We start from the raw sequence: 57,017 nt of genomic DNA, 5'->3' as shown, positions 1-57,017 counted from the left end.
GACGGCGGCGCCGGTGCGCAGGGCCGTCACCGTGCCGGCGTCGGCGACGAGGCTGTCGGCGCGGCCGGTCTCGGTCCAGACGACGGTGCCGGCGATGGCGGGGACGCGGCCGAAGTCGAGGCTCAGCGTCTTGATCATGGCGGAGGCGCTGGCGCGGTGGTGGGCGGACATCACCAGGAACTGCCCGTCGCGCAGGACGGTGCGGGTGGGCATCTCGAACCCGCCGGCGGCCAGGTCGACGAATCCGCCGCGTACGGCGTCGATGGCGGCGCGCATGGTGACGGCCTCGCGGATCTCGCGGGGGTCGACGGTGACGGTCTGCATGGGGACTCCGCATCCATGGGGTGAAAGCCTGTGGGGAGTAAGGTATTACGCCTTACTTCGCGCGGCCCGGACCGAGGGTCCGCGGCACCGTGTTATGCATGAGGTGTGACTGTCTCGGACTCCTCGCCAGCGAGCACGCCCACCACCCGCCTGCGGCCCGTCAGCCTGCGCGAACAGGCCCGCGAGGCGCTGCGTGCCCGGATCGTGCTCGGGCAGATCGAGCCCGGCGAGGTGTGCAGCGTGATCAGCCTCGCCGAGGAGCTGGGGGTCTCCGTCACGCCGGTGCGCGAGGCGGTGATGGACCTGGCCAATCGCGGGATGGTCGAGGTCATCCGCAACCGCGGGTTCCGGGTGCCGCAGCTCGGCGAGCACGACCTCGACGAGATCTTCCACCTCCGTACGCTGCTGGAGGCGCCGGCGATGGCGGACGTCGTACGGGTGCTGGACGGTGCGCCGGTGCCGCGGTTCCGGCGGCTCGCCGAGGAGATCACGGCCGCGGCCCGGGAGGGGGATCTGCCCGTGTTCCTGGACAAGGACCGGCAGTTCCACCTCGGCCTGCTGGAGCTGCTCGGCAACGGGCGGCTGGTCGTGATGGTCGCGCAACTGCGCGACCAGGCCCGTATGCAGGGGCTGCGGAAGCTGGCCGAGCGGGGCGAGTTGACGCAGTCGGGCGAGGAGCACATCGCCCTGGTCGACGCGATCGAGGCCGGCGACGGGGAGCGCGCCGTCGAGCTGATGCGCGGCCACCTCGCCCACAGCCGCGGCATCTGGGCAGGCCGCGCGGAACCCGGTTCCTGAGACCGGCCGGTCACCGCTCCGTGCTCGCACCGTATCGACGGCGAGTGGGGCGTAATATATTACACCTCACTCCCATCTCAGCCGCGCAAGGAGACGACCATGGGCGGGCAGCGCCTCCGGACGGTCAGCACCGTCGACTACCACACGGGCGGCGAGCCGTTCCGCATCGTCGCCGAGCCGCCCGTCGCCATCGAGGGCGCCACCGTCGCCGAACGCCGCACCTTCGCCCTCGCCGACCCCGGCGTGGACGACCTGCGCCGGCTCCTCGGCTCCGAGCCGCGCGGGCACGCCGACATGTACGGCGGCTTCCTCACCCCGCCCGACGACGACGGCGCCCACTTCGGCGTGCTGTTCTGGCACAAGGACGGCTTCTCCACCGCCTGCGGCCACGGCTCCATCGCGCTGGCCGTCTGGGCGGTGGAGACCGGCCGCGTCCCGCGCGACCCCTCGGGCAGCACCGCGGTCGTCATCGACGTCCCCTCCGGCAGGGTCACCCTGCGCGTGCACACCGACGGCGACGGCGTCACCGGCGTCGACTTCGTCAACGTCCCCAGCTACCGCCTCGCCGGACAGGTGCCCCTGGCGACGTCCCGGGGCGACGTCGTCGTCGACGTCGCCTACGGCGGCGCCATCTACGCCCACCTCGACGCCGCCACCGCCGGACTGGCCGTCACCCCCGAGCACTACACGGCGCTCATCGCGATCGGCCGCGAGATCAAGTGGGCCCTCAACGACACCGCGTACGCCCGCCACCCCGCCGACGACCGCCTCAGCGGCATCTACGGCACCATCCTCTACGACGACCTGGGCCCGGACCCGGACGGCAACCTGCACCAGCGCAACGTGGCCGTCTTCGCCGACGGCCAGGTCGACCGCTCCCCGTGCGGCTCCGGCACCTCCTCGCGCGTCGCCGTGCTCGCGGCGACCGGCGCCCTGAAGCCGGGCGGGACCCTCGTCCACGAGTCGATCGTCGGCAGCCGCTTCACGGCCCGCATCGCGGAAGCCGTGACCGCCGACGGCCACCCCGCGGTCGTCCCCGAAGTCACCGGAACGGCGTACCGGACGGGCCGGCACCACTTCGAACTCGACCCCGCGGACGAATTCGGCACCGGCTTCGTCCTGCGCTGACCCGCGGCCCGCGGCCCGCGGCCCGCGCCGTCAGCGCGGCGGCGGTATCTGCGCGGCCCCGAACAGGCGCTTGGCCATGCCGAGGCGCTCATAGGCGGCGACGGCCGGTGCGTTGCCGGTGAGCACCATGAGCGCGGCGCGCCCGTGGCGCGCGACGAGGTCGTCCAGGACGAAGCCGGAGACGGCCCGCGCGAGACCGCGCCCGCGTGCGGCGGGGTGGGTGAGGACGCCGCCCATGAACCCGCACCCGGCCGCGGACCACGCGTCCGCCGCCACCGCCAGCGGCTCCGCCCCGGCACCGCCGGGCACCTCGCCGACGACGCCGGCCCAGCGGCGTACGCCCGCGTGCCCCGGCTGCGCGTAGGAGTCGGGGAAGAAGCGGTCGAACAGCGTGGCCGTCTCCTTCTCCTCCCGGGTGTCCAGCCACCGCACCCCCGCGGTGGCCGCTCCGGCTCCGGAGAGGGAGGTGGTCTCCATCCAGAAGAAGTCGTGGACCGGCACCAGCCCGGGCAGCCGCCCCACCAGCGCCTCGATCAGGGATGCCTCGCCGAGGAGCCGGTAGGACGGGCCGACCTCGTCCAGGACCCGCCGCACCAGCACGGCCGCGTCGGTGCCGCCGCCGCGGACCGCGAGCCGGTCCTGCTGCGCACTCGGGCCGGCCACCGCCAGCGCCGCGCCGTGCCGCCACGCCCGTACCCCCGGCCCCAGCCGGTCGCCGCCCTGCCCCTGCGCGGCCCACACCGGCTGCCCGTCACCGGCCGCGGCCTGCTCGACATCGCTGAGTCGTCCGAGTTCCTCCACGCGCCGTGCCTACCAGATGCCACCGGGACGCGCTGTGACGCAGCACTCGCGCCACTGGGGATCCCGGTCCGCCCGGTGCGGCGCCGTCACCTCTTCGGCGCGGCGGGACCGGAGTGCTGCGCCGTTCCGGCGGGCGCCGGGAGGCCGAGTGCCTCGCGTTCGCGGCGCACGTCCGCGACGAACTCCGCCACCTGCCGGTCGACCTCGTGACCGGGGAGGGAGAGCTCGGCCGCCAGCAGTTCCCCGACCCGGTCCGCGACGGAGGCGGCCGCCCGGGAGTCGAGGATCCGTGCCGGGACGCGGCGCGTCAGTACGTCGCCCACGGTCCGGGCCATCTCGTGGCGGATCGCGTAGACCGCTTCCGCCCACAGGTACGGGAGGCCCGGCGCCATCGGCTCGGCGAGAGCGGGAGCCGCCGCGATCAGGTCCTCGACGAACCGGGCCTCCGTGCCGTACCGGCCGCTCAGACGGCCGAACCGGCCGCCGGTCGCCTCGACCGCCTCGGCATCGAAGTCCGCGCCGCCGACCAGGGGCAGGTCGGCGGTGCGGCAGGTGCGGCGGGTGCCGAGCAGCCCGCAGACCTTGTCGGTCGCGATCTGCGCCATGGTGCGCGCCACCGTCAGCTTGCCGCCCGCGACGGTGACCACGCCGTCCTGCACGGTGACTTCGTGTTCGCGGCTGAGTTCGGAGGTGTCGCCGCCGCCGGTGTCGATGAGCGGGCGCAGGCCGGCCCACGTGCTGGTGACGTCCTCGACCGTGATCTCCGTGCTCAGCGCGGCGCTCAGGGATTCCAGCAGGGTCCGGGCCTCGGCCCGGGTGCAGCGCGGGTCGTCGAGGTCGCCGGTGTACGCCGTGTCGGTCGTCCCGACGTAGCAGTGGTCTCCCCAGCGCACCACGAAGCCCTTGCCGCCCTTGCCGCGTGCTCCCCCGAGCATCGGGAAGGTGAGCGTGGACTGGCTGCGCACCTTCTCCCAGGGGACGACCACGTGTACGCCCTTGGCGGGGCGGATCTGGTGGCGGTGGTCCGCGTCGGCCAGGGTGCTGACGGCGTCGCTCCACACGCCTGCGGCGTTGACGACGACCTTCGCCCGCACCCGGAGGTCCTCGCTCGTCCCGTCGGCGCCCGTCGCGCGGACGGTGGCGACGTGCCCGCCCCGGGACGACTCGAGGGCGACGACTTCGGCCCGGTTCGCGACATGGGCACCGAGCATTGCGGCGGTGCGCGCGACGGCGAGGGTCAGCCGGGCGTCGTCGGTCCGGCAGTCGAAGTACAGCAGGCCGCCCAGCAGGCCTTCCGGCCGGAGAGTGGGGCACTGGGTGAGCACCTGCTCGCGGGAGATGCGCCGGTGCCGCCGGCCGATCCGCCAGCCGCCCAGCGCGTCGTAGGCGACGAGGCCCGCCCGGAGGGTGCGGGCGACGCCGGGGCTGAAGACGCCCTTGTCGCGGTAGATCGGGAAGAGGAACGGGAGCCTGCTGACCAGGTGCGGAGCGCGCTCGTACATGCGCTGGCGTTCGAGCAGCGAGTGGTAGACGAGGCGGACCTCCTTCTGCTCGATGTAGCGCAGCCCGCCGTGGATCATCTTGGAGGAGGCCGACGACGTCCCCGCGGCGAAGTCCGCTCGCTCGACGAGCCCGACGGTCAGACCGCGGGTGACGGCGTCGAGCGCGACGCTCACCCCGGTGATGCCCCCGCCGACGACGAGTACGTCCAGCGCCGTTCCACGCAAGGAAGCGAGCGCTGTTTCACGGTCGAAGGCGACGGGGGCGGTTTGGTTCGCGACGGCACTGCGCAGAGCACGGGACATCGTGGCGGCCACCTCATGTGGTACATCTGCCGAGCGGAGCGTGATCGGCAGGATTTTTTCGGATCTACTGGAAATCCTGCGGTGCGGGCTCCGGGAGGTCCAATTCATTGACGCCGCGTGTCAACGAATGCCGTGCCTCTTTGCGGATGCCGACTTTCCGTGGATCACATGGATCATGGACCACGTGGATCAGGGAGCGATCGTGGCAGACGAGACGAAGGTCCCCGCGGTCCTGCAGGGTGCCTTCTTCGTTCTGCAGGCCGTGGGTGAGGCGGGGCCGGCCGGCGCGAACGTCGCCGAGGTGCAGGTGCGCACCGGGCTGGGCCAGCGCACCACGTACCGGCACCTGGCCTCGCTGAAGGCTCTGGGAATGGTGACCGAGGCGAGCGAGCGCAGCCGGTACCGGCTGGGGCCGGTGATCGCCGGACTGGCCCAGAACACCTCCGACCAACTGGAGTTCCTGCGTCGGGCGCGGATGTTCTGCGAGGAACTCGCGGAGCGGTCCGGTGAGCCGGTCCACGTGACGGTGTGCGACCAGGGCACCGCGGTGACGGTCGCGACGGCGAGCCGGAGCTCCCCGGTCTCGGAGAAGTCGCCGCCGATCGTGCCGGGCTCCCGGCGCCCGCTGCACGCGAGCGCGAGCGGCAAGGTGTTCATCGCGTACAACCGGTCCGCGCTCGAGGCGTACAGCGTGCGACCGCTGCAGCGGTTCACGCAGTACACGATCACGGACGTGCGTGAGCTGGAGCGCGAGTGCCTGCAGGTACGGCAGCAGGGCTTCGCGCAGGACCGCCAGGAGTACTCCCTCGGGATCACGTGCGTCGCGGTGCCCGTCGTGGGCGTCGGCGGTCGCGCGGTCGGGGCGCTGACCGTCTCGACGAAACGCCCCGTGATGAGCGAGGCCCGGCGGGCCGAACTGCTGCGCGCGCTCAGGCCTGCCGCGAAGGAGTTCTCCGCGGCGATCGGCGGCGAGGGCGGGGCCTGAGCGCGCGGCGGCGTGCGGTCCGCGTCAGTCCTGCCGGTCCTGGGCGGACGACGCGGGCAGGTGGGCACGCCGCCACCCGAGGTTGCGTGAGACCGCGTCCTGCCACGCCTGCCGGCGGACGTTCCGCTCCTCCGGGCTCATACGCGGCGTGAACTGCTGTCCTTCGGCCATCGTGGCGCTCACCGCCTCCTCGCCGGCCCATACGCCGTGTGCGATGCCCGCGCACCAGGCGGCGCCCCGCGCGGTGACGTACTCGGCCTGTGCGGCCCGGACCACGGGGATCTGGAGCAGGTCGGCCTGCGACTGGAGCAGCGCGTCCGAGCGGCTGAGGCCGCCGTCCGCCATCACCACCTTCGGGCTGGTCGTGGCGTTGCGCGCCATCGTCTCGATGATGTCGACGACGGTGTGGGCGGTGCCGTCGACGGTCGCACGCACCACGTCCGCCGCGGTCGTGCCCCGGTTGAAGCCGATCATCATTCCGCGTGCCGTGGCGTCCCAGTGGGGAGCGGCGAAGCCCGCGAGTGCCGGGATGCTGATGAGGCCGGAGTCCGCATCGCCCTCGGCGTAGACGGAGTCGATCCGGTCGGCCGCGGGCAGCACCCCCAGTTGGTTCACCATCCAGTCGACGGCGCTGCCGGTGACGAACGACCCTCCTTCGAGCATGTGGGCACGGGACTCCGCGGTGGTCCACGCGACGCGGCAGTCGAGGCCCTCCCCGGCGTCGATGGGGTCGGATCCGACGTGGAAGTTGATGAAGCTGCCGGTGCCGTGGGTGCATTTCACCGTGCCGGCCCGGAACGCGCCGTGGCCGTACAGCGCCGCCTGCTGGTCGCCCAGGACCCCGGTGATCGGGATCCGCGCCCCGACGAGCCCGGGGCGTGTCGCGCCGTAGTCGGCGTCCTCGGGCAGCACCTGCGGGAGGGCCGCGGCGGGGATGCCGAGCTCGTCGAGGAGCGCCGTCCACCAGCGGCCCGTACCGAGGTCGAGGAGTCCCGTCGAGCCCGCGCAGGAGGTGGAGGTCGCGAAGACGCCGCCGTCGGTGCCGCCGGTCAGGTTCCAGATGATCCAGCTCTCCGGCGTCCCGGCGCGCAGCCGGCCCTGCTCGGCGAGGTCGCGCAGGCCCGGGTCCCGGGAGAGCAGCGCGTCGAGGTGGAGGCCGACGTGCGCGGGTCCGAGGACCAGGCCCGTGGCGGCCTTGGCGCGGCCTGCCCACTCGGCGGAGAGCTCGGCCGCGCGGGCGGCCGCACGGGTGTCCTGCCAGTTGACGACCGGGGCGACGGGCTCCCCGGTCTCCGCGTCCCAGAGCACGGTGGTGGTGCGCTGGACCGCGATGGCCAGCGCGGCGATGTCGAGCCCGCCGTCCGCGGCGGTGGCGACCACCTCGCTGATCACGGACCGGGAGGCCGACCAGAGCTCCGCCGCGTCCTGCTCGACGCGCCCGTCGGCGTGCGTCGTGATCGCAAGGGGGAGCGCGCTGCTCGCGACGACCTCGGACCGGTCGTCGAACAGTACGGCCCTGGTGCTCGTGGTGCCCTCGTCGAGCACGAGGACGTGGCGTGTGCTCATGTTCTCCTCCACCGCGTCGTGGTCCGGCCGGCATGCTGCGCCGCCGGTTTCCCGCCATGATCGGAGAGTGGCGCCGGGATGCAAGGACATTGCCACGCCGTGACAACGAGGCCTTTTCCGCGGGGGCCGGATTGACGCCGGGTGTCAACGCCTTTGACGACCGGCACCGGCGGTCGGCGAAGGTGGCGAAACGGCCGGCGCCCCAGTCGCCGCCCTGAGCGATCGACGACGTACGTAGGGAGCAGCAATGACCACCGGTGCCATCGCCACGGTTCCGCAGGAGGCGCTGGACGAACTGCGCGCCACCGTCGACGGGGCCATCCTCGTCTCGGCCCCCGCGGAGCTACGCGCCATGTCCGCGGACGCATCGGTCCGCAGCAAGAAGGCCGAGGCGAACGACACCCCGCTGGCGACCGCCGCCCTGGTCGTCCGTCCGACCACCACCGATCAGGTGTCCCGGGTGATGCGCTGGGCGACCTCGCACGGCATTCCCGTGACGCCTCGCGGCCTGGGGTCGGGGACCGTCGGTGCGGGCATCCCGGTGCGCGGGGGCGTCGTACTCGACATGGCCCGCTTCGACAGCGTCGGCGAGGTCGACGTGACCAACCGGACGGTCACCGTCGGTGCCGGTGTCCGGCTGTCGGAGCTCGACGAGGCGATCAAGGATTCGGGCCTGACCATCGGCCACTACCCCCAGTCGTACTACCTCGCCTCCGTGGGCGGGTGCATCACGATGCGGGGATCGGGCACCTTCTCGTCGCTGTACGGGAACATCGAGGACCGCACCGGGGACCTCGAGGTCGTGCTTCCCGGCGGCGAGGTCGTACAGACCCGTTCGCTGCCGCGCGCCTCGCTCGGGCCCGACCTCAAACAGCTGTTCATCGGCTCCGAGGGCATGTTCGGCGTGATCACACACGTCACCCTCAAGCTGGTCCCCCGGCCCGAGGCGCGCCTGTTCAACTCGGCCCGCTTCGGCACCTTCGAGCAGGCCCTGGAGGCCGTGCGCCGTTCCCTGGTCGACGGCGTCCGCCCCGCGGTCGTACGTATCTACGATCCCGTCGAGGCATCCGCCAAGCACACCAAGTTCGCGGGCACCCCCGGCTGGCTGCTGATCCTCGCGTTCGACGGTGCCCCCGACCTCGTCGCGGCCCAGGAGAAGATCACCCTCGGGCACGTGGGGGAGCAGGGCGGCGACGTCCTTGGTCCCGAGCCCGGTGTGAACTGGGAGCAGCGCCGCTTCGACTACTCCTGGTCGACCGACGCCGTCGGCAGGACCGGCGGTGTCGCCGAGGCGATCGAGGTCACCGCGACGTGGTCGGAACTGCCGGCCCTCTACGAGCGCCTCAAGGAGGCCGCGGCGCCGCACATGAGCGAGTTCATGGCGCACGTCAGCCACGTCTACGACCAGGGCGCCGCGCTGTACGCCATCGTCCGCGGCGAGTTCGGCTCGGACGAGGAGGCCCTGACCGCGTACGACGCCGTGTGGAAGTCCGTGATCGAGGAGAGCCTGCGCTCCGGTGCGATCATCGGCCACCACCACGGGGTGGGCCTGGAACGCGCACCGTGGATGCCGGAGGCGCTGGGATCCGGTCTCGACCTCATGCGCACCCTTCAGAAGTCCCTCGACCCGGCCGGCATCATGAACCCGGGCAAAGCCGGACTCTGACGGGGTCCCGGGTCCCGGGTCCCGGCTGCACGGCGGAGGCGGAGAGCGCCGGTGGGAACACCGGCGCTCTCCGGTGTCTCAGTACGGCCCGTAGACGTTGTCGATCGACCCGTACCGGTCGGCGGCGTAGTTGCACGCGGCGGTGATGTTGGCCACCGGGTCGAAGCTGTCGGTCGAGGTACCCGGCACGTGGTAGGCCTCGAAGGTGGGAGCGATCACCTGGAGCAGGCCCTTGGAAGGGGTGCCCGCGGCGGCATTGGAGTCCCAGTTGTTGATGGCCTGCGGGTCGCCCGCGGACTCACGCATGATGTTGCGGTAAATGCCGTCGTAAGTCCCTGGGATGCCCTGCTCGGCCATGATGTCCAGCGACTCCCTGATCCACCCGTCGAGGTTGTCCGGGTAGCTCGTGACGGACGCGGTGGAAGCCTTGTTGCCCGAGTCGGATTCCTTCGGGTCGCTCGTCTCGGCCTTTGCGCCGAGCGCGAGTTCAAGGCCCGGGAGGATGAAGTGCGGGTTGCCGCCGACGGCCTCGCGGTTGTCCTCGTACAACTTCTCCCAGCCGCCGGACACGGCGTGCTGTTCGGCGATCTTCGCGAGGGAATCTCCGGCGACCACGGCATACGTGGTCGCTTCGGCCTTGGCGGTCCCCGCGGCGGCGACCTCGGCGCGTACGCCGGTCTGGTGGGCGGTCTGGGGAGCGGATCCGGCCGCGGAGGCCGCGGATGCGCCGATCAGCGGGACGGCGATCGCGACGCCGCTGACTCCGGCGAAAGCGGCGCCACGGCTGATCAGTCGCAGCTTGGGACGGCGGTGCTTACCTTTTGCAGGCATGGGTGTTTCTCCTCCTGCGCCTGCGAGGTGAGCTGTCGGGTTCGGGCAGGAGATGCCCGGCCGCACCACGGTGCGACTTCACCCCAAGCCGTTCCGGAAACCGGACCGGCGCCTTACCTATGGGTCCCCCGCTCCTGCCGTGAGTGGTTAGGGAACGGTTCCGGGTGGCGGCAGGATTCGGCGTCCATCCGGCTGGCGGAGACTTAAGCATGTCTTTCCGGTCCGGACAAGTCGCGGAACTCGCCCGGTCAATACGGGACCGGCTCCGAGACCGGTTGAGTGCCGCTGCCGAAAGCGAAGGGGGGTGCAACTCGTGTGCGGAATAAGGAAACTGTGAATTCCACCGCCGGTGCGCGGCGGCCGAACGTGATTCGCATCACCGGATGCGGAGGCCCGAGCGGCCGAAAGTGCATGATGGGTTGATCGGGGGCGAATCGATCAAATGGTGCGTAGTGGCGCCAGAGGGGTGTCCGATAAGTGGCTTCCGTCGAGAGTGCGGATGCACGGCTGCGGCACCGCCGGACCGGATGGAGGCCGAGCCGTCGGTCTCAGCGGTTGAGCAGGGATTCGGCGACCGCGACGGAGGACGACGCGAGCGCGGTCCGGCCGTCGGCGATGTCCCACAGCGAGTTCTGCAGCAGTCGTCCGAGGGTCCAGCCGGTCGCGCGTGCGCGGTCCAGGCCGAGGGCTTCGGTGAGCACATCGAAGCGGCGCCGCACCACGCGCACTGCATCGCCCTTCGCGACGACGTCGTCCCACCTGCTGTCCAGGGCGGGCCAGAGGTCGAAGCCGGGGTCGCCGGCGAGCGGCTCGGGGTCGATGGCGAGCCACGGCTCGCGCTGGGCGGCGAGGACGTTGTCGTAGTGCAGATCCCAGTGCAGGATGCGGTCGCCGGGCTCGCCGACCAGCTCGTCCACCGCCGAGCCCCAGCCGCGCAGGCGCTGCCGGTCCGCCGGGTGGGCCAGAGCCGTGACCGCCTGGGGAACCTGCGCCAGCATCTCCGTGGCGATGTCGCCGAGGCTGCGCAGTCCCGGTGGTGCGGGGACACGGACCAGGCGGGCCTGGAGTTCGGCGAGGATGCCCACCGCCACATCGTCGTCTTCGATCGAGGCCAGCGTGCGGTCGCCGTCCAGCCGCTCCAGGAGCATGGTGCTGCTGTCGGGATCGTGGTCGAGCAACTGCACCACTCCCTCGCCGTTCCAGGTGCGCAGGCCGATGAGTGCGGCAGTGGTCTCCTCGCGGGGCATCTGCAGTTTGAGGACCGCGCGCGTGCCGTGCTTCCGCAGCACCGGCAGCACCAGCGAGGCTTCCCCCGAACGGACCGCGCCGTCCCGTTGCAGCTCCCAGCGCTCCAGGAGTTCCGCAACGAGAGCCGGCAGTCCGGCGATCCAGTCCCGCCCTTCCTCGCCGAAGCCTCCGGCGTAGGACAGCGCCAAGGACTGAGGGATCTCGACCGCTTCTGACGTGCCCAAATCACATACCTCCGGATCGACGGCCTTGGGCAATCCCATCACCCCGGAGATCATTCCGTGAGGAGTTCCAGGACCCCCTCCCCGCCCGCCTCCCCGCGTCCCGGGTGTGGTCGCGCGGGGGCCGGGAGCAGCCCGCTGTGCAGATAGGCCAGCACGGCCAGCACCCGCCGGTGGTCGGCGAGATCGGGCTTCAGCTTCAGCTTGGCGAAGATGTTCCGCACATGCGTCTCCACCGTCTTGTCGGAGACGCCCAGGCGCTGAGTGATCGCCTCGTTGGAGCGCCCCTCGGCCATCAACGCCAGCACCTGCTGCTCCCGCCGCGTCAACTGGCGTACCACCCCGGCCGGGCCCCGCCGCGCCGGCGTCGCGTCGTGGAGGCCGTCGTCCCGGCCCGCCATGGCGTTCTCTGCGGGGCCCAGCCGGCTCAGCGCGGGGGCGATGGGATAGACCAGCACCGGGGGCAGGCCGGGGTCCCGCAGGCAGACGGGGCGCCCCCGGCAGAACATCGACGGCACGACCAGCAGGCCGCGCCCGTCCAGATACACATCCCGGTCGTACCCGCCGTACGGCACCGTGAGCGTCCGTCCCTGCCACCGCATGGCCGGAAGCAGGGTGCCCAGCAGCCGGCCCAGGCCGTACTCGACCAGCATGTGCGCCCGAGCGGCCCGGTCGAAGGCGGCCTGGTGGCACAGCTCCCGCCAGAACGGCGCGATGGCACAGGAGTGATAGTCCCGTAACGCGTGCCCGAGCCGCTCGATTGACGTACTGCGGCCTTCCGCCAGGGAACGCAACCAGGGGGTGGGGCGCCGCTCGGCCATCAGCACCGCGATATCCCCGCGGAGCCGGTGCCGCGGGGTGGACAGTACGGCCTCCAACCCCGCCTCGAACCCCTCGTCACCCACACCGGCGGGAGTGAGGAAGTCCGCGGAATACCCTCTGTACGGCGCCAGTTCGTGCAGCAGTGCCGTGCTGGGAGGCACCTGCGCGCGCACCGTGTTCCGCCACTGCCGAAGGGGCCCCACGTCCTCCGGCTGCTGAAGGACATGCAGACTCAGCAGCGTCTCCCACATCGGGTCCGGCCCACCGGCCAGCCGTGTCCTGGCCAGGTCATCGCCGGAGAAGTGAATACGCAGCATTTGAACCCCCGTAGTACTACGTCCACATGTGAACCGTTACGCGCATCAGGTCGCCATCGGCTGACATGCTGGCGTCGGTCGTACGTGGACGGAAGGTGATTCCGCCAGGCCCGAAAGTCCGGTGGCGGCCACCGTCGGGGTCTCCGCCGCACGTCATCCGTCCCGGCCGGTTTCACCGGTGGCTTCGGTGGTCCGCTCATGCCTTCGTTCGGGTGAGGCGCAGGGGCATCCGCATGCCCCGCCCGACGTGCCATTCGACCGTGGCGGGCGGGGCGAGGCCGGCCGGCTGCTCGGCCAGGGCGGTGAGCACGGCCCGCATGAGGTGTCGGGTGAGGCCGGCGCCCAGGCACGCGTACCGTCCGCGGGCGAAGGAGACGTGCGGGGGCGTGCCGCGGTCCATGCGGAACCGCAGCGGGTCGGGGAACCGGCGCGGGTCGCGGTTCGCCGCGACCAGCAGCAGCACGACGCGCTGGCCGGCCGGGATGAGCCGGCCCGCGAACTGCATGTCGCGCAGTGTGCGGCGAGGGGCGAAGTGGAACGGCGACGCCAGCCGGATCGACTCGCTGATGAAGGTGTCGGGGGCGTCCTCGAACGCGGCCTTCATGGCCCCGTCGTCGGCCAGCGTCTCGATCGCCATGGCGAGTGCGCTGATGGTCGGCTGCAGGAAGCCGGTGACCAACTGCCCGTAGACGGCCACCACCTCGGAGCGGTCGAGTACGCCCTCCCGCAGCGAGCGCCGCATCGAGGAGCTGAGCACGCTGTTCCCGGCCGCGCAGGTGCGCATCACGAAGTCGCCGAACTCGCGGAGCGCGACCGACGCCCGGGTCACCACCTCGTGGTCGTACGCGGTCTGCCCGGCGAAGGTGATCAGGCGCGCCGACCATTCCGTCACCCGCGTCACGTCGGCCGGGCTGATGCCGAGGAAGGCGGCGAGAGCGGCCACGCAGGCCGGCTGGATCACCGCCTCGACGACGTCGTCGCTGCTCCAGTCGGCCGGTTCTGCGCTCTTGAGACAGGACCGCGCCACGCCGGTGACCCGCTCGGTCTCCGCGGGGGCGAAGCACGGCAGGATGAGGCGGTGCAGCGTGGTGTGCCGGGGCGCGTCGGTGAACACCGGCCACTTCGAGACGGAGTCCAGGGCGGGTGCGCACAACTCCCGCTGGGCCGGTGTCATCCGCTCGATGTGGGCCTTGGCGGACCTGGCGCCGAGCCGGTCGTCGACCAGGAGCTCCCACACGTCGTCGAACCGGGTGACGTACCACGACCGGGTTTCCTCGTCCCAGTGCACCCGTCCCGCCTCCCGGATCTCGTCGTACCAGCTCAGATGGTCAGTCATGGGAGATCCCTCCGCGTTGGATCGGTGCCGCCCCGGGCACGCGCGTTGATGGTGAAGTCTCAGTAGAACCGGCCCTCATCGCTGACGAACACCACGTCCCCCATGGCCGGGCAGGTCGCGCAGGGGGCCCGCCGAGCGGGGACCACCGTCCCGAACACGGCGAGGCTCTCGGCGCACGCGGGGCAGGCGGCGCGCACGTTGCCACCCGCGTCAAGGCTGCTGCGGAGCGTGGCGCGGCCGGCGCGCAGCAGCCGGCCGTCGTGCCGCGCCAGGTCGCCGCACACGTCATCCGGGCCCGGCAGCTCCGCCAGCGGGGTGCGGGTCAGCGGACGCCGCACGGCCCGGATCACCTCGCCGGTACGGTGCCGGTCCAGCCCGACGACCAGGGGCACCCCCAGCGCGTGCCAGCCGCGTTCGGTCCGGTCCCGCCTGGAGCGGGTCGGCGCGACCGGACCGGTGCGGACGCGGATGCCCCGCTCGCCGAGCGCGTCGAGCCAGCGCGCCGCCGGCGCCGGCTCGGTCCGCGGACCGCGGATCACCGAGAGCTGGACCGGCGCCAACGCGGCGGGCAGCACCAGGCCGCGGCTGTCGCGGTGCAGCATCGCGACGGTCGCCAGCACCTTGCCGGTGAGACCGACGTCGACGATGTCCAGTTCCTCGCCGAGCGCGTGGCGCAGGCCGTCGGCCAGGAGGTAGAGCGTGGCGAGCACGGTGGGCCTGCCGTTCGGCAGCGCGCTGATGACGAGGTAGGTCACCCGTCCGTAGTCGGCGAGGGCCGGGGTCCGCACGGTGAGCGCCGGGAGGCCGGCGAGAGCGAGCAGCCGTTCCACCACCACCCGGTAGAAGTCCAGGGTCTCGACGGCACGGTCGGGCCGGACGCGCTGGGTGAGCTGGACGGCCGGCCAGATGAACCGGTCCCGGAACAGCGGCGGCGTCCGCCCGTCGAACCGGCGCAGCAACCCGCCCACCGCGATGTACGGCACGTCCGTGCCGGCCGTCCGCATCCGCTGCAGCGTGGTCACCAGGTTGTCCGGCCGCAGCAGCGACTCGTGGTGGATCCCGAGGTCGGCGGCGACCTCGTAGACGTTGGCGTAGCCGCCGAAGACCTCCCGGTACGCGGGTCCGTCGGCAAGGAAGCCGTGCTCCAGCACGGTGGCCTGATGCCGTTCACCGACCAGCGAGACGAACGCGTCGACCAGCAGCCGTACCGACTGCAGCCCGGCGTCGGACCAGACGACCATTCCCTTGATCCGCGGCGGCCCCATGATGAACCGGGCCCGCTCCAGCGCCCGCACGTAGCCCTGGTCAGTCATCGGCGGCCCCGTCGGCGCTGTCGAGCACCGCGGCCACGCGGACGCAGCCGTCCGCCCCGGTGTCGCTGAGCCAGCGGTGGGCGAGCGGGCGCACGCCGGCCACCTGGTCCGGCAGGTGCCCGGACGCGCGGGGCCATGCCTGCACGAGCAGCAACTCCGCCACCTCCGCCCGGCCCGCCAGCCCCCAGCCGAGCGAGTACCACAGCCGGCCCTGCCGCAGCCACCGCTTGCTGACCAGGTCGAACTGCACGCCGAAGGAGCGCAGGTACCAGTCCGCCGGCCCGGGGTGCACCGGCACGGTCACGTCGTAGCGCAGGCCGCAGGCGTTGTTCACGGGCACTGCCGGCAGGTCGAGGAGGCGGCGGTAACCGGCGGCGTCCAGTGCCGCCGCCACCCGCCCGGCCCGGCCGCTACCGAACAGCACGGTCCGTCACCTCGAAGGCCGAGCTGCCGGAGTCGAGCCGGGCCCGGACCCCGATCGGCAGCGTGAGCATCGGATCGGTGTGGCCGATGTCGACTCCGGCGAGGACCGGGAACCCGCGGCCCGCGTACCGCTCGGCGACCAGCGCCCGGAGGTCGCGCTCGAACTCCTCGCCCTTCCGGAAGGACCGCCCGACCACCATCCCGGCCAGCCCGGCGGTCCCGCCGGCGGCGTCGAGCTGGCACAGCCCCCGGTCGATCACGGCGATGGACTCGGCGCAGCTCTCCCAGAACAGCACCGCGCCGCGCAGGCAGGGGGCGTAGGGCGTACCGAGCAATGCGCACAGGGTGTCGAGGTTGCCGCCGACGAGGCGGCCGGTGCCCGTTCCGCCGCTGAGCCACCGCCAGCCGGGGTGCTCCCGCATCCGGCGGGGCCGCACGTCCTCGGAGTCCCAGCGCAGCAACTCCTCCGTCCAGTCCGGTGGCGCGGTCAGCCCGCCGGGCGGATCCGGCCGGCACAGGGTGCCGAGCAGCGACGCCTCGGTGTAGGGCAGCGGCGCCGGGTACTCGGCGAGTTCGGGCATGAGCGTCGGCCCGTGGAAGGTGACCACGTTGCTGCACGCGTACGCCGCCAGCAGCAGCGCCGTCACGTCGCTGTACCCCAGCAGGACGCGCGGCCGGTCGGCCAGCGCCGCGAAATCCAGGTACGGCAGCACGCCGTTGGCGTTGTATCCGCCGATGGCGGTGACGATCCCGCGCACCTCCGGGTCGCGCAGCGCCGTGTTCAGCTCCTCGGCCCGTTCCCGGGCGGAGCCCGCGGCGTACCCCGTGGCATGCGCCTGCCCGCCGACGCGGACGTCGAAGCCCGCCCGCTCCAGCCACCGCACTCCGCGGGCGAAGCGCTCGGCGGCGATCGGCGCGCCGGGGCCCGAGGGCGTGCACACCACGAGGGTGTCGCCCGGGGCGAGCCGCGGCGGCAGCGCGGGCACGCCCGCGCAGCCGGCGCACCGGTGGTTGTCACTGGTCACCCGGCTGCTCATGACCTGCGCAGCACCCAGGTCTCCCGCATGCTGCCCGCCCCCGGCTCGCCGTCGCCGTAGTCGTCGCGTACGTCGTCCACCCGCAACCCCGCCGCCGCGGCCGCCGCCTCGATCTCCGCGTGGGTGAACCAGCGCTGCACATGCCGCTCGTCCTGGCGGGTGAAGGCACCGTCCTCGCGCCGCCGGAACAGCGTGATCCTGAAGGTCGTCCGACGCGTGGCGCGGTCGTGGCTGTTCCGCCAGACGTACGCGAAGTCCCCGAGGTCGTCGCCGTAGTGGCTGTCGCCGAACACGTTCTCCAGCTTGTGCCGGGTGTTGACGTCGAAGACGAGCACTCCGCCGGGGCGGAGCGCACGCGCGGTGCCCGTCAGGGCGGACTCCAGATCACCGTCGTCCACCAGGTAGTTGAGGCTGTCGAAGGTGCAGACGGCGGCGTCGTAGCTGCGGGGCAGCGACATCTGCCGCAGATCGGCCCGGAGCAGCGGGGTGTCCGGGCCCAGGCGCCGGGCCGCCTGCGCCAGCATGGCGGGGGACCGGTCCACGCCGGTCACCAGGCAGCCCCGCTCCCGCAGCAGCAGCGAGAGCCTGCCGGTGCCGCAGCACAGGTCCAGCACCTGCGCGGGTGCGTCGAGAGCGGGCAACCGGGCGGCGATGAACTCCGCCCAGCGCTCGTAGTGGTCGCCCGCGGTCCAGCGGTCGTAGACGGGGGCGAACATGTCGTACGGGACCGCTGCGGTCTGCTGTCCCATCAGCTCTCCAGGCGCTCGGCGTAGAGCATGAGGTTGGTGCCGCGCTCGGCCCATTCCGGTTGCTCCGACGCGGCGAGTTCGAGGCGGAGGGCCGTGTCGAAGTACTCCGGGTCCTCCAGCCGGCGCGAGATGTCGCTGATCTCGGTGTACGGGTAACCGAAGTCCTCCGGACCGGGCTGCACCACCGCCGTCACCCCGAAGACGCCGCGGACGGCGAATCCGGCGTCGGCGGCCAGCTCCCTCAGGTCCTGGGCCGAGAAGACGCGGAGCCGGGGCACGTGGTCGGACCACTTGACGGTGCGGGTGTCGAGGAGTTCGGCCAGCTCCCGCGCCGGGGCCCCGTCCCGGTTCGCCTTCGACGCCAGGGCGTTGGACAGCGAGTGGCTCATCAGCAGAGCGCGCCCGCCCGGCCTCAGTACCCGGTGCAGGGTGCGGAACACCGCGGCCGGGTCCTCCAGGAAACTCAGCACCCCGTACGTGCTGACGATGCCGTCGAACGCCTCGTCCGCCAGCTCCGGGGCGTCGTGCAGGTCGCACTGCACGAGGCGGGGTTCGCGGCGCGGCGCCGCGGCCCTGACGAGCTGCTCCGCCGTGGCGAGCATGTGCGACGACTTGTCGGCGACGGTCACGTCCACGTCGAGGGCCTGGGAGTACCACAGCCCCCACCGCCCGGTGCCGCCGCCGGCGTCGAGCAGCCGTGCCCCGGGCGTCAGGCCCAGGTGGCGCCGTACCAGCTCCTTGATCAGCTCGTCCGAGAGCCGCCAGTACGCGGCCTCGTAGAACCCCTCCACGTTGCGGGCATAGGGCTGGAAGAAGGTCTCGAACTCGGAATTCGACATCAGCGGCATGGCAACCTCGTTCGCTGTGGTCCGGTGGGCTGTGGTCGGTTCGGTACTCGCGGCGCGGCGCGGCAGCGGCGCTAGGGGACGATGTTGCGGCCGTTCTCGCGCGGGAAGACCTGGAAGTCGCGGATGTCGTCGGCACGGAGCAGCCACATGAAGTAGCGCTCGACGCCCATCCCGAACCCGGCTGTCCGCAGGGGCGCCGAGTCCTTCATCGTGACGTACCACTCGTAGCTGTCCACCGGCACGTCGTGCGTCTTCAGCGCCCGGCGCACCTCGTCCCCGGTGACATGCCGCTCCCCGGCGCCCACCACCTCACCCGGGCCGAACAGCAGGTCCCCACTGAGCGCGCGGCGACCGCTGTCGTCGACGGCCTGGTAGAACGGCACCGCGAGGTGGTCCCAGTGGGTCACCCAGACGAAGGGCCCGACCCGGTCGAGCAGGCGCCGCTCTCCGGCCCGGGTCAGCGACCGCCACCGGCCCATGTCGTCGGCATGGACGCCGTCGGGCTCCGGCACCACCGACACCGCTTCGTCGAACGTGAGACGGGCGAAGGCGGACGACCGGCCGACCAGGTCCTCGATGTGCGACACGTCCCCGGCCATGCGCGCCAGCAGGCCGGCGTGGTGGGTGTGCAGCCATCCGGTGAGGTACCGGACGTACTCCTCCACGACCGCGATGACGTCGTCGAGCCGGCCCGGTATCTCCGCCTCGCTGTGCTGGAACTGGCACAGGTGCGTGGCGTCGGCCGCCTCGCCGCGGAACGAGGGCATCAGGTAGTACGCTCCCGGCTCGCTGAGCCGGCACAGGTACTCCAGCGCGAACTGCATGGAGTCGGCGAGAAAGGTCGGCACCCCGTGCAGGTCCACCTCGACGGGTGAGGAGTCGCTGCCCAGGCCCATGGGCGAGGAGATGGACCCCGTGGTGACCGGGGCGTGCGCCCACTTCGCCCCGCGCTCCTGCCAGAAATGGAGCGTGGCGACGGTGAACGAATGCTGCAGCTCGACCAGGCCGCGATACCACTCGCTGGTCATCGCGGCGATGAAATGGGAATCCGGCTGCCGCCAGGATCGAGTAGGAACAATGCGCCCAGCAGCCATAGACACTTCCCCATCTGGATCAGACGCACGAACATCCTTGACCGGCAGGCCGGGACAACCCCTTCCGGGTGCCTCCGGCTCGTGCGCCGGTGAGCAATTCGGGCAGGACATTAGCCATGGTCCCGGCGCTCTGACTACAGCAGGACCTGCGATTTCAGGGTCAGCCCGTAACCGTTGCCCCCGCGGCGGGAGTCACGTCAGGGGTGCCCCCGAGGCCGCCGCGAATTCACGCTCTGCCCCAAGGGGAGCGGTGGTACGTTTCCCCGACCCGTCCGGAGCGGTGACCCGCTCACGATGACGGGGCGGGCATGACCACGGGGCCAACGCCCGTGTTCCGAACGCCCTCCGAACCGCCTTGCGGTCCGTCCCCACCCGCTGCGGGGTCCGTCGGCGCCGTCGGCCCGTGCCGTCCCGCCGCGCGGCGCCGGCGCATGCGCAAGGACATACGGAAAGGATCGGTAATCAGCGCGATGGGTGTGCTTCTGGTAAATCCGCCCTCCCTGTCGGGACTGGAAGGCCGGGGACTCGGCGGGAAGATGTCGTACTTCGAATACGAGCTGAGCTTCACCGACGAGCACTGGTACAAGTCCTATCCGGGGGAGCATCTCGGCCTCATGGCATTGGTCGCCGTGCTGCGCGGTGCCGGTATCCCGGTGCGCAGTGTGAACGGCCAGACCGAATGCCACCGCTTCGTCGACCAGACCTGGGAGGCGATGCTGGCCGCGGGCCGGGAGATCGATGTCGACCTGATCGGGTTCTCCGGCCCCTGCCAGGTCTTCGAGGAGAACGCCGACCTCGCCCGGAGGGCCCGGCGGCGGTGGCCGCACGCCAAGATCGTCCTCGGCCACCAGTTCGCCACCCTCAACTACCACCGCATCCTCTCCGACTATCCGGAGTTCGACATCATCGCGATCGGCGAGGGCGAGGCGACGATCGTGCCCGTCGCCGCGGCGACGGGAGCGGAATCGCTCGCTGCCATCCCGGGCATCGCCTGGCGGGACGACGGTGGGAAGGTGCGGATGCAGCCCCCGCCCGTCGAACCGCTGGACCTGGACACCCTGCCCCCGATCGCGCGTGACGAGTTGCCCGACGTGATGCGCATCGGTGTCAGCCCCACCGTCTACACCACCCGCGGCTGCCCGTACCGGTGCTCCTACTGCACGACCGGGCAGACCGCCGGGCTGCTGCACAAGAAACTGGGCTACCGGGAACGCTCGGTCGACCTGGTGGTCGACGAGATCGAGCAGCTCATCGCCGACTACCGGATACCCCACCTGACCATCGTGGACGATCTGTTCGTGGCGAAGACGCCCGAGTCCTACGAGCGGGCCGTCCGGTTCGCACGGACGCTGCGGGAGCGGAAGGTGAACATCCCGTTCATGCTGGACTGCCGGCTCGACTCGGCGGACGCGGACGTGTTCCGGGAGCTGGCCGAGGCGGGGTTGTACCGGGTGTTCATCGGTATCGAGACCGGCAGCGGCGAGCAACTCACCTTCTACAACAAGCGCTACGGGGAGCGCTATGACGTGGAGTACGTGCGGCGCCGGGTCGGCGGGCTGCAGGAGCTGGGCATCGAGGTCATCCCCGGGATCCTGACCTACCACCCGGCGACCACCGCGGAGGAGCTGCGGGAGACGCTGAACGTGATCGACGCGTGCGGGTACGAAAGCTCCTGGCAGTTCCTGTGCGAGGTCTTCGCGCACCCGGGGACCACGCTGTGGAAGCAGTACCAGCGGGCCGGGTGGCTGGCCGAGGAGTGGCCGGTGCCCGCCTGGGAGCTGCGGGACCCCCGCGCGCGGCAGGTCCGCGACGCCGTACTCGAGGCACTCGACGCGGGCGGCGGCCACGTCGAGGCCCGGGCGGCCTTCGCCGCCGCGCTGGCCGCCCACGACTGAAGGGGCACGCTGTGCCGGAATCGTCAGGAGGTAACGCGGTGGACCTGGTGGAAGCGGAGGAGACGGGGGGAACAGCGGGTCCGGTGGACGCGGGACCTTCCCGGATCGTCGTGGTGCTGGACTTCGACGGCGTCCTGCACTCCTACACCTCGGGCTGGACCGGACCCGAACCGTGTGATGCGCCCGAGCCGGGCGCCCGGCAGTTCGTCGAATGGCTGCTGGGGCAGGGAGTGGAGGCGGTGGTCGTCTCCGCGCGGGCCGGAACCGAGGCCGGCGCCGCGGCCATCCGCGGCTGGCTGGCCGAGCACGGATTTCCCCCGCTGCGCGTGACCAGCCGCAAGGTGCCTGCCGCGGCCTACGTCGACGACCGGGCCGTGCCGTACGGCGACGGCCGGTGGGACGCGTGCCGAGCCGGGGTGGCCCGGCTCGTGGCGCGGCCGTGACCGCCGGATCGGAGCGTGTGACGACGATGGACGCCATGGTCAGGTCAGGGCTGTCGGACCCCCTCCAGGAGCGGCTGCGCCGCGACGGCTACCTCTACCTCCCCGGGCTCCTGGATCCGGCCGAGGTCCGGTCGGTCGACGCGGACATCCGGCGGGCGCTGCACGCGCTCGGCTGGCTCGCCGAGCCGACGGGGCACACGGTCGCCGGGCCCGTACCGTCCGACCGCTCCCGGCCGGCCTTCCGCGAGGCGTACGACTCCCTGCAGGGAATCGAGGGCCTGCACCGCCTCGCCCATGCGCCGGCCGTCCACGAGGTGGTCGAAGGGCTGCTGGAGGAGGAGGTGTTCTGCCACCCGGCCAAGATCGCCCGTGTCGCGCTGCCCACCGGCCCCGACGAGGGCTACAGCACCGGGGCGCACCAGGACTTCGTCAAGCTCCACGTGGCCTCGGACGTGCTGACCGTGTGGATCCCCCTGACCCCGTGCACGCCGCGGCGCCAAGGGCTGCGCGTCCTCACCGGCTCCCACCGCGGCGGCTTCCTGCCCGTCGAACCCGCGCTCGCCCGCTCGCTGCCGGTCTACCTGCCGGTCGATCCGGCGGATCCGCGGTGGCGGACCTCCGACTACGCGCTCGGTGACGCGGTGATCTTCCACAGCCTCACGGTGCACGGCGGGGGACCGAACACCACCGACCGGGTCCGGCTCTCCATCGACGTGCGGTACCAGCGCCGCACCGACCCGATGCGCAGCGAGTACGCCCATCCGCACGGCCGGCCCCGGGTGCCGGACTGGCCCGAGCTGTGCCGCGACTGGTCCACCGACGCCTGGGTCCGGATGCCCGCGGACGTACCGACCGTGCCGATGCCGGCGGATGTCTCCTACGCGGACTATCTGAGCACCCTCGTCGCCCCGCCGTCACGGCTGCTCGGATACTGACCGGCTGTCGGCGCAACGCCGTGAACGCCACCGCACTGGTCGTCGGGGGGAACCGCGGCATCGGCCGCGAGGTGTCGCTGCTGCTGGCCCGGGCCGGGTGGGACGTGTCCGCGGCCAGCGCGACCGGCGCCCGGGAGGTCGCCGACGCCGCCCGGGCGGCGGGCCTGCGCGTCACCCCGGCGGCGGCCGATGTCCGCGACGACCGGTCCGTCCAGCGGCTCCGGGGGTGGTGGGACACCCGGTGCACCGGGCTGGACGCGCTCGTGGTGACGGCGGGCACCGCGATCACCGGGCCGATGGACGCCATCCGCCCCGCGGACATCATGGCCATGATGGACGAGCACGTCGCCGGGGCCTACCGGACGGTGCGCGCCTTCCGGGAGCCCCTGGCCCGGCGTCGCGGGCACGTCGTGTTCGTACTGTCCCGGATGGGACGGCGCCCCGGCCGGTACGGCCTGGCCTACGGCACCGCCAAGGCCGCACTCGCCCATCTGGCCGGGTGCCTCGCCGAGGAACTCGCCGACGCGGCGATCCGGGTCAACTGCGTCTGCCCGGGGTCGGTCGACACCGACATGCTCCGGGCCGCACTTCCCGAGCGGGCGGCGTCGGCGATGCCGCCGGACGCCGTGGCCGACGTCATCGCCGAGCTGCTCGGGCCGCGGTTCCGCCACGTGAACGCCGCCGTCATCGACATACCGGGCCGGTGAGGCGCACCGGATGCCCGCCACCGGTGCAGGTTCGCGCCCTCAGGTCCAGCCGGTACGGTGCCGCAGCCAGGAACGCGCGGCGCGCGCCTGGGCGTCCTGGAACGTACGCGGGTTGCGCAGCCCGGCCGGCGCCGGACGTGACGCCTGTTCGGTGAAGTAGCCGGCGACCGCGGCCGCGACCGCGGTGACGGCCTCGGGGGCGGCGGCGCGGGCCTGCGGCGTACGCGCGAGCAGCCAGTCGGGGTCCGGGCCGCCCTGCGCGGCGACGCTGGGGGCGAACGCCACCACGTCGAACCAGGCGGCGCCGACGCAGGCCCACGGCCAGTCGAGGAACACCACCCGGTCGGCGGTGAACAGGAGGTTGTCCGCCCGCAGATCGCCATGGAGCAGGGTGCCGCCGGCCGCCGCCCCGGCCCAGCCGGCTTCCACCTCGGCCAGCCGGTCGAGGTGACGGCGGGACCAGGCGTCGAGACCGGGCGGCGGCTGGGCGGCCAGCCGCCGCCACCCGGTCAGTACGTCGCCGTAGGCCGCGCCGACGCCGGGCAGCCCGGCCTCCGGAGCCGGGGTGTGCCGGTCGTGCAGAGCGGCCAGCGCCGCCAGGACGCGCTCCAGGTCGACGGGCTGCCACGGCTGCGGCGGCAGCCGGCCGTCCACCTCGGTCAGCAGCAGGCCCGCCCAGTCGCCGGCGTCGTACACGCCGAGCACCGCGGGCACGGCCGGATCGTGCTCCAGCAGGCGGGTGACGTGCGCTTCCCGCCGTTGCAGGTCGGTCGAGCGCGGGTTCATCCCGGTGGACACCGCCTTGAGGAAGGCGCGCCGCCCACGGCGGGTGCGCAGCCGGCACGCCGCCCCGACGGAGAAACCACCCGGGGCGGTCACCGCGGACACGACGGGGCCGCCCAGCCGCTGCTCGGCCCAGCTCCGCAGGGCCGGCGGCAGCTCCTCCCAGCGGGCCCGCGCGCTCTCCGGTGCCGTGGCCGAACCGCTGCCGGCCGATGCGTCGGCGGTCATCAGGCCGGCTGCCAGGCTCCGGAGGCGAGCCCCAGGTCGTGAAAGCCGCCCTCCCCGGTGACGCGTCCCTCGGTCAGGATGACGATCTTGTCGGCCGACTCCAGAACCGCCAGCCGGTGTGCGACCACGATCAACGTCATGTCGCGGCGGAGGAGTTCCCCGAAGATCTCCGCCTCGGTGGGGGCGTCCAGCGCGCTCGTCGCCTCGTCCAGGATGAGCAGGTCCGGCTCGCGCAGCAGCGCCCGCGCCAGGGCTATGCGCTGGCGCTGGCCTCCCGAGACTCCCAGGCCGCCGGGGCCGAGCAGCGTCGAGTAGCCGACGGGCATGGCCCTGATCTCCTCGTCGATCCGCGCCAGCCGGGCTGCTTGCACGACACGCTCGTGCGGGGCGTCCGGCATGCCGTAGGCGATGTTGTCCCAGATCGAACCGGCGAAGACGCGGGACTCCTGGTCCACGTACGAGAGCCTGCGGCGCATGCCCACCCGGTCCGCTTCCGCCAGGGACACACCGCCGTAGCTGACGGACCCCGCGGCGGGTGTCTGGAGGCCGGCGATCAGGGAGGCGAGAGTGGACTTCCCCGATCCCGACCGGCCCAGGATCGCGACGAACGAGCCCGGCTCGACGCACATGCTCACGGAATCCACCGCCGGGACCGCACTGCCCGGATGGGAGAAGGTCACCCCGGACAACTCGACCCTGCCGCGCAGATCCACCGCGGCTCCGCGCCCCGCCTGTTCCGGGGAGTGCTCGACGATGTCGGTGAGCCGTGCGAGCGTGGCGGCGAGCCCCGACACCTGCAGGGCGTTCTGGACCAGATTCGCCAGCGGCGCGAACAGGCCCACCGAGAGGGACGCGTAGCCGACGGCCACGCCCAGGGAGATGTCTCCCCGGGAAACCCTCAGGTAGCCGTAGACGAGGATCGCCAGGGGCGCGACGAACTGGACGGTGACGCCGAGCGCGAGAGCCACGGCCTGACTGCGCCGGCTCCGGCTCCGCGCGTTGATCTCGTCGATGAGCGAGTGGCTCCAGCGTTCGCCGGCGGCCGACTCCAGACCGGATGCCTTCAGCGTCTGCATTCCGTCCAGGATCTCCATGAGGTCGCCCTCGGCGGTGGCCTGCCGCTCCAGGGCCTCCGCCGCCAGGTAGCGCTGGTTGTTCCAGAACACGAGGAGGACGAGAACCTGGGCCGCGGCCAACACCAGCGTGACCAGCGCGAATCCGGTGTCGCCCACCAGCATCAAGCACAGGTAGACCAGCACCATCAGACCGTCGACCAACGCCGACAGGGCCGAAGTCGTCAGCACCTGCCGTACGGCCGTGCTCGTCCGCACCCGCATGGCGAGGTCACCCGGGTTGCGCCGGGTGAAGTAGTCGTAGGGCAGGCCGAGCAGGTGTTCCAGTATGCCGAGGGTCACCTGCCTGTCCGCGATGGCCTGGAGCGACACCAGGTTCAGCCCGCGCAGGATCTGGAGCAGCGCGTACGCGCCGGCGGCCCCCAGGACACCGAGCGCAAGCGTCAGCGTCTGGGCACCCTGACCACGGGATGCCGAGGGCGCGTTCGCCACCACGTAGGCGGTCATCAGGGGTGTGCACAGGCTGAACAGCATGAGCAGGACGGAGAAGCCGGTGAGCCGTTTCCAGGGCTGTTCCCGGCTGAGGAAGTAGCCCAGATAGCGCCAGGGGCTGCGGCCGGCCGCGGGGTGCCGCCGGAACCGGCCGCGCGGCTGCTCCGCCTGGACGCCGCCGAGTGGTGGCCCGAACTCCAGGGCGACTCCGGTGAACGCGTCGGACACGGCGTCCGCCGTCATGCGCCGGCGCCCGAACGCGGGGTCCACGATGTAGACGTGCCGCCCGGTCGCCCGCTCGAAGACGACGAAATGGTCGAAGTTCCAGAACAGGATGCTCCCGGGACGCAGGTTGCGAAGGCCCGGCACACCGACGCGGACCCCGCGGGCCGACAGGCCGTGGCTGCGCGCCACATCGAGGAGGGTGCGGGCCGAGACGCCGTTCCTGGAGATCGCCATCTGCTCGCGCAACTCGGCGAGGTTCACGGGGACGCGGTGGTAGTTCAGCACCATGGCCAGACTGGCGGGACCGCAGTCACTGGCCTCCGTCTGATAGACGACCGGAACCGGGCGCCGCTGCCCGCCCCCGCCGTTGCGGGCCCTCGCCTTGAGTCTCAGCCAGCCGCCCGAGAGATCGGGGACGGCCTCCCGGCGGCCGATGACCGTCGTCAGCGGGTCACCGAACTGCCTTCGCGACAACCGGCGCTCCATCGCCTGACGACGGAACCGGCGACGACCGCCGGCAGGGGCGGCCCCCGCCGCCTTGTCACCTGCTGCGCCCGGTGGTTCCTCAGGCACGTTGCCGGCCTGCCTCTCGTCCGCGTCCGTACTCATCGGCAGCCCTCCGCGTGGCGGCGCATCAGCCTCTCCAGGGAACCGGCGAGAGCTTCTCCCGCCTCGTCCGACCCTCCGCGCGCAGCACACGACAGCGTGAAGTCGAGTCGATCCGCCGAACTGCCCACCCGGAGATGCACGGCTGCCGACTCCCGCAGAACCCGCGGGGAGTAACGGCCGTAGACGACGCGCAGGGCGCCGTCCCCGCGTGTCCCGGCAGGCGTCACGGGCGTGTGCGGCAGGTAGTTCAGACGGAGGTTGTTGCCCTCGTCGGCGCCCAGCCACCCCGTGCTCGACGGCGCGAGACGCCGCACCGTGCGCGAGGTGACGTGCCGGTTCCTGAGGACCTGGAGCCACTCGTGGCGCACCTGGGCGATCATCTCCGCGCCGCCGGCCGGGCGGCTCAGCACGAGGGGGAGGTTCACGCCGAACTGGCCGAGCACGCCGCGTTCGTACGACCGCCGCGTATCCACGGGGAGGGTGATGGCCAGCGTGTCGTCCGGCACCCGCTCGAAGACCGCCTCGGCCAGGGCGGCCTGGACCACCTGCAACTCGCTGCACCGCGCCCGGCGTACCGCACCGCGCAGGTCCTGCGCCTCCTCGCCCACCAGGCTGAACCTGTACGTGCGTGGCCCCGGTTCCCCGTCGGCGTCGGCGTCGGCGTCGGCCGGGGCCGCCGGTACCGGAAGCCGGCACGGCCGCGCGCGGGCCAGCCGGGACCGCCAGAACTCCGTCGGATCGGGGGAGCTCCCGGATTCCCGGCGCCGCAGGGCTTCGGCGAACCCGTTTCCGGGCTCGCCGGGGGTGGTTCCGCCGGCCAGCAGCGCCTGGTAGGCCGACCACAGGTCCTCGGGGAGCAGCAGGTACAGGGCCCCGTCCACGGCCTGCTTCGCGAAGGTGAGCAGCAGGACGTGGTCCTCCTCCGAGCGCCGGATCAGCCGGAACCGGAAGGGGTACTCCTCTTCGAGGCGCCAGGGTGTCGCGGCGTCGCGGGTCGCCAGTTTCACGACGTACCGGGAGAACTTGTCATCCGAGGGCGCGTGCACCGCCTGGCATGTCGTGACCTCGGAGAGCGGAGGCGCTTCCCGGAACCACTGACCCCAACCCCCCGTCGACGTACGTCGCATGGCGACGCGCAGCGCGTCGTGCCTCAGCACCAGGTGGTGAAGGCCGGTCAGCAGGGCCGCCACATCGAGCGGGCCGGTGAGGGAAATCGACATGGAGAAGGACGCCCGCAGCTTCGGTCGCGATTCGAGAGCATCGACGAACCGCTGCTGGGACAGGGTGAGCGGGATCAGCTCATGGGTGATCACGACGATTCCTCCTCTGGCCCGGTCCGTTCGGCCGGTCGCGGTCGGTCAACCGAGCAACCCACGGCGCTGAGCCTCGGCGCCCGCCTGAAAGCGGCTGCCGGTTCCCAGGGACGCCATGAGGCTCGCGATGTGCCGCCGGCAACTGCGCACGGACATGCCGAGCCGCTGCGCGATGACCTCGTCTTTCACTCCTGTGGCCAGCAGCAGCAGGATGGAGGCCTTCGTTCGGTCGGATACTTCCGGTTCCTGTACGCGGTCGGGGTCGAAGCGGACGCCGCGATCCCACGCGGACTGGAAGAGGGAGGCGAAGTAGTCCACCACGGCGCGATGGTGAAAGACCACCGCCGTTCCGCGCGCAGCACCCCCGTCGATACCGTTTCCTTCCGCCTCGGGAACCTGCGGCCCGATACGCACCAGGCACAGCCGCCTGTCGATCACCCAGGACGGCTGCACCACTTCGCCGATCGTCCGGAACTCCCCGCCCGCGCGGGTCAGCGTCTCCATCAGCCCGATACTGGGAAGGTGGAAACGGGTGGAGTGCCGGAGCAGAGAACGCACACGCACCCCCCGTTCCAGAGCCCGGAGCTGGGTTTCCCGGTCCGCCTCGGCATCTCCGGGACATGTCCCCTCCACGGCCGGCTTTCCGGCGAACGCCAGGACCTCGTCGGACGCCTTGTCGACCTCGGCCCGTACACGTGCCCCGACCTCCCGGTCCGAGGCGATGATCTCCATCGGCCGGGCCTCGGCGGGGAGCCCGGACGCCGGTTCACCCCCGTGCGGCATCGACGAACGCCGCGAGGCGACGAACCGTCAGGCCGTCGTTGTGGTGGAGGAGGTCCGGGTCGACGCGGAATCGCTCCTGCAGTGCTTCCGCCAGTTCGACCAGGTCCAGCGAATTGCCGCCGAGGTCCCAGAAGTCGTCGAGGGCACCGATGTGCCGTACGTCGAGAATCGCCGACCACAGTGATCCGATCTCCGCTTCCAGCCCTCTGCTCAGGGGCTCGTGCCGATAGCGGGTGCGACGGGGATCGGGCACGGCGTCCCCCGGCGCGGCGCACCAGCCGTGCGCGGGCCACCGCAGGCCCCGGACGAATTCGACACGGTCGACGTCGACTCCGTAGCAGCGCAGGAAACTCCGACGCAGCGTCAGGCCCGACGGCGCCTCGTTCCCGGAAACCAGCAGGGTCACCTTCTCGCCCTGCGCGACGCACGCTCCCAGGACCGAAGGGTTCTCGACGCGGAACAGAGTGGCGTCGTGCTTCTCGGCGATCTCTTCGCTCACCATCTCCTCCTTCCGGACCACGGCGCAGACACTCCGGTGGCGATCTTTCGGAGGGACCAGACCACCACCGGAGTGCCGGAAGAGCTACGTCAGCAGTGGTCGGCCAGGCCGCCGCCGCCGACAACGTCGTCGAGAGCCTCGTCCGACAGACCCTCCACGTCGACGATTTCGGTGTCGAAGAAATCCATGATTCACCCTTTCCTGTCGATTGGTGCTTTGTTGAGAAACCCATCTGAGCTGTCGCAGATGGGGGCCCGTGATGCGGCCAGTCGGGCGATGGCCGCCCGATCGGCCTTGCCCAGCGCCGAGCGCGGGATCGCCGGGACGCGCACGTACCCGCTCGGGCGCTCCGGGGGAGTGAGCCGTGCCGCGCAGAATTCGGTGAGCCGCCGGTGCAGTCGCCCGTCGTCGTCCTCGCCGCGGCTGACGACCAGGGCCAGCAGCCTGCGCCCGGATCCGTCGTCCACACACTCGGCGTCGGAGAGGTCCGGATGCTCCCGCAGCACGGCGGCGGTGAGTCCCAGCCAGGCCGGGCCTTCGCCGGTGTCGATCCGGTGGGCGAGCCGGTCGTGCAGATAGAGGTAGCCGTCTTCGTCGACGAACCCCACGTCGCCCAGGCTGGCGAACCCGTCCGCGGTCCGGTCCAGCCAGGGGCGTCCGGCGGTGGTGCCGGAACCGGCACCCAGCCGGCGCATGTACACCGTCCCCATGTCGCCGGCGACGCGTTCCGTGCCGTCCTCCCCGACAATGCGTATCCGGGTGAGGAGGCCCCGTCCGATCGATCCCGGATGCTCGATCCATTCCCGCCCCCGCAGGAAGGTCATTCCCACACCCTCGGTGCCGCCGTAGGTTTCGTATACGCGGTCGGGGCCGAGCAGATCGATCCACGCACGCTTGAGTCCGGGGGGACATGGCAGCGCCGTGTGTAAGAGTGTGCGCACGCCGCGCAGCGATTCCCGGTGCTTTTCCGCCGCGGGCAGGAGCTCGCCCATGTCATGAGGGGTCAGTAGCAGCCAGTCGGCCCCGTACTCCTCGATCACCTCGACGGTCCCGGCGGGGTCGAGATTCTCTCCGAGGAGAAGGGTGTGGCCGTCCAGTACGGATTGGACGAGCACTCCGAAGGGTGCGATGTGGTACAGGGGCAGGGTGAGCAGATGCGTTGTCGCCCCCGACCACCCCGTGGCTCGGAAAAGGACATCGGGGATGCCCCGCGGGTCGTAGTCGGCGTAGTTCCAGAAAGGCGTCAGCTTCGGCGCCCCGGTCGTCCCGCTGGTGAGGAGAAAGTACGTCGGCCGGCGCTCGTACGGTTGGTCGCGCCATGGCGCGAGGGAACCCGGACCGTTCTCGGCGGCAGGCCCGATGCCTCCCTGCGCCAGTGCACCGTCAAGGACGTCTGCCGGTAGTCCCGGCGGGTGCAGCACGAGCGTCACCTCGGCGCAGAGCGCCGCGAGTACCAGGGTCGCGGTCTGCCGGTCGACGCCGGCCGGATGGCACAGCACGAACGACTCATTTCCGTCGGACGCGGTCTGGCCGAGCCTTTCCGCCATGTCGAGGATGTCGTCGACGAGTTGTGCCGTGGAAACGGTTTCGGTACCCGCTCGGCCACCGGTACAGATCAGACTCAGGTGGTCCGGAGAAGTCTCCGCGAGCTCCCGGAGACGGGCAACCAGAGAACGCGGCCTTTTGGTGGCTGCCATGCTCTGCCTCCTGTCCCCGGGCGCGTTTCCGTCGTCGCGGAGAAGCTATAGAGGCACGGTCCCGAGGGTCAATGGCGGCTCATGGCTAGCACTGATACCGGCAACAAGTGGACAGGGGGACGCAGCGGTGATTAATGCCATCGGCGGAGAAAAAGCACCCCGGCGCGTTCGCGGCGACGGTGCAGGCGACGGCACCCGGCGAGCCGGCCCATCGACGAAGCTGTCGGCCGTCGAGCAGATGTGCGCCGCTCAGGGAGGGTCGTTCTCTCGGAGAGTCCTCGACACGGCCGAGTGGGCAGCGAAGCTGATCCTTCGCGCGGGGCCGAGCCCGATCCGCATGAGTGGGGGATGAAAAACTGTGTCCAGGGGGGGACTTGAACCCCCACGCCCTAATACGGGCACTAGCACCTCAAGCTAGCGCGTCTGCCATTCCGCCACCTGGACCGGTGGAAGCCGCGCGGGCGTGGCCCGCCGCGACGCGGTACACCCTAGCAAACCCGCGGGCCCCCGCGATCACCCCGAGGGTTGGGTCGCGGGGACCGGCGGGGCAGGATGGGACGTGGACCCCGAACGTGCCAGGGAGGCATCGTGAGCCAGCCGGAGAACGCCCGTGGCGGCACCGTCGAGCGCGCGGAGAGCGAGGTCGTCGACCTCTGCCGCGAGCTGATCCGGATCGACACCAGCAACTACGGCGACCACTCCGGGCCGGGGGAGCGGGCGGCCGCGGAGTACGTGGCGGAGAAGCTGGCCGAGGTGGGGCTCGAACCGGAGATCTTCGAGTCGCACCCCGGGCGGGCGTCGACCGTGGCGCGGATCGAGGGCGAGGACTCCTCGCGGCCCGCGCTGCTCATCCACGGGCACCTCGACGTCGTGCCCGCCAACGCCGCCGACTGGACCCACGACCCCTTCTCCGGCGAGGTCGCCGACGGCTGCGTCTGGGGGCGGGGGGCGGTCGACATGAAGGACATGGACGCCATGACCCTCGCCGTCGTACGCGAGCGGCTGCGCTCCGGGCGCAAGCCGCCGCGCGACGTCGTGCTGGCCTTCCTCGCCGACGAGGAGGCCGGCGGGCTCTACGGGGCCCGGCACCTGGTGGACACGAAACCGGAGCTGTTCGAGGGCGTGACCGAGGCCATCGGCGAGGTCGGCGGCTTCTCGTTCACCGTGAACGAGGACGTGCGGCTGTATCTGATCGAGACCGCGCAGAAGGGCATGCACTGGATGCGCCTGACGGTCGACGGGACCGCCGGGCACGGCTCCATGACCAACCGGGACAACGCCATCACCGAGCTGTCCGAGGCGGTGGCCCGGCTCGGGCGGCACGAGTTCCCGGTGCGGCTGACCAAGTCCGTACGCGGCTTCCTCGACGAGCTGGGCGACGCCCTCGGCGTCGAGCTGGACCCCGAGGACATGGACGCCACCCTCGCGCGGCTCGGCGGCATCGCGAAGATCATCGGCGCCACCCTGCGCAACACCGCCAACCCCACCATGCTCGGCTCCGGCTACAAGGTGAACGTGATCCCCGGGCAGGCCACGGCGCACGTCGACGGCCGCTTCCTGCCGGGGCACGAGGAGGAGTTCCTCGCCGACCTCGACCGCATCCTCGGCCCGCGCGTCAAGCGCGAGGACGTGCACGCGGACAAGGCGCTGGAGACCACCTTCGACGGGGCGCTGGTCGACGCCATGGCGACCGCGCTCAAGGCGGAGGACCCGATCGCCCGCGCCGTGCCGTACTGCCTCTCCGGCGGCACCGACGCCAAGTCCTTCGACGACCTCGGCATCCGCTGCTTCGGCTTCGCGCCGCTGCAGCTGCCGCCGGAGCTGGACTTCGCCGGGATGTTCCACGGCGTCGACGAGCGGGTACCGGTCGCGGGGCTGCAGTTCGGCGTCCGGGTGCTCGACCGGTTCCTCGATGCCTGCTGAGCTGGGGTTTCTCCCTGACGGAGGCGCGTTCGCGGCCGGGCGGCGGGCGCCGTCGAATCGGCTGCTTGTGCCAATCGGACTGAATCGGGTGAATGGCACGATAAGCGCGTAGCTCGATACCTACCTCGTCGTTGCATTGGGTGCGGTCCGCTGCTGGGGCCGCACCGTCAATGAGGAGGAAGAATGATCAAGAAGGTTGTCGCCGCGGCGGCCGCCACGGGCGGTCTCATGCTCGCGGGTGCAGGCGTCGCCGCCGCCGACTCGGGTGCGCAGGGTGCCGCCCTGCAGTCCCCGGGCGTGCTGTCCGGCAACGTCGTGCAGGCCCCGATTCACATTCCCGTGAACGCCTGCGGCAACACCGTGAACATCATTGGTCTGCTGAACCCGGCGTTCGGCAACACCTGCGTCAACAAGTGACGTTGAATCTCCCGTAAGGGTGTGACCGTACGGCCCCGGAGCGCGCAGCAGCGCTCCGGGGCCGGACGGGCTTCTGTACGGGCGGCGCGGGGACGGCCCGCCCGCTCGAGTACCCAGAGCTCAGAAGGCAGGAAAGACCCATGCGACATGTCGCAAGGAAGGGCCTGTTCACCATCGCCGCCGCAGGCGGCATGCTGGTCGCCGCAGGCGCCGCCGCCGCGCAGGCGGACGCGGGCGCCGAGGGCGCAGCGACGAACTCCCCCGGTATCGGCTCCGGCAACACGGTGCAGGCCCCGGTGAACGTACCGGTGAACGCGTGCGGCAACACAGTGAACGTCGGCGGGCTGCTCAACCCCGCGTACGGCAACACCTGTGTGAACGACGACGGCGGCGGCAAGAAGGCCGACGCCGGCGACAAGGCCGGCGGCCCCGCCGCCGGCGGCCACACCACCGGCGGCGGGGCCCAGGCCCAGGGCCAGTCGTCGCAGTCCCCGGGCGTGCTCTCCGGCAACACGGTGCAGGCGCCCGTGGACGTGCCGGTGAACGTGTGCGGGAACTCCGCCAACGTCGTCGGCGTCGGCAACGCCGTCTTCGGCAACGAGTGCGGCAACGGTGTCACCCCGGAGCCGCCCAAGGCCGAGGAGCCGCCGAAGCAGAACATCCCCGACGAGCCGGACACCCCGGACGAGCCGGACACCCCCGAGCCGCCCCGCACCCCGGACCGGCCCGACGTGCCCAAGGACACCCCGCCGAAGCACGAGACGCAGGCCGCACCGCCCGCGGCCCCCGAGCAGCTCGCGGAAACCGGCGCGGGCATCCCGCTGGGCGCAATCATCCCGCTCAGCGGCGGACTGCTGCTGGGCGGCGCGGTCCTCTACCGCCGCGCTCGCGCCGCGGCGTGATCGCGCCCGGCATGACCGCGTCGGCGGTCTGAGCAGGTAACCGACGGCAGGGGGCGGGTCCGGTGCACCGGACCCGCCCCCTGCCGGCTCGGCACCCGCGGCCCGGCACTCTTCGGTGCCGGGCCGCGGGGCATGGAGACGTCGCAGGTCAGCGGCTTGTCGATGCGATGGTCAGGGATCCGTCGGGCTCACCACGTCGCCCGTACCTGTCTGATGATCCGGCGCCGCAGCCGCGCCCTGCGGCTGCCGTCGGGGTAGAGCCGGAGCCGGTGCAACTCCCAGTGCCCGTACTCGGCTTGGTCGGTCAGGAGCCTCGCCGCAGCGGCCCGTGAGACTCCCCGCGGCACATAGACATCACGAAACTCGTATTCCGGCATCGCATCCATTGTGCGGAAAGTGCCTCGCTCCGGATAGCGTCTGCACTATGTCTGATGCTGCGCAGCCTACGGCTGCCGAGGTACGCGCCGCCGCGTCGGTGCTGAAAGCCGCGATCGACCGCCACCTCGAAGCGGTCGAGCGCCGGTCGGGCGAGGAGGGCTCTGCCGTCTATGCCGCCTTCGAGGAGCTGGCAGCGGCAGCCGAGGCGTACGACGAGGTGTTGTACGAGGTCCACGACGAAGTGACCCCCTTCGAGATCCCCAGCAGCGACACGCTGCCCGCCTACACCGGGCCCGACGAGCCGGGGGCGCTCAGCGTCCTCATCCGCCGGGACTACACCGTGGCGGAGCCGCACCGGCTGCTGGCTCAGGCACAGCGCATCGCCGACCTCGACCCGGATGCCGCGGGCGGGGACGACGCCGAGGACCGGGAGGCCGTGGGCAGCAGCCTGACCACGGCGGTCGGGGTGCTCTTCGGCGAGTTCGAACCGGACGAGATCGCGTCGCGGCACCGGGAGTTCGGCCTCTCCGAGGGCGACTCCGCGGTGTGGGTGGCGGCGGCGGAGGAGCCGGCGGAGCCGGGGGAGTGGCTCTCGGCGCCGTTCGACCAGGTCGACCCCGAGCTGGTCATCTGCCGCTTCGACGTCAGCGCGTCGTTCGAGGAGGACGAGCTGGAGTTCGACGCGGAGGACGACGCGGACATCGACGACGAGGACGCGGACGGCGAGCGGCGGGACGGCCGGGTGGCCGACGCGCTCGACGACCTGGACGACGGCGACGACGAGCTGGAGCCGGTGGACACGAGCCGCTGAGCACGCTCTGGCGGGGCCCGGCGCGCCTGCGCCGGGCCCTTTGCCGTCCTGTCCCTAGGACCGCGTCTGGGCGGCGAGGAGGCTCCGCAGCCGCGTCGTACGCGGCGGGGCCGGCACCTCCGCGAGGCGCCGGGCCAGCGCGGGGCCCGCGCCGTGCACGACGGACAGGTGCCGCTCGCCGCGGCCGAACGCCGTGTACGCCCACGAGCGGCTCAGCGCCGCCTCCGCGTCCCCGGGCACGACGACCACCGCCGCGGGCCAGCGCCGCCCCGCCGCCTGGTGCGCGGTCAGCGCCCACCCGTGCCGTACGGCCTCGGCGACCCGGTCCGGCCGGACGACGACGGCGGTGCCCCCGCAGTCGAGGTGCAGCCCGGCGTCGTCACCGGAGGTGACCAGGCCGGGGACGGCCGTGCCGGGAGCGGGCACGTACACGACGCGGTCGCCCGCGTCGAAGCCGCCGAACGTGCCGGGGCCGGGGTTGAGCCGCTCCTTCAGCGCCGCGTTCAGCACCCGGGTGCCGGCGGCGCCGCCGTGCCCCACGGCGATCACCTGCGTGTCCGCGGCGGGCACCCCGAGGGCGCGCGGCACGGAGTCCGCGACGAGCTGCACGGTGCGGTGGACCGCCTCGCCGGGGTCCTGCACCGGGACGATCACCACCTCCTTGCCGGGCGCCGCCACGGCCTGCAGTTCACCGGCGCCGACGCCGGAGACCAGCTCGCCGATCGGGCCGGGGTCGGGGGTGCGGGACGTCACCCGCGGGCAGACCCGCGCGGCGGCGACGTCGGCGAAGACCCGGCCGGGCCCCGCGGACTCCAGCAGCCCCGGGTCGCCGCTGAGCACCAGCCGGGCGCCGTCGGGCAGCGCCTCGACGAGGGCGGCGGCGGCTTCGGCGTCGAGCTGCGGCGCGTCCAGCACGGCCAGCACGTCGACGCCGAGCAGCCCGTCCGCGTCGCGCCCGGGGCCCTCCCGGCCGGAGAGCAGCCCGCGCACGGTGACGGCACCGCGGGCGGCCGGGTCCGCTTCGGGGGCGGAGTGGTCCCGTACGTCCCCGGCCTCCGGCCCGGCGGCCGCCCCGGCGGCCGCGGCGAGCAGCGCGGCCAGGCGGGTGCGGCCGTCGTCGGTGTGGGCGGCCGCGTACGCGCGCAGCCCCAGGGCGCGGGCCGCGGCGACCAGCGCCGCCGGTTCCGCGCGGGCGGCCTCGCCGCCGTTGTGCAGGACGAGCCCGCTGCCCGCGGCGGCGCGGATCAGCTCCGCGGCGGAGGGCGAGGGCGCGGCCTCGGCAGCGGCCTCCCACGCGGCCGCGCCCGCTGCGCGGACGCCCGCGTCCCCGTCCCCGTCCCCGTCCCGCGGGTCGTACGCACCGGCCGTGCCGCTGCCGCGGGGGCCGTCCGGATCGTCCGCGCCCGCCGCTTCGCGCTCGTCCGCCCCGGCGGCCGTGTCGGCGCCGCCGTCCGCCGGACCCGGCGGCGTGAGCGTGTTCACGAGCCGGGACAGGCCGTCCGCGAGGCCCTCCTCCGCCATCGCGTACCGCTCCAGGCCGAGCAGGAGCCGGACGGGAACCTCCTCCTCGCCGTCCTCGCCGTCCTCGCCGCCCTCCGCGGCGGGAGCGGGCGCGGGCGGCCCCGCGGGCTCCACGCGCTCCTCGAAGACCAGCACGCCGCCCGTCGCCGCCGCCTCGCGCAGCGCGTCCTCGGCGTCCGGCACCCCGTACCCCGACAGGGCCTGCGCCAGCGCGGGGAACTCCAGCGCGGTGTGCCCCCGGAGCGCCGCCTGCGCCAGCAGCCAGCCCACCAGCGCCTCCACCCGGCGCCCGTCCCCGGGCTCCGCGGACTCCAGGAGCCCGCGGGCGAACTCGTCGGCCTGCGACGGCCGTGCGCCCGGCACCGCGAGCAGTTGCCACGGGTCCGTCCGCAGCAACTCCGCCGCCCCGTCGCCGAAGTGCCCCGCGACGCGCGCCGCAGGCTCCTCGGGGGCGCCCGCGCCGGCCAGCAACTGCCGTACGGCGGCGACCGCCTCCGCGCTCGGCTCCGCCGGGCCGGCCGGCTGCGTCTGAGCGGCGCCGCTCCCGGGGGCGCCGGGCTCCGGAGCCGCCCTCGTCCCCGCCGCGGGCTCCGGGCTCCGGACCGGCCTGGGCGGCCGCGCCGGGGTGGGGAAGAACGCGGCGGCGTCGCGCTCGCCGCTCTCCACGGCCCGTACGGCGGCCAGCAGCTCCGCCGCCTTGCCGGTCAGCGCCGACCCGCTCTCGACGGGCACGGCGGCCCGCCGCGGATGCCCTTCGCCGCCGTCAGCCCCGTCCTCGCCCCCGTCAGCCCCGTCCGCGCCCTCGCCGGCGCCGTCGTCCGCCGCGCCCGCGCCGGGCCCCGCGGCCGTACCGCCGCCGCTCTCCGCACCCTCACCGGCCGCCGCATCCTCGCCGGCCCCGTCGCCCACCTCGGCGCCGCCCGCCGCCGTCTCCGCGGTCCCGGCCGCCTCCGCGGCGGCCGCGGCCTCCCGTGCGTCGTTCACAGCGTGCTCCAGTCCTGATCGGGATAGCGGTGCACGGGCGCCGACACGTCGTCCAGCGCCTGGCAGATCTCGTCAGGAAGCGTAAGACCCTCCACCGACAACGCCGCCGACAACTGCTCGGCGTTGCGCGCCCCGACCAGCGGCGCGGCCACCCCCGGCCGGTCCCGTACCCACGCGAGCGACACCTCCAGCGGCGTCACCGCGAGGCCGTCCGCCGCCGTGGTCACGGCGTCGACCACCCGGCCGGCCTCCTCGTCCAGGTACGGCGCCACGAACGGCGCCAGGTGCTCCGAGGCGCCGCGCGAGCCCGGCGGGGTGGCGTCGCGGTACTTGCCGGTCAGGACGCCCCGGCCGAGCGGCGACGACGGCAGCAGGCCCACGCCCAGGTCCAGCGCCGCCGGCAGCACCTCGCGCTCCACCCCGCGCTGCAGCAGCGAGTACTCCATCTGCGTCGACGCCAGCCGGGTCCGGCCGCCCGCCGCACCCGCGCCGCCGCCCGCGGCGCCGGCGAGCTGCCAGGTGGCGGCCTTGGCGAGCTGCCAGCCGCTGAAGTTGCTCACGCCCGCGTAGCGGGCCCGGCCGCTCGCTATGGCGGTGTCGAGGGCCTGGAGGGTCTCGTCCAGCGGCGTGTACGGGTCGAAGGCGTGCACCTGCCACAGGTCGACGTAGTCGGTGCCGAGCCGCTCCAGCGAGGCGTCGAGCGCGCCGAGCAGGTGCCGCCGGGAGGTGTCGAAGCGGCGCTCGGGATCGGGCACGCTGCCCGCCTTGGTGGCGACGATGATGTCCCGCCTCGGTACGAGGCTGCCCAGCAGCCGCCCCAGCAGGTACTCCGCGCCGCCGTCGGCGTACACGTCGGCGGTGTCGACGAGCGTCCCGCCGGCCTCCCAGAACGTCTTCAGCAGTCCGGCCGCCTCCGGCTCCCCGGTGTCGCGCCCCCAGGTGAGGGTGCCCAGTCCCATGCGGGAGACGCGAAGGCCCGTGCGGCCGAGTTGCCTGTGCTCCATGGGCGTTGAGATTACTGGGGCCGGCGCGCTGCGCGCCGCGGACGGTCGCGCTAGAGTCGCACAGATATATTACCCACCGGTACGAAACCTCGGCGCGAGACGCCGGAGAGCAGGGAGGCCCGCATGCGGCTCGGGATCAACCTCGGCTACTGGGGCGCCGGCATGGACGCCGACAACCTCGCCGTCGCGCAGGAGGCCGACCGCCTCGGCTACGAGGTGTGCTGGGCCGCCGAGGCGTACGGATCCGACGCGGCCACCGTGCTGAGCTGGGTCGCCGCCAAGACCGAGCGCATCGACGTCGGCTCCGCGATCTTCCAGATCCCGGCCCGCGCCCCCGCCATGACGGCGATGACCGCCGCCACCCTCGACTCCCTCACCGAGGGCCGCTTCCGCCTCGGCATCGGCGTCTCCGGGCCGCAGGTCTCCGAGGGCTGGTACGGGGTGGAGTTCGGCAAGCCGCTCGCCCGCACCCGCGAGTACGTGGAGATCGTGCGCAAGGCGCTGTCGCGCGAGCGGCTGTCGTACGCGGGCGAGCACTGGACGCTGCCGCTGCCCGACGGGGCGGGCAAGCCGATCAAGCTGACCGTCCACCCCGTGCGCGAGCACATCCCCGTCTACATCGCCGCCATCGGCCCGAAGAACCTGGAGCAGACCGGCGAGATCGCCGAGGGCGCCCTGCTCGTCTTCTACTCGCCGGAGCACGCCGAGGAGACCACCCTGCGCCACGTGCGCGCCGGGCGCGCGAAGGCCGGCAAGGAGCTGGACGGCTTCGACATCGTGCCCACGGTCCCGATGGCCCTGGGGGACGACATCGCCGCGCTCGCCGACGTCTTCCGCCCGTACACCGCCCTGTACGTCGGCGGCATGGGCAGCGCCAAGCAGAACTTCTACAACCGCCTCGCCGGGCGCATGGGTTACGAGCGCGAGGCCGCCGAGATCCAGTCCGCGTACCTCGCCGGCGACAAGGCCGCCGCTGCCGCCGCCGTGCCGCAGGAGCTGATCGACGCCACCACGCTGCTCGGCCCGGTGGAGCGGATCGCGGACCGGATGCGCGCGTACGCAGAGGCGGGGGTGACGTCCCTGTCGCTGGCGCCGTCCGGGTTCACGCGGGAGGAGCGCATCGCGGGCGTACGCGCCGGCGTGGAGGCCCTGGAGCGCGCCGGCCTCGCCTGAGCCCTCGGCCCGCCCCGCGGTATCGGCAGCCCTTGACGGTTCCGGGCGGCACGACGGCCGTGGTGGGGGCTCGGGGTCCTCCCCGCCACGGCCGTCACCCCACCCAACGCACCGTGCCCCCTCCGGTTACGGGATCGCCCGCATGGCGGATGGTGCGCACCTCGGTGTTGCGTCCTGCCCATCTGCGTCATTCACTCGGATACGGGTGTATTCCGGCGGTGAAAGGCGACGGTGACATGCTTTCGGCCAAGGACCTGTACAAGGAGATCCTCGACAACGACGACACCTTCCGGCTGTTCTGCTCCATCGCCGCCGCCGGCGAGGCCCAGGGCGGCTGGGAGAACGCCCGCATCTCCGTCCTCGTCCCCGACTCGTACCGGGAGCTGGCCCCCAAGGTGGCCCGGCACGGCGCCGACGAGGACAAGCACGGCCGGATCTTCGGCGCCCTCATGAAGAAGCGCGGCCTGGAGCCGGTGGAGGTCCCGGGCGAGACCGACTACACGATGCTGCTGGAGGGCATCGGCATCGGCCTCGCCCACGACCGGCTGCACCGGGACCGGCAGCTCACCGAGGCCGACATCATCACGTACCTCGCGCACAGCAGGGTCACCGAGCAGCGGGCGTCGGACCAGATGGCGATGCTCCTCAAGCACTTCGGCGACCACCCGGACATCGGCCGCGCGGTGCGGATGATCTCCCACGACGAGGACAACCACCTCGCCTACTGCCACGAGGAACTGCTCGCCATGATCGAGAAGGGCCACGGCCGGCGCGTACGGGCCGCGCTGCGCGAGGCCGCGCACGCGGAGATCCGGGTGTACCGGGACGTCAGCCACGCGGTGATGGACCACATGGGGCGGATCCTGGACTGGTCGCGCGGCAGACGCGCGCTGCTGTCCGCGGGCATCGAGGCGGTGTACGCGTACGAACGCGCCGGCGGCTGGCGGCGGATGGTCTCGCTGCGGATGCCGGAGCGCCGCAACGCCCTCGGCGGGCCGCCGCCGCGCACCGCCACCGAGTTCGCCTGACGCGAACAGCACGCGGGCACCGCCGGCGGCACACGGGCCGGAGGGTGCGGGGTGCGGCACTCAGCGCCCGTTGGCCCCCAGCCAGCCGCGGCGGCGGAAGAACACGTACAGCCACAGCACCACCGACGCCATCACCAGCAGCACCGCCGGATACCCCAGCGTCCAGTGCAGCTCCGGCATGTGGTCGAAGTTCATCCCGTAGATGCTGCCGATGACGGTCGGCGCCGCGGCCATGGCGGCGTACGCGGAGATCTTGCGCATGTCGTCGTTCTGCTGCACCCCCACCCGCGCCAGATGCGCCGCGAGGATGTCGGACAGCAGCCGGTCGATGGTCTCCACATGCTCGTTGACGCGCGTGAGGTGGTCACCGACGTCGCGGAAGAACGGCCGCGCCCGCTCGTTGACGAACGGCAGCCCGGCCCCCGCCAGCCGTGTGATCGGGTCGGTCAGCGGGCCGGTGACGCGGCGGAACTCCAGCGCCTGCCGCTTGAAGTCGTAGATCCGCCCGGCCGAGCGGCCGGGGTCGCGCCCGCTCGGCTGGAAGACCTCCGCCTCCAGTTCCTCCAGGTCGGTGTGGAAGTCGTCGGCGACGTCGAGGTAGTTGTCGACGATGGCGTCGCACACCGCGTACACCACCGCCGTCGGCCCGTGCGCCAGCACCTCCGGCTGCCGCTCCAGCCGGGCCCGCACCTGCCCGAGCGGATTCGCCTCGCCGTGCCGCACGGTGACCACGAAGGAGTCGCCCACGAAGGTGTTGATCTCGCTGACGGTGATGGTGTCCGTGCGGTCGTCGTAGAGGACGGGCTTGAGGACGAGGAACAGCGCCGCCTCGTACGCCTCCAGCTTCGGCCGCTGGTGCGCCGTGACCGCGTCCTCCGCCGCGAGCGGATGCAGGCCGAGCCCGTGGGTGAGGGCGTCGAACTCCTCGCGGGACGGCTCGAAGAGCCCGATCCAGCAGAAGGTGTCCTCCTCGGCGCGCGCCTGCGCGAGCACGGCCGGGACGTCCGCGGGCGCGGGTACGCGCCGGCCGTGCCGGTAGAGCGCGCAGTCGACGATCACACCGTCATTCTTTCCCGAACCGTGCCGTCTGTCGCGCAGGACGTACTCTGGCTGGCATGCCCACCCTCCTACTGCTCCGGCACGCCCGGTCCACGGCCAACGTGGACGGCGTGCTCGCCGGCCGCAGCCCGGGTGTCGGGCTGGACGCGCGCGGCGCCGAGCAGGCCGCCGAGCTGCCCGCCCGGCTGGCCGCCCTGGCGCCCGCCGCCGTGGTCACCAGCCCGCTCGAACGCTGCCGCGAGACGCTGAAGCCGCTGCTGGCCGCCCGCCCGGAACTGCCGGTGCACGTCGACGAGCGGCTGACCGAGTGCGACTACGGCGAGTGGAGCGGCGGCAAGCTCGCCGAACTGGCGGCGGACCCGCTGATGGCCACCGTGCAGCAGCACCCGTCGGCGGCCGGGTTCCCCGGCGGCGAGACGATGCGGGCGATGCAGGCGCGCGCCGTCGAGGCGGTCCGGGAGTGGAACGCCACCGTGACCGCCGAGCACGGCCCGGAGGCGCTGTACGTGATGTGCAGCCACGGCGACGTCATCAAGTCCGTGGTGGCGGACGCGCTCGGGATGCACCTGGACCTCTTCCAGCGCATCGCCGTCGGCCCCGCCTCCGTCACCGCGATCCGCTACACCCCGCTGCGCCCCTTCGTGCTGCTCCTCGGGGACACCGGCCGGCTCGACGGCCTCGCCCCTCCGCCCCCCGCAGAGCCGGACGCGGAGGCGGAGAGCGGGGCGCGGGGCACGGAGCAGAGTGCGCCGGACGCGTCCGCCGCGGAGGTGGGCGGCGGTGCCGGAGCCGGTTGATCCCCGATGATCAGCTGTCGCAGTAGGGTGGTCGGATCGGTCCCGCAGCGGATCGCGTTCAGGAGACGAGCAATCGGAGCAGCACGTGCCGCGTGAGGTGTACTTCTACGACCCGCCGGACCGCTTCGTGGCCGGCACGGTCGGGCTGCCGGGGCGCCGTACCTTCTTCCTGCAGGCGTCCAAGTCCGGCCGCACCACGAGCGTTGCGCTGGAGAAGGCGCAGGTGTCCGCGCTGGCCCAGCGGATCGACGAGCTTCTCGACGAGGTGGTACGGCGCAGCGGCGGCACCAGCGACGTGCCCGCCGTCGCCCCCACCGAGCTGTCCGACACCGCGCCCCTGGACGCCCCCATCGAGGAGGAGTTCCGGGTCGGCACGATGGCGCTGGCGTGGGACGCGGAGAGCGAGCGCATGGTCGTCGAGGCACAGGCCCTGGTCGAGTTGGACGCCGACTCCGACGAGGACCTGGCGGCGGCCGAGGAGGCGCTGCTGCAGGACGACGAGAACGGTCCGCCGATGCTTCGCGTCCGCCTCACCGGGCAGATGGCGCGCGCCTTCGCCAAGCGGGCCAACGACGTGGTGAACGCCGGCCGGCCGCCCTGCCCGCTGTGCAGTCTGCCGCTCGACCCGGAGGGACACGTATGTCCGCGCCAGAACGGATACCGCCGGGGAGAGTGAGCCCGCTCGCCCTGGCGCCCGACGAGGCCCGCACGCTGCTCACCGGCGGCGAGCTGACCGTCGCCGGGCGCATCCGCGGTGCGTCGAACGCGGTCCTGTTCTGCACCGTCGCCCACGCCGGGCGCACGGCGGAGTGCGTGTACAAGCCGGTCGCGGGGGAGCGGCCGCTGTGGGACTTCCCGGACGGCACGCTGGCGGAGCGCGAGGTCGCGGCGTACGAGGTCTCCGAGGCCACCGGCTGGGGGCTGGTGCCGCCGACGGTGCTGCGCGAGGGGCCGTTCGGCGAGGGCATGTGCCAGCTCTGGATCCCCGCGGCGGACGAGGCGGACCCGGACACCGGCGCCTCCGCGGACCCAGGTGACGCCGCCGGCGCCGGCGGCCCGGTGCCCGCCGGGGCCGACCTGCTCGCCCTCGTCGAGGGCGACGAGCCGGGACCCGGGTGGAAGGCCGTCGGCTTCGCCGAGACCGGCGAGGGCAGGCCCGCGCTGCTCGTGCACGCCGACGACGTCCGCCTGCGCCGCCTCGCCGTCCTCGACGCCGTGATCAACAACGGCGACCGCAAGGGAGGCCACCTGCTGCCCGCCCCCGGCGGCCGGCTCTACGCCATCGACCACGGAGTGACGTTCCACACCGACGACAAGCTGCGCACCCTGCTCTGGGGCTGGGCCGGCGAGCCGCTGCCCGCCGAGGCCGTCGCCGTGCTGCGGAGGCTCGCGGACGGCCTCGCCGCGGACGGCCCGCTGGCGGCCCGGCTGGCGCCGCTGATCACCCCGGCGGAGGTGGCCGCCCTGCGCGCCCGTACGGCCGCCCTGCTGGCCTCCGGACGGCACCCGGAGCCCAGCGGCGAGTGGCCTGCCATCCCCTGGCCGCCGGTCTGAGCCCGGCCCGCGCCGCCCTCCCCGGGCATATTCCGTACGAACCCTCCCACCCCTGTCCGAAACCGCGGCCTCGCGCCGCCCGGGTCGTTTCACCAGGCAACCGCCGGTTACGCTCGTTTACATGCATGCCTGGCCTGCTCCCGAGGTCCCGGTGCTCCCCGGCACCGGCCGCGACCTCCGCCTCCACGACACCGCGACCGGAGGGCTCGTCACCCTCGACCCCGGCCCGGAGGCCCGCATCTATGTCTGCGGCATCACCCCCTACGACGCCACCCACATGGGGCACGCGGCCACCTACACCGCGTTCGACCTCGTGCAGCGCGTCTGGCTGGACAACAAGCGGCAGGTCCACTACGTCCAGAACGTGACGGACGTCGACGACCCGCTGCTCGTCCGGGCCGCCGAGACGGGGGAGGAGTGGACCGCGCTCGCCGACCGCGAGACGGACCTCTTCCGCGACGACATGACGGCCCTGCGCAACCTGCCGCCGCGCGAGTTCGTCGGCGCGGTGGAGGCGATACCGCGCATCGTGCCCCTCGTGGAGCGGCTGCGCGACGCCGGCGCGGCGTACGAACTCGACGGCGACATCTACTTCTCGGTCGAATCGGACCCCCGCTTCGGCTCCGTCTCCGGGCTCGACGCCGCGACCATGCGGGAGCTGTCCGCCGAGCGCGGCGGCGACCCCGAGCGCCCCGGCAAGAAGAACCCGCTCGACCCGCTGCTGTGGAGCGCCGAGCGCGCGGGCGAGCCGAGCTGGGACGGCGGCTCCCTGGGCCGCGGCCGGCCCGGCTGGCACATCGAGTGCGTCGCCATCTCGCTGGACCACCTCGGCATGACCTTCGACGTGCAGGGCGGCGGCAGCGACCTGATCTTCCCGCACCACGAGATGGGCGCGTCCCACGCGCAGGTGCTGACCGGGCAGTTCCCCTTCGCCCGGGCGTACGTGCACTCCGGGCTCGTCGCCCTCGACGGCGAGAAGATGTCGAAGTCCCGGGGCAACCTGGTCTTCGTCTCCCAGCTGCGCCGCGACGGCATCGACAGCGTGGCCGTACGGCTCGCGCTGCTCGACCACCACTACCGCACGGACTGGGAGTGGACCGCCCACGGGCTCCAGCACGCGCAGGAGCGGCTGGCGCGCTGGCGGGACGCCGTCTCCCGGCCGGAGGGCCCGCACGCGGAGGGGCTCGTGGAGGAGATCCGCGCCGCGCTTGCGGAGGACCTGGACTCGCCCGCGGCGCTGGCCGCCGTGGACCGCTGGGCGGCGCTCCAGCGCACCGAGGGCGGTACGGACACGGGGGCGCCCGGCGTGGTCTCGCGGGCGGTGGACGCGCTCCTGGGCGTGGCGCTGTAGCGGATCCGGGGCGAGGGCGGGCGGGCCGGCGTCAGTCCTTGCCGCCGGCCGCGCCGCCGCCGTCGCGCTTCTTGCCGTCGCCGTCGGACGCGGCACCGTCGGAGGAGCCGTCGTCGGAGGAGTCGTCCCCGGCAGTGTCCCCGGCGTCTCCGCCGTCGGCGCTCCCGGCGGCCGAGTCGTCCCCGGTGCCCTCCTCGGCCTCCCCGTCGTCCGCCGCCTCGGCGGCGCCTTCCGCCGCGGCAGCGTCCTCGCCGCCGTCGCCTTCGTCCTCCGCGCCGTCCCCGCCGCGCTCCTCCGGTGCCCGCGGCTCTCCCCGCTCCGTGAGGTCCGCGAGGGGCCCGGACAGGTCGCGCAGGTACGGCCCGGCGCCCGGGTCGCGGCGGCGCAGGTAGCGCTCGAACTCGCGGGCGATCGCCTCGCCCGACGCCTCCGGCAGCTCCGCCGTGTCGCGGGCCTCCTCCAGCGTCTGCACGTACTCGGCGACCTCGCTGTCCTCCGCGGCGAGCTGGTCCACGCCCAGCTGCCAGGCGCGCGCGTCCTCGGGCAGCTCGCCGAGCGGGATGCGCACCCCGATCAGGTCGTCGAGCCGGTTGAGCAGCGCCAGGGTGGCCTTCGGGTTCGGCGGCTGGGAGACGTAGTGCGGCACGGCGGCCCACAGGCTGGCGGTGGGCACCCCCGCGTGCGTGCACGCCTCCTGGAGGATGCCGACGATCCCCGTGGGGCCCTCGTAGCGGGTCTCCTCCAGGTCCATCGACTCGGCCAGCTCCGGGTCGGAGGTCACCCCCGTCACCGGCACGGGCCGGGTGTGCGGGGTGTCGCCGAGGAGCGCGCCGAGGAGGACGACCAGTTCGACGCCCAACTCGTGGGCGAAGCCCAGGATCTCGTTGCAGAAGGAGCGCCAGCGCATGCTGGGCTCGATCCCGCGGACGAGCACGAGGTCCCGCGGATGGCCCTTGCCGTCGGCGTCCGCGATCCGTACCGCGGAGAGCTGCGTCGTGGGCCAGGTGACCTTCCGTACGCCGCCGTGGAGGGTGACGGTGGGCCGGTTGACCTGGAAGTCGTAGTAGTCCTCGGCGTCGAGCGACGCGAAGACCTCGCCCTTCCACTCCCGGTCGAGATGGCCGACCGCGGAGGAGGCGGCGTCGCCGGCGTCGTTCCAGCCCTCGAAGGCGCAGATCATCACCGGATCGACCAGCTCGGGCAGCCCCTCCAGCTCGATCACCCAGCGCCTCCTTCCGGCGGTAACGGCCCCTGTGGCCACGTGCTCCGAGACATGCGGCCCCCAGCCTAAGGCTTCCCCGCCGACGCGCCGTATCCCGTGCGGCACGAGTACCGATTCATCCGAGGTGTGCACCTTGGGGAGGGTTGGCGGCACGTCGGTACGGATAAATCACTCACTGCCTCTGGACGTTGGCAAGCCCACCCGGATATACATCGGATGACTGCTGAAAGATCCGATGTTCCAGACGCGAGGGAAGCCTGCATGCGACCGACTGTCACCGATTTGGACGTCTCCGACATCCGCTTCCCCACCTCCCTTGAGCTGGACGGGTCGGATGCCATGCACCCCGACCCCGACTACTCCGCCGCCTACGTCGTGCTCCGCACCGACGACCCCGGCATCGAGGGCCACGGCTTCTGCTTCACCATCGGCCGCGGCAACGACGTCACCGCCGCCGCCATCCGCTCCCTCGCGCCGTACGTCGTGGGCCGCCCCGCGCCGCGCACCGCCGCCGACCTGGCCGAGCTGTGCAACACCCTCACCCACGACTCCCAACTGCGCTGGCTCGGCCCGGAGAAGGGCGTGATCCACATGGCCGCGGGCGCCGTGGTCAACGCCGCCTGGGACCTGGCCGCCGGGCAGGCGGGGCTGCCGGTGTGGGAGTTCCTGGCCCGCATGACCCCCGAGGAGCTGGTCTCCCTCGTCGACTTCCGCTACCTCTCCGACGCCCTCACCCCCGACGAGGCGCTGGCCCTGCTGCGCGCCGCCGAGCCGGGCCGCGCCGAGCGGGCCGCCCTGCTGCGCGCCGAGGGCTACCCCGCGTACACCACCACCCCCGGCTGGCTCGGCTACTCCGACGAGAAGCTCGTCCAGCTCTCCAAGGCAGCCGTCGCCGAGGGCTTCGGCCAGATCAAGCTGAAGGTCGGCGGCGACCTCGACGACGACGTACGGCGCATGCGGCTCGCCCGCGAGGCCGTCGGCCCGGATGTGCGCATCGCCGTGGACGCCAACCAGCGCTGGGACGTCGCCGACGCCGTGCGCTGGATGACCGCCCTGGCCCCGTACGCGCCGCACTGGATCGAGGAGCCCACCAGCCCCGACGACGTGCTCGGCCACGCCGCCGTACGCGCCGGGCAGCCGGTGAAGGTCGCCACCGGCGAACACGTCGCCAACCGCGTCATGTTCAAGCAGCTGCTCCAGGCCGGCGCCGTCGACTTCGTGCAGATCGACGCCGCGCGGGTGGCCGGCGTCAACGAGAACCTGGCCATCCTGCTGCTCGCTGCCAAGCACGGCGTCCCGGTCTGCCCGCACGCCGGCGGCGTCGGCCTGTGCGAACTGGTGCAGCACCTGGCCATGTTCGACTACGTCGCCGTCTCCGGCACCCGGGAGGACCGCGTCATCGAGTACGTCGACCACCTCCACGAGCACTTCGCCGACCCGGCCGTCGTCGTCGACGGCTGCTACCGCGCACCCGAGGCCCCCGGCTTCTCCGCGCGGATGCACCCCGAGTCGCTGGCCGCGCACCGCTACCCCGACGGCCCCGTATGGCAGGCCGTCGCGCAGCAGGACGCCCGGCCGGGCCACGGGAGCTGACCCCCGTGCCCGGCGCACCCTTCGCCGCACCCCTCGCCGCGCGGCCGGCCCCCCGGCACGCCGCGGCCCGAGCCGAACCCCCCAGCCGTACACCCGAGACGAACGACGGGACGGGACTCCCATGCTGACTCGCAGACTCCGCACGACCGCCGTCGCGGCCTGCACCACCCTCCTCGCCATCGCCCCGCTCGCGGCCTGCAACCGCGGCAACGACGCGGCCGGGGCCGACGGCCAGGTCGGCATCGACATGCCGCGCACCGACAGCGACTTCTGGAACTCCTACCACCAGTACCTGAAGAAGGGCGTCTCGGACGGCGTGGTCGACGCCCTGCCGATCACCAACTCCCAGAACGACATCGGCAAGCTCGTCGCCAACGTGCAGGCGTTCACCGACCAGGGCGCCGACGCCGTCATCATGGCGCCGCAGGACACCGGCGCCGTCGCCTCCACCCTGGAGCGGCTGGCGGAGGAGGACATCCCCGTCGTCAGCGTCGACACCCGCCCCGACAAGGGCGACGTCTACATGGTCGTACGGGCCGACAACGAGGCGTACGGCATCAAGGCGTGCGAGTACCTCGGCGAGCAGCTCGGCGGCAAGGGCAAGGTCGTGGAGTTCCAGGGCGACCTGGCCTCCATCAACGGCCGCGACCGCTCGGTGGCGTTCAAGAAGTGCATGGACGAGAAGTACCCCGACATGGAGGTCTTCGAGCTGCCCACCGAGTGGAAGGGCGATGTCGCCTCCGCGAAGCTGCAGAGCGTGCTGGCCAAGGAGAAGTCGATCGACGGCATCTACATGCAGGCCGGCGGCGTCTTCCTGCAGCCCACCCTCGCGCTGCTGGAGCAGAAGAACATGCTCAAGCCCGCCGGCGAGGACGGCCACATCACGATCGTGTCCAACGACGGCATCCCCGAGGAACTGGACGCCATCCGGGCCGGCAAGATCGACGCCACCGTCTCCCAGCCCGCCGACCTCTACGCCGAGTACGCGCTCTTCTACGCCCAGCAGGCGCTGAAGGGCAAGGAGTTCAAGCCGGGCAAGACCGACCACGGCTCGAAGATCGTCAAGATCCCGAACGGCCTGGAGGACCAGCTGCCCGCCCCGCTGGTCACCGAGGAGAACGTCGACGACCCCGAGCTGTGGGCCAACCAGCTCGAAAAGCAGGGCTGAGCCGTGCCCGCGGCGCCCCCCGCCGTACGCGCCGACGGCGTCGTCAAACGCTTCGGCCCCACGCTCGCGCTCGACGGCGTGCACCTGGAGGTCGCGGCCGGTGAGGCACACGCCCTCGTCGGCCGCAACGGGGCCGGGAAGTCGACCCTCGTCTCCGTGCTCACCGGCATGGAGCGCCCCGACACCGGTACGGTCGCCTTCTCCGGCGAGAGCGCGCCGTCGTTCGGCGACACGGCGGCGTGGCGCGCCAGGGTCGCGTGCGTGTACCAGAAGCTCATGATCGTGCCGGATCTCACGGTCGCCGAGAACCTCTTCCTCAACCGCTTCACCGGCACCGGCGCCATCAACTGGCGCCGGCTGCGCGCCCGCGCCCGCGAGCTGCTGGCGGCGTACGGCGTGGAGGTGGACCCGTCGGCGCGGGCGAAGGACCTCGGCGTCGAGCAGCGGCAGTTCGTGGAGATCGCGAGAGCCCTGAGCTTCGGTGCCCGGCTGATCATCCTCGACGAGCCGACGGCCCGGCTCGACGCCGGCGGCATCGACCGGCTCTTCGACAAGCTGCGCGAACTGCAGCGGCAGGGCGTCGCCTTCCTCTTCATCTCCCACCACCTCCAGGAGGTCTACGAACTCTGCGACACCGTCACCGTCTTCCGCGACGCCCGGCACATCCTCACCGCGCCGGTCTCAGGACTGCCGAAGGAGGACCTGGTCGCGGCGATGACCGGTGAGGGCGCGCCCCCCGGTGCCGCGGGCGCCGCCGGGGCCGCCGCGCTCCCGCGGCAGGCGACGGCCGCAGGCGGTGCCGAGCCCGTGCTGCGGGCGCGGGCGTTGGCGGTGGCCGGTGCGTACGAGCCGCTGGACCTCGCCGTGCGCGCGGGCGAGGTCGTCGGCCTGGCCGGCGCCGCCGCCAGCGGCAACACGGCGATCGGCGAGACCCTCGTCGGCATGCGGACGCCCGACGGCGGCCGGGTCGAGGTGCGCGGCACCGCCGTACGCACCGGCAGCGTGCCGCACGCGCTGGAGGCCGGCATCGGCTACGTACCGGAGGACCGGCACGAACAGGGCCTGGTGCCCGGCCGCAGCGTCGCGGAGAACGCCACGCTCACCGTCGCGGACCAACTGGGCCCGTACGGCACCGTGCTGCCGTCGCGCACCCGCCGGTTCGCGCAGCGCATGATCGAGTCGCTGGACATCAAGACGTCCGGGCCTTCCCAGGACGTCGACGGGCTGTCCGGCGGCAACCAGCAGAAGGTGGTGATCGCCCGCGCGCTCGCCCGGGACCCCGGCGTGCTGGTGGCGATCAAGCCGACCGCGGGTGTGGACGTGAAGTCCAAGGACGCCCTGCTGGGCGTCGTGAGGCGGGTGGCGGAGGGCGGCAGCGGCGCCGTCATCGTCTCCGACGAACTCGACGACCTGCGGGTCTGCGACCGGGTGCTCGCGCTCTTCCACGGGCGGGTGGTCGCGGAGTTCGCCGGCGGCTGGAGCGACCGGGAGCTGGTCGCCGCCATGGAGGGCATCGAGCCGGAAGAGCGCGCACCGCAGCAGGAGCAGGGCGGCCGGCAAACTCAGCCGGCCGACTCGGACACGTCGGACCAGCCACACCAGCCAGAGCAGCCAGACGAGCCCGACCAGCGGGACCAGCCGGAAAAGGGGCAGCAAGCATGACACGGCCTACGTCCACAGCGCCGCCGGCCACCGCGGCCGAGGGCGGAGCGGCGGTGGAGAAGAAGCCGCAGTTGCAGCTCGGCGGGGTGGAGATCGACCTCGGCCGCTGGCGCGACTTCTCGCTCGTACCCGTCATCTTCGTGCTCGGCGTGATCGGCTTCATCGTCTCGCCCGCGTTCCTGACCTCCGACAACCTCATCGGCGTCGTCCAGCAGTCCACCGAACTCGGGCTGCTGGTCCTCGCGCAGGCCCTCATCCTCATCAGCGGCCGGATGGACCTCTCGCTGGAGTCGACCATCGGCGTCGCGCCGGTGATCGCGCTCTGGCTCGTCCTGCCCGCCGAGGGCGGCCGGTTCACCGGCATCGAACTGCTGCCGTCCGGCACGTCGATCATCCTGTGCCTCCTCGTCGGCGCCGCCATCGGCCTGTTCAACGGCTTCCTCATCCTCAAGCTCAGAGTCAACGGCTTCATCGCCACGCTCGGCATGCTGGTCATGCTGCGCGGCCTGCACGAGGGCATCACGGGCGGCAAGTCCATCATCGAGGTGCCCGAGTCCTTCGCGTACCTCGGCAAGGAGAGCTGGCTCGGCGTCCCCGCCGCCGTCTACGTCTGCCTCGGCCTCTACGCCGTCGGCGGCCTGATGCTCGGCTACCTGCGGCACGGGCGCGCGCTGTACGCCATCGGCGGCAACCCCGAGGCCGCGCGCGCCGCGGGCATCCGCGTGGACCGCATCACCTGGATCGTCCTGGCCATCGGCGGCATGCTCGCGGCCTTCGCCGGCGTGCTCTACACCGGCCACTACGGCTCGGTCTCCGCCGGCCAGGGCAAGGACATGATCTTCCAGGTGTTCGCCGCGGCGGTCATCGGCGGCATCAGCCTGCGCGGCGGCCGCGGCACCCTCTTCGGGGCGCTGACCGGCGTGCTGACCCTCCAACTCGTCATCAACGTGATGACGCTCGCGGGCGTGCCGGCGGAGTGGACGAAGTTCCTCAACGGGGCGATCATCATCGTGGCCCTGGTCATTTCCCGGTTCGTCAGCGGCGAGAAACAGGACTGAGAGGCGGCGGATGCCCCCCATACCCAGGCTCGGCCTCGGCTGCGCCAACCTCGGCAACCTCTACCGGCCGATGCCGGACGCCACCGCGGCCGAGATCGTCGAGACCGCGTTCGCGCACGGCTACGGCTACTTCGACACCGCCCCGCACTACGGCGTCGGGTTGTCGGAGGAGCGCCTCGGCCGCGCGCTCGCGGGCCGGCCGCGGAACTCGTACACCGTGTCCACCAAGGTCGGCCGGCGGCTGCGGCCCCTCGGCCCGGGCGAGACCGAGCCCGCCCACGACTTCGTCGACACCCCGGCCCGCGGCCGGGTGTGGGACCTCAGCAGGGACGGGATCCGGGCGACGCTGGAGTCGTCGCTGGAGCGGCTGGGGCTCGACCGCGTCGAGATCGCCTACCTGCACGACGTGGAGGACCACCTGCCCGAGGTGTACGAGACCGCCTTCGCCGCGCTCGCGGAGCTGAAGGCGGAGAAGGTCGTCGGAGCCATCGGCTTCGGCATGAACTTCAGCGACCACCTGGGCCGGCTCGTCGCCGACCTCGACGTCGACGTGGTGCTGTGCGCCGGCCGCTGGACGCTGCTGGAGCGCAGCGCGTACGACGACCTGCTGCCCGTGTGCGCACGGCGCGGCACCTCCGTCGTCGTCGGCGGCGTCTACAACACCGGGCTGCTCGCCGACCCGCGGCCCGGCGCACGGTTCCACTACGGCCGGGCGCCGGCCGAGACTGTGGAGCGGGCGCGCGGGATCGCCCAGGTGTGCGGCGAGTTCGGGGTGCCGCTGAAGGCGGCGGCGCTGCGCTACCCGTTCGCGCACCCGGCGGTCGTGTCCGTCGTGCCGGGCGCCTCCCGGCCGGGGGACGTCGAGGAGAACGCGGAGATGTTCGCGTACGAGATCCCCGACGCGCTCTGGCCCGCGCTCGTCGAACTCGGGCTCCTCGACGGCGACCTGCCGCTGCCGGCGGCCGCGACCGCGCCCGCGGGAGGCTGAGCGTGCCGCGCATCGACGCCCACCACCACCTGTGGGACATCGCCCGCCGCCCGCAGCCGTGGATGGACGGCTCCTGGGCCGACCCGCTGCGGCGCACCTTCACCCTGGCCGACCTCGCGCCGCACCTCGCGGAGCACCGCATCGACGGCACGGTGCTGGTGCAGACCTCGTCGTCGTACGAGGAGACGCTGGAGCTGTGCGAGGAGCCGGACCCGCCGGTGCGGCTGGTCTGCGGCTGGCTCGACCTGACCGCGCCCGACCTGGACGCGGACATCCTTCGCCGTACGCCCGCGCGGCTCGGCGCGCTGCGCCACCAGGCCGAGGGGGAGGCCGACCCGCGGTGGCTGGTCCGCCCCGACGTGCTGCGGGCGCTGGGGCTCGCGGGGGAGTGCGGTCTCGTGTACGACCTGCTGGTGACGCCGCGCGAGCTGCCGGCGGCGATCGCCGCGGGCCGCGCGGCGCCGCACACCAGGTTCGTCCTCGACCACGCGGGCAAGCCGCAGATCGCGGCGGGGGAGTGGCAGCCGTGGGCGGACCTGGTCGCGGAGCTGGCGCGGCTGCCCAACGTGAGCTGCAAGCTGTCCGGCCTGGTCACGCAGGCCGACTGGGAGCACTGGCGGCCGGCGGACGTGCTGCCGTACGCCCGGCACGTGATCGACGTGTTCGGGCCCGGCCGGATCCTGTTCGGCTCGGACTGGCCGGTGTGCACGCTGGCGGCCGGCTACGGACAGGTGGTCGAGCTGGCCGAGGAGGCGGTGGCGGACCTGACGGCGGCGGAGCGGGAGGCGTTCTTCGGCGGCAACGCCCGCCGGATCTACTTCCCGGACTGACGCGGGAGCCGGGCGCGCCACCGCGCCCGGCACCTCTGGCCCGGTGTCCCGGGTGTCCCCCCGTGTCCCGGTGTCACAGCGTCCGGCGCAGCCACTGCTCCACGCTCGCGATGTGTACCGTCGCCCACGACCGCGCCGCCTCGGCGTCCCGGCTGCGCATCGCGTCGAGGATCGCCCGGTGCTCGGTGAGCGTGCGCCGCACCGCGTCCTCCTGCGTCAGGCCGCGCCAGATGCGGGCGCGGGCCGTCGGCCCCGACAGCCCCTCCAGCAGCGAGTTGAGCACGGAGTTCCCCGACGCCTGCACGATGCGGCGGTGGAACTCCAGGTCGGCGCGGACCAGTTCCTCCACCGACGGGTCCTGGCCCAGCTCCGCCAGCTCCTCCTCCAGCGCGTCCAGCTCCGGGTCCCCGATGCCGGTGCAGGCCAGCGCGGTGGCGGCGGGCTCCAGGATGCGGCGTACGGCGAGCAGCTCCAGCACCGTGTCGTCGCGGTGGAAGTCGACGACGAAGCTCATCGCCTCCAGCAGGAGCTGGGAGTCCAGGCTCGTGACGTACGTGCCGTCGCCCTGCCGTACGTCGAGGATGCGGATCAGCGCGAGGGCGCGCACCGCCTCGCGCAGCGAGTTGCGGGACAGGCCGAGTTCGGCCGCCAGCTCGCTCTCCTTGGGCAGCCGGTCGCCCGGCCGCAGCTTGCCGGAGACGATCATTCCCTTGATCTTCTCGATCGCCTCGTCCGTGACCGCCATCTCGCGCCCTCCCTGACACAGACATCCGATGTCTGCGCCCTTCCATTATGCCTGCGTGCGGAGCGAGTGGAGCGGGGGAGGGCGGCGAATCCCGCGGGGAGCGGAAACGGGGGAGGGGAGAGGCGCCCCCACGAGTGCCTCTCCCCTCGGATTTCCCGCCCGCCGCGGGCGCTCAGTCCCGCTCGCGCGCGAGCAGTTCCCGCACCCGGGCGCGTACGGCGGCGGTGTCCAGGCCGCGGATCGTCACCGTCGTCCGGCGGCGCAGCACGTCGTCCTCCGTCTCGGCCCACTCGTGGTCGCGGGCGTACACCACCTGGGCCCAGATCTCGGGCCCGTCGGGGTGGATGCGCTCGCCCAGGTCCGGGTTCTCGTTGACCAGGCGGGCGATGTCGAACGACAGCGAGCCGTAGTGCGTGGCCAGCTGGCGGGCGGTGTCGGGGGCCATGCGGTGCCCCGGGTCGCGGTCGACCAGGAGCCGGTGCGCGACCGCGTTCGGGTTCGCCACGCCCGGCAGCGGTGTGTGCCGTACCAGGGACTTCACCGGCTGCATGTCCTCGGCGATCGCGCCGCCGTGCTCCTTGGCGAGCTTGCCGAGCACCATCCGGCCGATGTGCCGGTACGTGGTCCACTTGCCGCCCGCCACCGACAGCATCCCGCCGGTGCCCTCGGTGACGACCGTCTCCCGCTTGGCCTGCTCCGTACCGCCGGGGCCGCCCGGCAGCACGCGCAGCCCGGCGAAGGCGTACGTCACGAGGTCGGGGGACAGGTCCTCGTCGCGCACCGACAGCGACGCCTCGTCGAGGATCTGCGCGATGTCGGCGTCGGTCGGGTGCACGGCGGCGGGATCGCCCTCGTACGACTCGTCCGTGGTGCCCAGCAGCAGCTGGTCCTCCCACGGCAGCGCGAAGGTGACCCGGTACTTGTCCACCCACGTCGACATCGCCGCGTGCCACGGCGACTGCCGCTTGAGCACGATGTGCGCGCCCTTGGAGAGCCGGATGGAGGGTGCCGCGGCCGGGTCCTCCATGCGCCGCAGGTGGTCCACCCACGGCCCGGTCGCGTTGAGCACCAGCCGGGCGTCGACGCCGAACTCGTCGCCGCTGAGCCGGTCCCGCAGGTCCGCGCCCGTCACCTGGCCGTGGGTGAACCGCAGCCCGGTGACCTCCGCGTGGTTGAGGACGACGGCGCCGGCACCGACCGCCGCCCGTACCGTCATCACCGCCATCCGCGAGTCGTTCATCTGGTGGTCGCCGAAGACGGCGACCGCCTTCAGCCCTTCGGTGCGCAGCGCGGGGATGTCCCGGGCCGCCCGGCTCGGGGTGATGAGGTGGCCGACGCCGTCGCGGAACGCGGACAGCGCGGAGTAGGCGAAGACGCCGGCGCCGAGCTTGGCGGCGCCGTGCGGGCCGCCCTTGTAGAGCGGCAGGTAGAAGGGGAGCGGGTTGACCAGGTGCGGTGCTACGTCGCGGGCCAGCACCCGGCGCTCGTGGTGGTTCTCGGCCACCAGCTTCACCGCGCCGTTCTGCAGGTAGCGGATGCCGCCGTGGACGAGCTTGGAGGACGCGGACGAGGTGGCGCCGGCGAAGTCGCCGGCGTCCACCATCGCCACCCGCAGTCCCGACTGCGCGGCGTGCCAGGCCACCGAGGTGCCCAGGATCCCGCCGCCGATGACCAGGAGGTCGTACGTCGCCCGGTCGAGCAGATCCCGGGTCTCCGCGCGGCCCAGGGTGCGGCCCGCCGTCGGGTGCGTCCCGAGCGCGGGTATCCCCGCCGGGACGGTCTGCGGGAGGGTCATCGTCGCTACTCCTTGTCTTCGATCCAGCCCATGGTGCGCTGGACTGCTTTGAGCCAGTCC

General features: G+C 72.8%; 51 protein-coding genes, 1 tRNA gene and 1 riboswitch (1 of these 53 running past the window's edge). Of the genes, 24 read left to right on the top strand and 28 right to left on the bottom strand.

Annotated features, from left to right (window positions below):
- A protein-coding gene (locus LG396_RS19600) for an ornithine cyclodeaminase family protein (RefSeq protein WP_037746667.1) crosses the window boundary here: on the bottom strand, nt 1-324 show its start. Its footprint begins 597 nt before the window's first position; only the first 324 of its 921 coding nucleotides appear in the window; its start codon is at nt 322-324; the stop codon falls past the left edge of the window.
- 105 nt (nt 325-429) lie between these two features.
- Between LG396_RS19600 and LG396_RS19595 the strand changes: the two genes are divergently transcribed.
- Both LG396_RS19595 and LG396_RS19590 read left to right on the top strand, forming a co-directional pair.
- On the top strand, nt 430-1,122 hold the full coding sequence (locus LG396_RS19595; RefSeq protein WP_225795754.1) for a GntR family transcriptional regulator: 693 nt from the start codon (nt 430-432) through the stop codon (nt 1,120-1,122).
- Nucleotides 1,123-1,221: 99 nt separating this feature from the next.
- Nucleotides 1,222-2,250, top strand: a complete 1,029-nt coding sequence (locus LG396_RS19590) for a proline racemase family protein (RefSeq protein WP_225795753.1) — start codon at nt 1,222-1,224, stop codon at nt 2,248-2,250.
- A 30-nt stretch (nt 2,251-2,280) separates the two neighbouring features.
- Here the strand turns inward: LG396_RS19590 and LG396_RS19585 are convergent, their stop codons facing one another.
- Nucleotides 2,281-3,051 carry a GNAT family N-acetyltransferase gene (locus LG396_RS19585; RefSeq protein ID WP_225795752.1) on the bottom strand — a complete coding sequence of 257 codons (771 nt, stop codon included), beginning with the start codon at nt 3,049-3,051 and terminating at the stop codon, nt 2,281-2,283.
- An 86-nt stretch (nt 3,052-3,137) separates the two neighbouring features.
- Nucleotides 3,138-4,856: a glycerol-3-phosphate dehydrogenase/oxidase gene (locus LG396_RS19580; RefSeq protein ID WP_225795751.1), complete on the bottom strand. Its 1,719-nt coding sequence runs from the start codon at nt 4,854-4,856 to the stop codon at nt 3,138-3,140.
- A 202-nt stretch (nt 4,857-5,058) separates the two neighbouring features.
- Here LG396_RS19580 and LG396_RS19575 point away from each other — a divergent pair, with 202 nt between their 5' ends.
- A complete protein-coding gene (locus LG396_RS19575; RefSeq protein WP_225795750.1) occupies nt 5,059-5,841 on the top strand; it encodes an IclR family transcriptional regulator in 783 nt (260 codons plus the stop codon).
- Nucleotides 5,842-5,865: 24 nt separating this feature from the next.
- Here the strand turns inward: LG396_RS19575 and LG396_RS19570 are convergent, their stop codons facing one another.
- The gene (locus tag LG396_RS19570) at nt 5,866-7,407 is read right to left on the bottom strand and encodes an FGGY family carbohydrate kinase (RefSeq protein ID WP_225795749.1); all 1,542 of its coding nucleotides are present in this window, start codon (nt 7,405-7,407) and stop codon (nt 5,866-5,868) included.
- 247 nt (nt 7,408-7,654) lie between these two features.
- Between LG396_RS19570 and LG396_RS19565 the strand changes: the two genes are divergently transcribed.
- Nucleotides 7,655-9,073, top strand: a complete 1,419-nt coding sequence (locus tag LG396_RS19565) for an FAD-binding oxidoreductase (protein ID WP_225795748.1) — start codon at nt 7,655-7,657, stop codon at nt 9,071-9,073.
- Nucleotides 9,074-9,151: 78 nt separating this feature from the next.
- Here LG396_RS19565 and LG396_RS19560 read toward each other — a convergent pair whose 3' ends face one another.
- From LG396_RS19560 to LG396_RS19515, 10 genes are all read right to left on the bottom strand, one after another.
- Nucleotides 9,152-9,904, bottom strand: coding sequence for a LysM peptidoglycan-binding domain-containing protein (locus LG396_RS19560; RefSeq protein WP_225795747.1), 753 nt, complete (start codon nt 9,902-9,904; stop codon nt 9,152-9,154).
- 3 nt (nt 9,905-9,907) lie between these two features.
- Nucleotides 9,908-10,068: riboswitch (cyclic di-AMP (ydaO/yuaA leader) on the bottom strand.
- 384 nt (nt 10,069-10,452) lie between these two features.
- A complete protein-coding gene (locus LG396_RS19555; protein WP_225795746.1) occupies nt 10,453-11,376 on the bottom strand; it encodes an aminoglycoside phosphotransferase family protein in 924 nt (307 codons plus the stop codon).
- Between the two features lie 50 nt (nt 11,377-11,426).
- Entirely contained in the window at nt 11,427-12,512 is a 1,086-nt protein-coding gene (locus tag LG396_RS19550; protein ID WP_225795745.1) for a LuxR C-terminal-related transcriptional regulator, read from the bottom strand.
- 196 nt (nt 12,513-12,708) lie between these two features.
- The gene (locus tag LG396_RS19545) at nt 12,709-13,848 is read right to left on the bottom strand and encodes a cytochrome P450 (protein WP_225795744.1); all 1,140 of its coding nucleotides are present in this window, start codon (nt 13,846-13,848) and stop codon (nt 12,709-12,711) included.
- A gap of 59 nt (nt 13,849-13,907) precedes the next feature.
- A complete protein-coding gene (locus LG396_RS19540) occupies nt 13,908-15,161 on the bottom strand; it encodes a hypothetical protein (protein ID WP_225795743.1) in 1,254 nt (417 codons plus the stop codon).
- Nucleotides 15,154-15,585 (bottom strand): hypothetical protein, encoded by a 432-nt coding sequence (locus tag LG396_RS19535; protein ID WP_018853220.1) that lies wholly within the window; start codon nt 15,583-15,585, stop codon nt 15,154-15,156. The genes LG396_RS19540 and LG396_RS19535 overlap by 8 nt, the downstream gene beginning before the upstream one ends.
- A complete protein-coding gene (locus tag LG396_RS19530; protein WP_225795742.1) occupies nt 15,572-16,609 on the bottom strand; it encodes a S66 peptidase family protein in 1,038 nt (345 codons plus the stop codon). Before LG396_RS19530 ends, LG396_RS19535 begins: the two co-directional genes overlap by 14 nt.
- 8 nt (nt 16,610-16,617) lie before the next feature.
- Nucleotides 16,618-17,370, bottom strand: coding sequence for a class I SAM-dependent DNA methyltransferase (locus tag LG396_RS19525; protein WP_130455558.1), 753 nt, complete (start codon nt 17,368-17,370; stop codon nt 16,618-16,620).
- Nucleotides 17,370-18,209: a class I SAM-dependent methyltransferase gene (locus LG396_RS19520; RefSeq protein ID WP_225795741.1), complete on the bottom strand. Its 840-nt coding sequence runs from the start codon at nt 18,207-18,209 to the stop codon at nt 17,370-17,372. Before LG396_RS19520 ends, LG396_RS19525 begins: the two co-directional genes overlap by 1 nt.
- 80 nt (nt 18,210-18,289) lie before the next feature.
- Nucleotides 18,290-19,246 (bottom strand): amino acid--tRNA ligase-related protein, encoded by a 957-nt coding sequence (locus LG396_RS19515; RefSeq protein WP_225795740.1) that lies wholly within the window; start codon nt 19,244-19,246, stop codon nt 18,290-18,292.
- 602 nt (nt 19,247-19,848) lie between these two features.
- Here LG396_RS19515 and LG396_RS19510 point away from each other — a divergent pair.
- Genes LG396_RS19510 through LG396_RS19495 form a run of 4 tightly spaced genes read left to right on the top strand, consistent with a single transcriptional unit; the run spans nt 19,849 to nt 23,292 of the window.
- The gene (locus LG396_RS19510) at nt 19,849-21,207 is read left to right on the top strand and encodes a B12-binding domain-containing radical SAM protein (protein ID WP_225795739.1); all 1,359 of its coding nucleotides are present in this window, start codon (nt 19,849-19,851) and stop codon (nt 21,205-21,207) included.
- 38 nt (nt 21,208-21,245) lie between these two features.
- On the top strand, nt 21,246-21,650 hold the full coding sequence (locus LG396_RS19505) for a type 1 periplasmic-binding domain-containing protein (protein ID WP_100298465.1): 405 nt from the start codon (nt 21,246-21,248) through the stop codon (nt 21,648-21,650).
- Nucleotides 21,651-21,676: 26 nt separating this feature from the next.
- Nucleotides 21,677-22,585, top strand: coding sequence for a phytanoyl-CoA dioxygenase family protein (locus tag LG396_RS19500; protein ID WP_225795840.1), 909 nt, complete (start codon nt 21,677-21,679; stop codon nt 22,583-22,585).
- A gap of 20 nt (nt 22,586-22,605) precedes the next feature.
- Nucleotides 22,606-23,292, top strand: a complete 687-nt coding sequence (locus LG396_RS19495; protein WP_037746720.1) for an SDR family NAD(P)-dependent oxidoreductase — start codon at nt 22,606-22,608, stop codon at nt 23,290-23,292.
- A gap of 39 nt (nt 23,293-23,331) precedes the next feature.
- Here the strand turns inward: LG396_RS19495 and LG396_RS19490 are convergent, their stop codons facing one another.
- From LG396_RS19490 to LG396_RS19460, 7 genes are all read right to left on the bottom strand, one after another.
- The gene (locus LG396_RS19490; protein ID WP_225795738.1) at nt 23,332-24,303 is read right to left on the bottom strand and encodes a protein kinase family protein; all 972 of its coding nucleotides are present in this window, start codon (nt 24,301-24,303) and stop codon (nt 23,332-23,334) included.
- Nucleotides 24,303-26,567, bottom strand: a complete 2,265-nt coding sequence (locus LG396_RS19485; protein WP_225795737.1) for a peptidase domain-containing ABC transporter — start codon at nt 26,565-26,567, stop codon at nt 24,303-24,305. The genes LG396_RS19490 and LG396_RS19485 overlap by 1 nt, the downstream gene beginning before the upstream one ends.
- Nucleotides 26,568-26,698: 131 nt before the next feature.
- On the bottom strand, nt 26,699-28,015 hold the full coding sequence (locus tag LG396_RS19480; RefSeq protein ID WP_225795736.1) for a condensation domain-containing protein: 1,317 nt from the start codon (nt 28,013-28,015) through the stop codon (nt 26,699-26,701).
- 45 nt (nt 28,016-28,060) lie between these two features.
- A complete protein-coding gene (locus tag LG396_RS19475; protein ID WP_225795735.1) occupies nt 28,061-28,747 on the bottom strand; it encodes a helix-turn-helix transcriptional regulator in 687 nt (228 codons plus the stop codon).
- A gap of 34 nt (nt 28,748-28,781) precedes the next feature.
- Entirely contained in the window at nt 28,782-29,300 is a 519-nt protein-coding gene (locus tag LG396_RS19470; RefSeq protein ID WP_225795734.1) for an acyl carrier protein, read from the bottom strand.
- Between the two features lie 188 nt (nt 29,301-29,488).
- Entirely contained in the window at nt 29,489-30,994 is a 1,506-nt protein-coding gene (locus LG396_RS19465; protein ID WP_225795733.1) for an AMP-binding protein, read from the bottom strand.
- A 359-nt stretch (nt 30,995-31,353) separates the two neighbouring features.
- A tRNA-Leu gene (locus LG396_RS19460) sits at nt 31,354-31,438 on the bottom strand.
- A 108-nt stretch (nt 31,439-31,546) separates the two neighbouring features.
- Here LG396_RS19460 and LG396_RS19455 point away from each other — a divergent pair.
- The 3 genes from LG396_RS19455 (at nt 31,547) to LG396_RS39740 (ending at nt 34,236) form a co-directional block, all read left to right on the top strand.
- Nucleotides 31,547-32,917 (top strand): M20/M25/M40 family metallo-hydrolase, encoded by a 1,371-nt coding sequence (locus LG396_RS19455; RefSeq protein ID WP_263979352.1) that lies wholly within the window; start codon nt 31,547-31,549, stop codon nt 32,915-32,917.
- A 183-nt stretch (nt 32,918-33,100) separates the two neighbouring features.
- Nucleotides 33,101-33,334 (top strand): chaplin, encoded by a 234-nt coding sequence (locus LG396_RS19450; protein WP_037746743.1) that lies wholly within the window; start codon nt 33,101-33,103, stop codon nt 33,332-33,334.
- 140 nt (nt 33,335-33,474) lie between these two features.
- Nucleotides 33,475-34,236: a chaplin gene (locus LG396_RS39740; protein WP_225795732.1), complete on the top strand. Its 762-nt coding sequence runs from the start codon at nt 33,475-33,477 to the stop codon at nt 34,234-34,236.
- 188 nt (nt 34,237-34,424) lie between these two features.
- Here the strand turns inward: LG396_RS39740 and LG396_RS19440 are convergent, their stop codons facing one another.
- Nucleotides 34,425-34,613, bottom strand: a complete 189-nt coding sequence (locus LG396_RS19440; RefSeq protein ID WP_026276372.1) for a DUF5703 family protein — start codon at nt 34,611-34,613, stop codon at nt 34,425-34,427.
- Nucleotides 34,614-34,660: 47 nt separating this feature from the next.
- On the opposite strand from LG396_RS19440, the gene LG396_RS19435 reads away from it, so the two are divergent.
- Nucleotides 34,661-35,425: a hypothetical protein gene (locus LG396_RS19435; RefSeq protein WP_199790340.1), complete on the top strand. Its 765-nt coding sequence runs from the start codon at nt 34,661-34,663 to the stop codon at nt 35,423-35,425.
- Nucleotides 35,426-35,479: 54 nt separating this feature from the next.
- Here LG396_RS19435 and LG396_RS19430 read toward each other — a convergent pair whose 3' ends face one another.
- Nucleotides 35,480-37,930, bottom strand: coding sequence for a helix-hairpin-helix domain-containing protein (locus LG396_RS19430; protein ID WP_225795731.1), 2,451 nt, complete (start codon nt 37,928-37,930; stop codon nt 35,480-35,482).
- Nucleotides 37,927-38,934, bottom strand: a complete 1,008-nt coding sequence (locus tag LG396_RS19425) for an aldo/keto reductase (RefSeq protein ID WP_026276373.1) — start codon at nt 38,932-38,934, stop codon at nt 37,927-37,929. The genes LG396_RS19430 and LG396_RS19425 overlap by 4 nt, the downstream gene beginning before the upstream one ends.
- Nucleotides 38,935-39,057: 123 nt before the next feature.
- Between LG396_RS19425 and LG396_RS19420 the strand changes: the two genes are divergently transcribed.
- Together LG396_RS19420 and LG396_RS19415 are read left to right on the top strand one after the other, a co-directional pair.
- Nucleotides 39,058-40,107, top strand: a complete 1,050-nt coding sequence (locus tag LG396_RS19420) for an LLM class F420-dependent oxidoreductase (protein ID WP_225795730.1) — start codon at nt 39,058-39,060, stop codon at nt 40,105-40,107.
- A gap of 236 nt (nt 40,108-40,343) precedes the next feature.
- Nucleotides 40,344-41,135 (top strand): hypothetical protein, encoded by a 792-nt coding sequence (locus tag LG396_RS19415; protein ID WP_100298455.1) that lies wholly within the window; start codon nt 40,344-40,346, stop codon nt 41,133-41,135.
- Nucleotides 41,136-41,195: 60 nt separating this feature from the next.
- Here the strand turns inward: LG396_RS19415 and corA are convergent, their stop codons facing one another.
- Nucleotides 41,196-42,194 carry a magnesium/cobalt transporter CorA gene (corA, locus tag LG396_RS19410; RefSeq protein ID WP_225795729.1) on the bottom strand — a complete coding sequence of 333 codons (999 nt, stop codon included), beginning with the start codon at nt 42,192-42,194 and terminating at the stop codon, nt 41,196-41,198.
- Between the two features lie 56 nt (nt 42,195-42,250).
- Between corA and LG396_RS19405 the strand changes: the two genes are divergently transcribed.
- From LG396_RS19405 to mshC, 4 genes are all read left to right on the top strand, one after another.
- Nucleotides 42,251-42,991 (top strand): MSMEG_4193 family putative phosphomutase, encoded by a 741-nt coding sequence (locus LG396_RS19405; protein ID WP_225795728.1) that lies wholly within the window; start codon nt 42,251-42,253, stop codon nt 42,989-42,991.
- An 85-nt stretch (nt 42,992-43,076) separates the two neighbouring features.
- Nucleotides 43,077-43,667, top strand: coding sequence for a DUF3090 domain-containing protein (locus LG396_RS19400; RefSeq protein ID WP_106435198.1), 591 nt, complete (start codon nt 43,077-43,079; stop codon nt 43,665-43,667).
- On the top strand, nt 43,631-44,545 hold the full coding sequence (locus LG396_RS19395) for an SCO1664 family protein (protein ID WP_225795727.1): 915 nt from the start codon (nt 43,631-43,633) through the stop codon (nt 44,543-44,545). The genes LG396_RS19400 and LG396_RS19395 overlap by 37 nt, the downstream gene beginning before the upstream one ends.
- Nucleotides 44,546-44,666: 121 nt before the next feature.
- Entirely contained in the window at nt 44,667-45,896 is a 1,230-nt protein-coding gene (mshC, locus tag LG396_RS19390; protein ID WP_225795726.1) for a cysteine--1-D-myo-inosityl 2-amino-2-deoxy-alpha-D-glucopyranoside ligase, read from the top strand.
- 31 nt (nt 45,897-45,927) lie between these two features.
- Here the strand turns inward: mshC and LG396_RS19385 are convergent, their stop codons facing one another.
- Complete coding sequence (locus tag LG396_RS19385) at nt 45,928-47,118, bottom strand: PAC2 family protein (RefSeq protein WP_225795725.1); 1,191 nt, start codon at nt 47,116-47,118, stop codon at nt 45,928-45,930.
- A gap of 261 nt (nt 47,119-47,379) precedes the next feature.
- Here LG396_RS19385 and LG396_RS19380 point away from each other — a divergent pair, with 261 nt between their 5' ends.
- From LG396_RS19380 to LG396_RS19355, 6 genes are all read left to right on the top strand, one after another.
- Nucleotides 47,380-48,711 (top strand): enolase C-terminal domain-like protein, encoded by a 1,332-nt coding sequence (locus LG396_RS19380; protein ID WP_225795724.1) that lies wholly within the window; start codon nt 47,380-47,382, stop codon nt 48,709-48,711.
- Between the two features lie 121 nt (nt 48,712-48,832).
- On the top strand, nt 48,833-49,879 hold the full coding sequence (locus LG396_RS19375) for a sugar ABC transporter substrate-binding protein (protein ID WP_225795723.1): 1,047 nt from the start codon (nt 48,833-48,835) through the stop codon (nt 49,877-49,879).
- Nucleotides 49,880-49,882: 3 nt separating this feature from the next.
- A complete protein-coding gene (locus tag LG396_RS19370) occupies nt 49,883-51,541 on the top strand; it encodes a sugar ABC transporter ATP-binding protein (protein ID WP_225795722.1) in 1,659 nt (552 codons plus the stop codon).
- Nucleotides 51,538-52,599: an ABC transporter permease gene (locus tag LG396_RS19365; RefSeq protein WP_263979351.1), complete on the top strand. Its 1,062-nt coding sequence runs from the start codon at nt 51,538-51,540 to the stop codon at nt 52,597-52,599. Before LG396_RS19370 ends, LG396_RS19365 begins: the two co-directional genes overlap by 4 nt.
- A 10-nt stretch (nt 52,600-52,609) precedes the next feature.
- On the top strand, nt 52,610-53,587 hold the full coding sequence (locus LG396_RS19360) for an aldo/keto reductase (RefSeq protein WP_225795721.1): 978 nt from the start codon (nt 52,610-52,612) through the stop codon (nt 53,585-53,587).
- A 2-nt stretch (nt 53,588-53,589) separates the two neighbouring features.
- Nucleotides 53,590-54,417 (top strand): amidohydrolase family protein, encoded by an 828-nt coding sequence (locus tag LG396_RS19355; protein WP_225795720.1) that lies wholly within the window; start codon nt 53,590-53,592, stop codon nt 54,415-54,417.
- A gap of 73 nt (nt 54,418-54,490) precedes the next feature.
- Here LG396_RS19355 and LG396_RS19350 read toward each other — a convergent pair whose 3' ends face one another.
- Both LG396_RS19350 and LG396_RS19345 read right to left on the bottom strand, forming a co-directional pair.
- Nucleotides 54,491-55,162, bottom strand: coding sequence for a FadR/GntR family transcriptional regulator (locus LG396_RS19350; protein ID WP_018837527.1), 672 nt, complete (start codon nt 55,160-55,162; stop codon nt 54,491-54,493).
- Between the two features lie 172 nt (nt 55,163-55,334).
- A complete protein-coding gene (locus tag LG396_RS19345) occupies nt 55,335-56,957 on the bottom strand; it encodes a glycerol-3-phosphate dehydrogenase/oxidase (protein WP_018837528.1) in 1,623 nt (540 codons plus the stop codon).
- Nucleotides 56,958-57,017: the final 60 nt, after the last annotated feature.

This window comes from Streptomyces aculeolatus, from assembly GCF_020400605.1.
Classification (GTDB): Bacteria; Actinomycetota; Actinomycetes; order Streptomycetales; family Streptomycetaceae; genus Streptomyces; species Streptomyces aculeolatus.
Note: the sequence above shows the minus strand (reverse complement) of the source record. Positions and strands in the feature narration are given on the sequence as shown.

Bases quoted from the DNA above. Each gene is read 5' to 3' on its own strand.
- LG396_RS19560 (WP_225795747.1), bottom strand. From the start codon at position 9,904: ATGCCTGCAAAAGGTAAGCACCGCCGTCCCAAGCTGCGACTGATCAGC.
- LG396_RS19345 (WP_018837528.1), bottom strand. From the start codon at position 56,957: ATGACCCTCCCGCAGACCGTCCCGGCGGGGATACCCGCGCTCGGGACG.
- LG396_RS19470 (WP_225795734.1), bottom strand. From the start codon at position 29,300: ATGGTGAGCGAAGAGATCGCCGAGAAGCACGACGCCACTCTGTTCCGC.
- mshC (WP_225795726.1), top strand. From the start codon at position 44,667: ATGCATGCCTGGCCTGCTCCCGAGGTCCCGGTGCTCCCCGGCACCGGC.
- LG396_RS19380 (WP_225795724.1), top strand. From the start codon at position 47,380: ATGCGACCGACTGTCACCGATTTGGACGTCTCCGACATCCGCTTCCCC.
- LG396_RS19420 (WP_225795730.1), top strand. From the start codon at position 39,058: ATGCGGCTCGGGATCAACCTCGGCTACTGGGGCGCCGGCATGGACGCC.
- LG396_RS19490 (WP_225795738.1), bottom strand. From the start codon at position 24,303: ATGACCGCCGACGCATCGGCCGGCAGCGGTTCGGCCACGGCACCGGAG.
- LG396_RS19360 (WP_225795721.1), top strand. From the start codon at position 52,610: ATGCCCCCCATACCCAGGCTCGGCCTCGGCTGCGCCAACCTCGGCAAC.
- LG396_RS19450 (WP_037746743.1), top strand. From the start codon at position 33,101: ATGATCAAGAAGGTTGTCGCCGCGGCGGCCGCCACGGGCGGTCTCATG.
- LG396_RS19395 (WP_225795727.1), top strand. From the start codon at position 43,631: ATGTCCGCGCCAGAACGGATACCGCCGGGGAGAGTGAGCCCGCTCGCC.
- LG396_RS19580 (WP_225795751.1), bottom strand. From the start codon at position 4,856: ATGTCCCGTGCTCTGCGCAGTGCCGTCGCGAACCAAACCGCCCCCGTC.
- LG396_RS19455 (WP_263979352.1), top strand. From the start codon at position 31,547: ATGGGACGTGGACCCCGAACGTGCCAGGGAGGCATCGTGAGCCAGCCG.
- LG396_RS19475 (WP_225795735.1), bottom strand. From the start codon at position 28,747: ATGGAGATCATCGCCTCGGACCGGGAGGTCGGGGCACGTGTACGGGCC.
- LG396_RS19425 (WP_026276373.1), bottom strand. From the start codon at position 38,934: ATGGAGCACAGGCAACTCGGCCGCACGGGCCTTCGCGTCTCCCGCATG.
- LG396_RS19550 (WP_225795745.1), bottom strand. From the start codon at position 12,512: ATGCTGCGTATTCACTTCTCCGGCGATGACCTGGCCAGGACACGGCTG.
- LG396_RS19515 (WP_225795740.1), bottom strand. From the start codon at position 19,246: ATGACCAGCGAGTGGTATCGCGGCCTGGTCGAGCTGCAGCATTCGTTC.
- LG396_RS19350 (WP_018837527.1), bottom strand. From the start codon at position 55,162: ATGGCGGTCACGGACGAGGCGATCGAGAAGATCAAGGGAATGATCGTC.
- LG396_RS19415 (WP_100298455.1), top strand. From the start codon at position 40,344: ATGCTTTCGGCCAAGGACCTGTACAAGGAGATCCTCGACAACGACGAC.
- LG396_RS19590 (WP_225795753.1), top strand. From the start codon at position 1,222: ATGGGCGGGCAGCGCCTCCGGACGGTCAGCACCGTCGACTACCACACG.
- LG396_RS19405 (WP_225795728.1), top strand. From the start codon at position 42,251: ATGCCCACCCTCCTACTGCTCCGGCACGCCCGGTCCACGGCCAACGTG.
- LG396_RS19365 (WP_263979351.1), top strand. From the start codon at position 51,538: ATGACACGGCCTACGTCCACAGCGCCGCCGGCCACCGCGGCCGAGGGC.
- LG396_RS19500 (WP_225795840.1), top strand. From the start codon at position 21,677: ATGGACGCCATGGTCAGGTCAGGGCTGTCGGACCCCCTCCAGGAGCGG.
- LG396_RS19520 (WP_225795741.1), bottom strand. From the start codon at position 18,209: ATGTCGAATTCCGAGTTCGAGACCTTCTTCCAGCCCTATGCCCGCAAC.
- LG396_RS19525 (WP_130455558.1), bottom strand. From the start codon at position 17,370: ATGGGACAGCAGACCGCAGCGGTCCCGTACGACATGTTCGCCCCCGTC.
- LG396_RS19465 (WP_225795733.1), bottom strand. From the start codon at position 30,994: ATGGCAGCCACCAAAAGGCCGCGTTCTCTGGTTGCCCGTCTCCGGGAG.
- LG396_RS19545 (WP_225795744.1), bottom strand. From the start codon at position 13,848: ATGACTGACCATCTGAGCTGGTACGACGAGATCCGGGAGGCGGGACGG.
- LG396_RS19540 (WP_225795743.1), bottom strand. From the start codon at position 15,161: ATGACTGACCAGGGCTACGTGCGGGCGCTGGAGCGGGCCCGGTTCATC.
- LG396_RS19440 (WP_026276372.1), bottom strand. From the start codon at position 34,613: ATGCCGGAATACGAGTTTCGTGATGTCTATGTGCCGCGGGGAGTCTCA.
- LG396_RS19510 (WP_225795739.1), top strand. From the start codon at position 19,849: ATGTCGTACTTCGAATACGAGCTGAGCTTCACCGACGAGCACTGGTAC.
- LG396_RS19435 (WP_199790340.1), top strand. From the start codon at position 34,661: ATGTCTGATGCTGCGCAGCCTACGGCTGCCGAGGTACGCGCCGCCGCG.
- LG396_RS19375 (WP_225795723.1), top strand. From the start codon at position 48,833: ATGCTGACTCGCAGACTCCGCACGACCGCCGTCGCGGCCTGCACCACC.
- LG396_RS19565 (WP_225795748.1), top strand. From the start codon at position 7,655: ATGACCACCGGTGCCATCGCCACGGTTCCGCAGGAGGCGCTGGACGAA.
- LG396_RS39740 (WP_225795732.1), top strand. From the start codon at position 33,475: ATGCGACATGTCGCAAGGAAGGGCCTGTTCACCATCGCCGCCGCAGGC.
- LG396_RS19570 (WP_225795749.1), bottom strand. From the start codon at position 7,407: ATGAGCACACGCCACGTCCTCGTGCTCGACGAGGGCACCACGAGCACC.